Consider the following 43,064-nt stretch of genomic DNA (forward strand, 5'->3'; position numbering starts at 1 on the left):
CGGCCTCGTCGCGGCCGCCAGCGCGCTCGACGCCGGCGGGCGCGCGCTCGACGCGGTCGTGCTCCCGGTCGCCATCGCGCTCGCGGCCGGCTACGTCCAGGTGTCGCGCGTCGAGGTGCCCGCGGTCCGCCACGTGACGCCCGCCGACGGGTTCGCCGGAGAGACGCGAGAGGTCCGCTTGGCGTTCGGACCCGAGGCGGCGCGGGGCGACGAGGCCGCCTCGCAGTCGTTTCTCGCCGACGTGCGCGTCCGTGTCGACGAGGGGCTCGACGGCCCGGCGGCGCCGATCCGGGCGTCTGTGGGCACGGAGCCGGTCTCGTACCGCGTCACGTACCGCCAGCGCGGCGAGCGGACGCTCGGCCCGGTCGAGCTCACCGTCACCGACGTGTTCGGGCTCTTCGAGCGCGAGCTGGTCGTCGACGAGACCGCGGCGGTGACCGTGTACCCGCCCCGCGACCCGGTCCCGACGCGGTTCCGCCGCGAGCTGTACGCGGCCGACGCGGTCGACGTGAGCCGCCAACGCGAAGAGTTCGACCGCCTCCGCGAGTACACCCGCGGCGACGCGGTCCGCGACGTCCACTGGGCGACGACCGCCAAGCGCGACGAGATCGTCGTCAAGGAGTTCGCGGCCGAGACCGTCCGGAACCGGGTGACGATCGCGGGCGGAACGGAGGTTCGCGGCGGCGGGGACGGACCGGTCGGCGGTCGCGACGACGGGCGCGGAGCCGGCTCGCTCGGCGCCGTCGATCGCGGCGACGACTCGACCCCCGGACGCTCCGCGAACGCGGCCGCTGCCGACGAGCTCGCGCGGGCGACCGCGAGCCTCGCGCTGGCGCTGCTCGACGACGGCGTCCCCGTCGACGTGCGACTGCCCGGCGGTCGCGTCTCGGCGGCGCCGGGCGGACGCGGCCGGCGCGAGGTGCTCGAACTCGCGGCCCGGACCGGTCCGGGGGCGGTGACCGACGACGAGGCCGACGTGACGATCGTCGCCGCGGCGGACGGCGCCCGGTTCCGAACGGGGGACCGCTCGGTCTCGTTCGCGGACCTGCGCCGCGAGGCCGACGAGGAGCGCACCGCGACCGACGGCCCGCAGTCGAGCCGACCGGACGGATCGACCGACCGCCGGGAGGTGGCGTCGCCGTGAGTCGCGAGTCGGCCGTTCGGGGGCGCCTCTCCCGGAGCGAGTCGGCCGGGAGCGAATCGGCCGGGAGCGGGTCGGACCGAAGCGACGGGCGGACGGCCGACCCGGCGGTGATCGGCGTCGCGGTCGTGGCCGCGGCGTACCTCGCCGTGTTCTTTCAGGTGACGAACGTCGTCGGCGGGACGGGGCGGACCGCGGCCGTCGTCGCGGTCGCGGGACTCGGCGGGGTCGCGCTGGCGCGGGCCGTCGGCGAGCGGACCGCGCTGTGGCTGGCCGGACTGCTGTTCGCGGCGGGGCTCGCGGGGTACTTCCTCGCGATCCCCGAGAGCCAGCGAGCGCTGTTCACCCTCCGGAGCGTCACCTTGGACCTCCTCGCGCTGTCGACCGGACTGTCCGTGCTGCGGCTGGCGCTCGCGGACGTCTGGGTGCTCGCGGTGGCGCCGGTGCCGACGTTCCTCGTCGGCTATTTCGTCGGGCGCGGGCGCCACGTCGCGGCCGCGGCGGTCGCCGGCGGAACCCTCGGCTTCCTCGTGCTCACCGGCGACGCCGAGACCGGCGCCGCGGTCGCCGGGGTCGTCGGCATCGCGCTCGCGATCGGGCTCTCGACGCTGTCGACGCCGAGCCGACGCCGCGGCCACGCCGGGACGTTCGCGCTGGTGGTCGCGGCGATGGTCGTCGCGAGCGCGACCGTCACCGTGATCCCGGCGGGCGCCGCGGAGCCGCTGGGGCTCGACCGCGGGACGCCGACCCTGGAGTCGAGCCTGAGCGGCGACGACGAGCTGGCCGTCGTCGGGACGACGCGGCTCTCCCCGACGGTTCGGTACACGATCGAGAGCCCGGTCGAGCGGAACTGGCACACGGGGGCGTACGACACCTACACCGGCGACGGTTGGGTCAGGACCGGCGAGCGGTCCGCGGTGAACGGCACGCTGCCGGGCCCGCCGGGAGAGGCGGAGGCGGTCGACGTGACGATCACCGCGGAGACCGAGTCGACGGCGCTGCCGGCGCCCTGGAAGGCGGTCTCGGTCGACGGCGCGGGAGCGGTCGAGGTCGACGAGCGCGGCAGCCTCCGGCTCGCGGAGCCGCTCGAACCGGGCGAGAGCGTAACGGTGACGAGCCGCGTCCTCGACGCCGGTCCGGCGACGCTCCGGAACGCGAGCACCGACTACCCGGCGGCGATCGAGGAGCGGTACACCCAGCTGCCCGAGAGCACCCCCGATCGGGTCGGGGAGCGGACGGAGGAGATCGTCGCGGCGGCGAACGCCGACTCGCCGTACGAACAGGCGGCCGCGATCGAGTCGTACCTGCGATCGGAGTACGAGTACTCGCTGACCGTCGAGCGGCCCGAGGGTGACGTGGCCGACGCGTTCCTGTTCGAGATGGACGCCGGCTACTGCGTGTACTTCGCGACGACGATGGCGGCGATGCTCCGCTCGCAGGGGATCCCGACCCGGTTCGAGACGGGCTACACGTCCGGCGAGCAGGTTAGCGAGGACGAGTACGTCGTGCGCGGACAGAACGCCCACGCGTGGGTGTCGATCTACGTGCCGGACCACGGCTGGGTGGCGTTCGATCCGACCCCGTCGGGCCCCCGCGACGAGGTCCGAGAGACCCGGCTCGCGGAGGCGCGCGCCGAGGGCGCGGAGAACGTCGACACCGAGGCCTCCGCGCCCGACCGGACGCCGGAGCCCGCTCCGAACGAGCCCGAGGCCGACGCGGGTTCGGCCGACGGGGACACGGGGGCGAGCAACTCGACGGCGGGGAACGCGACCGGCACCGGCGCGGTCGGCCCCGTCGATATCGCTCGCTTCGGCGGCGAGCAGACGGGGACGGTGCCGCCGGCCGGCGCGAGCGCCACCGCGGGGTCGACCGCTGGCGGGAACGACGACGGTGCGCTCGGATCGATACCGGACCCGAAGACGGCCGTCTACTGGCTGCTCGTTGCCGCGCTCGGCGTCGCTGGCGCCCGCCGAACCGGACTCACGGGTCGAGCGAGTCGACGGGTCGGACCGCTGCTCCCGGGGCGGCGGCGCGGTCCGATCGCGGACGCCGAGCGGGCGTTCGCGGACCTCGAACGACTGCTCGCCGGGCGCTACCGCGAGCGGCGGCCGGGGGAGACGCCGCGGAACTACGTCGACGCGATCCGGACGCTCGGCGCGGACGAGCGCGTCGAGACCGTCGCGACGGCGTACGAGCACGCCGCGTACGCCGGGTCGGTGACCCGCGCCGAGGCCGACGCGGCGCGCAGAGCGGTGCGGCGGCTCGCGCTCGAACGCGTGCCGCTTATCGGGCGATTCGTCCGCTGATCGGGGGGTTACCCGACACTATTTAATACGGGCGTCTTGTAGATTCGGACTGTAATGTCGGAAGTCTGCTCGACGTGCGGACTGCCCCAGGAACTCTGCGTCTGCGAAGACGTCGCGAAGGAGTCCCAGCAGATCAGCATCCGCATCGACGAGCGCAGGTACGGTAAGGAGGTAACGGTCATCGAAGGATTCGATCCGAAAGACGTGGACATGAGTTCCCTCTCGTCGGATCTCAAGTCCAAGTTCGCCTGCGGGGGCACCGTCGAGGACGGCGCCATCGAGCTCCAGGGGAACCACTCGGGTCGCGTGGAGGATTTCCTCCGCGACAAGGGTTTCAACGTCGCGTGACCGTCACCTGACCGTCCGCCGTCGAGCATCGTTTCGCACCGCGACCGGTTTTCGTGTTGGTCTTCGTCCGCGAGCGGCCGCGCAGCTCGGCTCACACGACCACCGCGACGCGGCCGACGACGAACGCCGCCGCCGCGAGGAACGTGCCGTACTTGAAGCGGCGCTGTGCGGCGCCGGGGTCGGCGACGCTCTCGTAGGTCGCGTACAGCATCACCGCGTCGGCGACGACGACGACCGCGAGGTACGCCGCGCCGAGCGTTCCGGAGAAGTACGGCAGCGGGCTGACGGCCACGGCGACGACCAGCGCGGCCGCACCGATCCGCAGCGCGCGGCGTTCGCCGACCGCGATCGGGAGGGTCGCGAGGCCCTCCTCTCGGTCGCCGGCCACGTCCTCGACGTCTTTGATCACCTCGCGGGTGAACGTCGAGAGCCCGGCGAGCGCGGCGAGGACGAGGACGGCGCGGGGGTTTCCGACGGCGGCGCCGCCGAACAGGAACGTCGAGCCGACGAGGTAGGCGACCAGGGCGTTGCCGAGCCCGGGCGTCCCTTTGAAGAGGCTCGTGTAGGTGACGAGCGCGACGAGGTTCACCGCGGCGATGCCGATCGCTAACGGCGGGAGGCGGACCGCGACCGCGACCGCGACCGCGAACCAGACGGCGGCGGTCGCGAGCGCGCCCCGGGGCGACACCGCGCCGCGGGGGATGGGGCGGTCCGGGCGGTTGACCGCGTCGACTTGACGGTCGAAGTAGTCGTTGATCGCGTTGCCCGCGGCGACCGCGAAGACGGTCGTCGCGGCCGCGAGCGCGGTCGGGACGGCGGCGCCGCTCGCGCCCGCGACGAACGCGCCGGTCGCCGTGAGGGCCCCGGCGGCGACGCAGTTGCCGAGGCGAGCGAGGTCGACGATACCGCGGAGCGTGTCTCGCACGTCGTCCCCGTACTTCCGCCGCCGAGAAATAAACGGTGCGGGATCGGTCGGCCCGGGAGCGCCTCGCCGCGATCGCCGCGTCCCGAACACCTCCCCGGCCACGCAGGCGGCCGCGCCCGGCCTGCCACGAACGTTTATCACCTGCGAAATGAAACACTGGTTCATGGCTAAAGGCCTAGACGTCGGGACGATGAACATCCTCTCCGGGCGGCAGGAGGGCGCGGAGACGGTGTTCGTACAGCAGCGGAACTCGTTCGTCGAGATCGAGTACAGCGACATGGCCGAGCAGATGCTCTCGCGCAGCGAGGTCCTCCACATCCGAAAGGACGACAAGGTGTACGTCGTCGGCGACGACGCCCTGAACTTCGCGAACATCTTCAACAAGGAGACCCGCCGGCCGATGCAGCACGGCATCCTCTCCAGCGAGGAGGCGTCCGCGATTCCGATGATCAAGCTCATTACCGAGCAGGTGGTCGGCGAGCCCTCGAAGCCGAACGAGCGGCTGTTCTACTCCAGTCCCGCGGACCCGATCGACTCCGGGCTCACGACCCTGTACCACGAAAAGACGCTCGAATCGATGCTCGGGGACATGGGGTACGATCCCGAGCCGATCAACGAGGGGATGGCGGTCATCTACTCGGAGCTGGCCGACAACAACTTCACCGGCCTCGGGATCTCCTTCGGCGCGGGGATGACGAACGTCTGTCTCGCCTACTACGCGGTCCCCGTCATGAAGTTCTCCATCGCCCGCGGGGGCGACTGGATCGACGAGCAGACCTCGCAGGCGACCGGCACGCCCGTCGACAAGGTGACGAGCATCAAGGAGGACGACTTCGAACTCGACTTCCGCACCGACGTGGGCGGCGTCGAGGGCGCGCTCGCCATCTACTACGAGAACCTGCTCGACTACGTCATCGAGAACATCACCCGCGAGGTGGACGAGGAGGACGTCGAGGAGGGGCTCGACGTGCCCGTCGTCGTCACCGGCGGCACCTCCAGCCCGAACGGCTTCGAGGACCTGTTCGCCGACCACCTCGCGGACGCGAACATTCCGTTCTCGATCAGCGGCGTGCGCTCGGCCGACGAGCCGATGTACAGCGTCGCCAGCGGCGCCCTCGTCGCCGCACGCTCCGAGGAGGGCGAGGAGGCCGAGTCGGGCGGTACAGCCGACGAGCCCGCGGCCGAGGAGGCCGCCCCCGAGTCCGAGGACTAATCCGACGACGCGGTCGCGTTCTCTCACTCACTTTTTCGAAACCGACCCGGACCGCCGCGCCGGATCGCGGGAATCCGCCGAAAAGTAAAACCGACGCCGTCCGTAGCGACTGACATGTCCGACGCCGCCGGCGCCGAGGTGGACCGTCGCCTGCGGGTCGACCTCGACGTCGATCCGACCGGCGACCGCGGCTGTCCGATCGTCTCCGAGGCCGACGAGGCCACCGAGGTCGCGGTCAACGCGGTCGGCGACGAGTGCGTCGTCGACGTGACGACGCCGGACGGCGACGTGCGCCGCGGAACCGGCGAGGTCGACGCCGACTGCCTCTGTCACGCGTTCGGGGGCCTCGGCTGCGTCCCGCACTTCCGGCGCGTCGAGGACGGGACGATCCTCGTCACCGCGTACGTCGACGACCGGGGCGCGGTCCGCCGGCTCGTCGAAGAGCTTCGCGGGGTCGTCGACCGGGTTCGCCTCGTCCGACTCGCGGTCGTCGAGGGGCCGGACGCGACCGAGCAGGTCACCTTCGACCTCTCCGCGCTGACGCCGAAGCAGCGCCGCGGGCTCGAGCTCGCGGTCGTCCGCGGCTACTTCGACGACGACCGCGACGTGCGCCTGAGCGAGCTCGCCGACGAGCTCGGTATCAGCAAGTCCGCGCTCTCACAGCGGCTCCGCACCGCGCAGGCGAAGCTGGTGACGGACGTCTTTGACGGCGCCGAGCGGTGAGAGCCTTTGAAGCGGTGGACCGGTAAAGCGGGACGCCGAGGGGGCGCGACCTCCTCCGTCCGGTCATGAGCGACGACGACCCGCCGGCCGTCGAGCCGGTGCGAGACGACGCCACCGTCGAGCTCGTGCGCGACGCGATCGGCGTCGCCCGCGGGGAGGTGCCCGCGGAGCGCTTCTCCGCGAAGTACGGGACGGGAGGTGGACCGGACACCGACGGAAACGGGGAATAAGGACCGGGCCCGAAAGCGATTCAGTCGTCGGCGGGCGCGGACCGGTCCCCCGCGTCGATCCGCGAAAGCGCCTCCTCGCCGGCGCGCTCCGCCGCCGTGAGGTAGCACTTCGGGTCGGGCGCGAACGGGTCGCCGTGCGCCGAGAGCGCGCGGAGCCGCGAGCCGCCCCGGCAGATCGATTGATACGCGCAGTCGGCGCAGCGGCCGGAGAGGCGCTCCTCCCGCTCGCGGAGCCCGGCGAGGAGCGGGTTCGACTCGTCGGTCCAGATCGCGCCGAACGAGCGGTCGCGGACGTTGCCGGGCGAGTACCCCTGCCAGAACTGCGTGAGGTGGACGTTGCCGACGGGGTCGACGTCGGCGACGCGCTCGCCGGTGGGGTCGCCGCCGTTGCGTTCGAGGTACCGGTAGATGAGCCGGGCGCGGTCGGTCCCCATCTCGCGGTCCGCGTACTCGACGAGGTGACCGGCGTCGGCGTAGTTGCCGACGAGCAGCGTCTCTATCTCCTCGCCCCGCTCGTGGTACTCGCGGGTGAGGTCACAGAGGTCGGCCACCGCTTGCCGGGTCGCCTCGGGCGAGAGGTCGACGTTCGAGATGTCGGCGCCGCGGCCGCCGTAGTCGAGGTGGTAAAAGCAGAAGCGGTCGACGCCGACGTCGACGAGCAGGTCGACGACGCCCGCGAGGTCGTCGACGTTGTGCTCGGTAATCGTGTACCGGAGCCCCGTCTTGAGCCCGACGTCGAGGCAGGCCTCGATCCCCCGGACCGCGGCGTCGAACGCGCCCTCCTCGCCGCGGATGCGGTCGTTGCGCTCGGGGAGGCCGTCGACGGAGACGCCGGCGTACTTGAGCCCCGCCTGCTTCAGCTCTCGGGCCCGGTCGCGGGTGAGGAGCGTCCCGTTCGTCGAGAGCACCGGGCGGATCCCGCTCTCGTCGGCGTACGCGATCAGCTCCGCGAGGTCCTCGCGGACGAGGGGCTCGCCGCCGGAGAACAACAGGACCGGGACGCCGAACTCGGCGAGGTCGTCGACGAGCGCCTTCCCCTCCGCCGTCGAGAGCTCGTTCGGGGCGCCGTCAGCGTCGGCGCCGGCGTAGCAGTGCTCGCAGTAGAGGTTACACCGCTTCGTGGCGTTCCAGACGACGACCGGCCGCCGCTGTTTCTCCTCGGTGATCTGCGGCTCCTTCGAGCCGTCGGCCGCGTCGTAGCGGAGTCCGTCGCTCTCGGCGTCGAGCCCGCACAGCAGCTTGCTGACGGAGATCATCGCGATCCCTCCGCGGGCGGCTCCCCGGCACCCTCTCCGTCGTCGTCGACTGGCCTCCCGCCGCAGGAGACCGTCGGCGTCCCCTCGGTCTCCTCGTAGACGCGCGGCTCGTCGGCGTCCTCGGCGTCCGCGTCCGCCCCGTCCTCCTGGTCAGCGAGCGACGCCGCGGAGTATCGGGACACCTCGGCGGCCGGGCACACCCACACGTCGCGGGCGTACCACGCGAAGAGCTTGCTCGCCTCTTCGTGGGCGACGTCCGGCGTCGGCGCGGCGACCGTGCCGACGTGGCGGAGCGGGTCCGACTCCGCCTCGCGGACGAACACCTCGAACCGGCGACCGTCGGCCGACCGCGGCCCGTTCGCGTCCTCGCTTCGACTCGTCTTCTCGACCATACCCCCCGTACGGACGGTCCCCCGAACGGGGTTTCGCGCGTTCTCACGGCCGCGAAATTCGCCCGAACGAGTTCGGGAAGTGAGCGACGCGGCCGTCGCCGAGAGAGCGACGAGGGCGGAGAACGCCGGGACTAATCCGGAACGAAAACGAGAGAATGCGGGGACGCGGCGACTGCGGTCCCGGGTGAGAGCGGTCGTTAACCGCGGTGAGAGAGTGCCGTTCAGATGACGCGGTTCTCTTTACTGTTGCCTCAACTACCGTGGTTTGAACTACGATAGTTTAGACTACGCTATCTGTACGTTTTATGTGCTGGTGAGTCGAAGGTGGAGGTATGCCCGCGTTCGTCAACCGAGAACAGGAACTCGACAGACTCCACGAGTTATACGAGAGTGGGTCCGCGGAGTTGAGCGTCGTCTACGGACGTCGGCGGATGGGGAAGACGGCGCTCGTCGTCAAATCCATCGAAGACCGTGAAGACGCGGTGTACCATCAGGCTGCACACGGGACGACGGAGCAACAACTTGACTCCTTCATCGCTGATGCCACAACGGTGTTCCCGGGAGTGAGTCGGATTCGGAAGGACTGGGAGAACGTTCTTACGTACCTCGCTGAGCAGGACACGGTCGTCATCCTCGACGAGTTCCCGTACCTCGTTGACGAAAACGAAGCGCTCCCCTCCCTCATCCAGCGAATCTGGGACCACGAAGTCGCTGATACAGCTGCGACCTTCGTGTTGACTGGCTCGGCGATCGGGATGATACACAAGATCGCACTCGACGGGAGTTCACCGCTGTACGGGCGGATATCGAAACGGCCGAACGGGAAACTCGAAATCGGTCCGCTCCCGTTCGCGGCCGCGATGGAGTTCTTCCCGAACTACGCGCCAGCCGAACAGGTGATCGCATACGGTGTGTTCGGGGGGACACCGGAGTACCTCCGAGCAGTGGACGATACGCAGTCACTCCAAGAGAACATCACGGAGACCTTGCTGCTCCGGGATGGCGGCCTCCACGAGGAGCCCGAGGACGTCCTGTATCGGGAACTGGACGAGGTTGACCGGTATTTCGCCGTCCTGAAAGCGATGGCGGAGGGGAACCACAAGCGAAACGGGATTATCCAGGCGGCGGGCATCAACGCCAACAGCGCGAGTTACTACCTCTCCCGGCTGCGGGAACTCCAGATAATCGAGCAGGAGTACCCAGTAACCGTTGACCCGTCCCGGAGTCGGAACAGCCGGTATCGAATCAGGGACCAACTGTTCGCGTTCTGGTTCCGCTTCGTACACGGCCGTTCGTCTCGGTACGAAGTGTTCGGAGCGGACGCGTACGACGAACTGGTCGAACCGCATCTTCCGGACTTCGTCAGTTCGTCGTTCGAACGACTCTGCCAGCGGGCAGTTCTCTACGAGTACGGGGACGCGTACACGTTCACGGAATCCCCAGGTCGGTGGTGGGACACCGACGGCCGTGAAATCGATATCGTGGCCCCGACGAACGGCGACACGCTACTGGTCGGGGAAGCGAAGTTCCAGCAACAACCGACGGGGTACGACGTTCTCGCCCAGCTCGAACGGGAGGCACCCGAAATCGAGTGGTCGCCGGCTGACAGCGACGTGAACTACGAGTACGTACTGTTTAGCCGAAGCGGGTTCGCATCCTCAGTGGAGGAAGCGGCCGAGGATCGGGACGATCTCGGTCTGTTCACAGTTGACGATGTCGTTGAGACCCTGTCCGAATAGCTGTTCCCGAGAATCGCTTCCGTTCGTGTACAGCAGTGATCGAAGGTGAAGGGCAAGCGAGAACACGAACGCTGCGTTGTCGGTGGAGTGTGGCTGAGCAGAAACATCGGTACGAGTGCGAGAGAAAGGGTGGGAGCCCCACACCTACTGACAGTACGACCCGCGTGCTATCAGTACGACTATTTTGTACTCACATTGTCATAACGAAAGTGGAAAACGCGGGTCTGTTCTGAACACAGTTCGTGCTACAAGAGAAAACGGCCAGTAGAGATCGATTTCAGGCCGGAAACGGCTGGTCTAAACTATCGCTACCCCTGGAAGGGGCCGCGTCTGTTTAACGAGCGTTATACGCCGTTGTTTAGATGACGCGGTTCTGCAGGTAGTCGAGGTGTTTCGCGTTGTAGACGATCTTGACCTCGTCGGTGGCCGGGCTACCGATACAGGTAAGGCGGACGTTCTTCTCCTCGACCTCCTCGTCGGAGAGGATCTGCTGCATGTCCATGTCGATGTCGCCCTTCTTGACGATGGACGCGCAGTTCGCACACGCACCGGCGCGACACGAGAAGGGCCAGTCGTAGCCCTGCGCCTCGGCGGACTCGAGGATGTATTCGCCCTGATTGACTTCCAGGGTTCCGTAATCCTCGTCGTCGAGGCCGGCGTCGGCGGCCTGTTCGAAGAGGTCGTCGTCGTCCATCGACCAGCCGTGGTCGTCGAGCACTTCGTAGTTGAGGTATTCTACTGTGGGCATCACCAGTCAGTTTGATGCCCACCTCATTAGGCTTTGCTGTTCCTTATCCCCCGCCCCCGAGAGACGCACCGGAGAGCCGAACACGTTCGATTCGTCTCGGCGTTTTCGACGGATTGCGGAGACGTCTCGAACGGGCGGAGTTGCCGTTTCTCTCCGCCGGGAACCGCACTAGTGACAGTTCGTTATCACGACTGATACGAGGTGAGTAACAATAAATAGCGTACGGCGCACAGGAACTATCGATGGGAGAGTCCGTCGTCGCCGACTTCGTGGGCCGCGTCCACGCGACGAGTCAGGAGACCGACGAGCCGGTGACGGGCCGCGTCCTGTTGAGCCAGCGACGGCTGGTCCTCGCGACGGACGACGGGAAGGAGACGATCCCGCTCTCGCGGGTGTTCGACGTGGTCGTCGGAAGCGTCCCCGGCGACCTGCGCTCGTTTTTCAACGAGAGCGTCACGATCGCCTACGAGAGCGACGGCTCGCGGCGCTCGGCGCTCGTGGAGGGCGAGTCGGAGGACATGGACCGGTTCGTCAGGCTGCTGTTCAAAACGCTGTTGCGGAACGTGACCGTCACGGTCCGACACCCGGCGAAGGTCGGCGGCCGCGTCACGGACGCCACCGACCACCGCGCCTCGGTGTCGGTGTCGCCGGGAGAGATACGGTTCGGGGACTGCCCCGAGCCGTTCGCGGTCGACCTCTCGGCCGTGATCGACTACGAGCGCACCGACCGCACGCTGGGCGGGAAGAAACGGCCGGCGCTCGTCTTCCGACACGTCGCCGACGGGCAGACGGTGACGTCGATCACGACGGTCCCGAACGAGCGGGCGCTCAACATTCTCGGTCGGTACATCAAGATCGAGTACGACGAGGCGATGGAGGATCTGGAGTCGTTCGACCCGACCGAAGAGCAGTTGGAGATCCTCGTCTCCATCTACTCCGCCGGCGGCGAGGCGACCATCGCCGACGTGGTCACCGGCGACGTCACCCAGACGTCGATGGTCCTCGACTCGCTGCGCGAGGCGGGCCTCGTCGCCGACGGGGAGGCCGGGACGACGCTGACTCGGAAGGGCCAGATGATCGTGAGCTCGCACCTCGAATCGGTCAACGCGTAGCGGCCGGCGCTCCCTCGCCGCCGCGGGCCGCACTGCGCGTTCCGAGGCCCGCCGCGGGCCGCACCGCGCGGGGGAAACTTCATGCTCCTGTAACCGTAGGTGTGTCTCATGGCAGACCGTGACCACCGCGGCGGCGAGACGCCGCTCGACGCCGTGGTCCGCGACCGGGGAATCGACGCGCCCGATCCGTCGGACGAGACGGGGTCGCCCGGAGGCGGGACGACCGCAAGCGACACCTCCGGGCCGAGACCGCGGGTCGCTCGCGTGCCGGAGGACCACGACCACGACACGTTCTCCGTCGAGGAGATCGACACCGACCGCCGCGAGGGACTGTTGGAGGCGGTCCTGCGCGACGTCGACGGCGTCAGCGCCGCCTCGGCGACGCGGCGCAACGGAACGGTCGGCGTCCACCACGACGCGTCGCTGTCGCGCGAGGCGCTCCGGGAGGTGCTCGCGGAGTGCGGGCTGGTCGTCGCGCCCGGCGACGAGGCGTTCGAGGCGCGCCGCGCCTCGCAGTTCGCGTCGGCCCGCGTCGCGGTCGCGGTCCTCTTCGGCCTGATGGTCGCGACGCCGTACGTCGCGGTGCTGTACCCGACGCGCGTCGAGTGGCTGTTCTACGACCCCGTGACGGTCCAGTACCTCCAGTCGATCCTCGACTCACAGATGACGACGCACTTCTTCATAAACCTCGGCGCGCTCTCCGGGGTCGCGTTCCTCGTCGCCTGCGGTCCCGCGATCCGCCGCGCGACCGCCGCCGTGCGCGCCGGGCGGTTCACCGGCGAGACCGCGTTCGTCGGGAGCGTCGTCGCCCTCTACGGGTACAGCACGCTGACCGCGTTCACCGGTCTGGAGGGCGCGGTCCACTACGACCTCGTCGCGTACGCGGTCGTCGTCGCCACCCTCTGGACGCAGTTCGGGGTCACGGACACCGCCGTCGACCCCGCGACGGGCGGCGAGTCCGCGGCGGACGCGGCCGACACCGACGCGGACGAACCGGTCGCGATGACCGACGGCGGCCGCTGACGCGGCTCCGCGTGGTCCCCTTCCCGCCGATTGCTTCGACGGCGTCGGTCGATCACTCAGCCGCGGACTCGGCGTCCGCGACGGGCGTTCCGCTCTCGTCGACGGCGACGACGCCCTCGACGGCGACCTCGTCGCCCACGGCGAGCGTGTCGCCCCACGACGCCTCCTCGACGACGGTGTTGACCATCAGCCGGAAGTCGTGGTCGAAGCGGTCGCTCTCGGTCCACTCCGGCAGCGTCTCGCGGCGCTTCCGGACGAATCTCTCGCGGAACCCCGCTGTTTCGGCGCCCGTGTCCGGGTCCCGAGAAGGGACGACGCAGCGCTGACAGGGGTTGACGCCGATCAGTTCCGTCCCGCCGACCGCGACGCGGACGCCCTCCCCGTAGTCCGCGAACAGTCGGTCCTCGAAGAAGGCGGGACAGCCGTCTACCACGACGTTCGGACGCAACCGGCGACGCATCTCCGTCGCGTCCGCGATCTCGTCGAACCACGACGCGACGGTCTCCAGCGTCGCCTGCGAGACGACCGTGGGGCCGTGGGCGGCGCGGTCGTCGTGGAAGCCGCCCGCCGGGTCGCGAACGAGGTCGACCGCGTAGCCGAGGTACTCGCCGACCCAGTCGGCCAAGTCGTCGCCCTCGTCCGGCAGTGCGAAGGTGCGCTCGGCCGCCGGCGCGCGCTCGGTCTCCGGTCGCGAGAGCGCCACGGCCGTCGGGGTGGCGTCCGTCGGACCCGCGAGGTCGTACTCGGCGCGGAGCCCGTGGATCGCCGGCTCGCTTTTTCCGTTGACGTAGCCGCCGCCACCGCCGACGGAGGCTTCCCCCGGATCGACGCCGGCCTCGACGAGCGCGTACGAGCGGTCGCCCCGGAGCGCGCCCTCCGGGCCGATCGCGGCGCGGTCGACGGCGACGCCGTCACAGGACTTCAGCGGGTAGGCGACGAGTTCGCAGACGCGTGTCATGGCCGGTGTTCGACGGGGCGGACCAAAAGCGATCGGCCGACCGAGACGGGTTCCGTCGCACGGCTGCCGGGGACCGCGGACGGCGGGGGGCTCAGAACAGCCCGAAGATGAATCCGACGCCCATGACGACGAGGACCGCCGCGGAGAACGCCGGCAGGTACGGGGCGTACTGTTCGACGCGCTCCTGCGAGCGGTGGTATCCCGCGATCAGGAGCAACGTCAGTCCGACGATACCCGCGATGACGGTGAGCGCGTAGGCGCTCATCAGTTCGAGACAGTAGTTCGACCCGGCACAGAGCGCGATGATCTCGAACTCCTCCTCGTGGGCGAACCCGAGGACGAACGCGAACCACGCGATGCCGAGGAGCCCCCGGTCGGTCCCCTCCTCGAGACCGCCGTGCGAGTGGGAGTGACCGCCGGCGAACGGCACAAACCCCTTCAGGCGGGCGTAGAGCCCGCCGCTTTCGTCGCCGTGGTCGTGCGAGTGATCGTGACCCCGGTCGTGAGGCCCGGCAGGATCATGGCTGTGGTCGTGATGGTCGCTCGGGCCGTGATCGTGGTGGTCGTGACGGTCGCTCGGGTCATGATCGTGATGGTCGGTCGAATCACGGCTATGCTCGTGATCGTGCCCCTCGTCGTCGGTCCCGTGAGAGTGGCCGTGGAGGTACTCGCGGACCCCGAGAGCGATCAGCAGCACGCCGGCCACGAGGCTGACCGGACCACCGATCTGGACGGCGCCGAACACCGCGATCGGCTCGTTGACCTGCGTGAGATCGAAGTAGTTCTTCGCGTAGAAGAAGACCGCAACCATCGCGATGCTGCTGACGAGGTGGCCGAATCCGATGAGGAAACTCGCCGCGAACCCGTACACCCACTTGTTGGTTTGATCGAGCGCGTACGAGGCGGCGACCGGCCAGCCGTGGCCCGGTTCGATCCCGTGGACCGCGCCGAGGAGGACCGCACCCGCGAGCGGGCCGAGCAGTTCGCTTGGGAGCATCGTTCGCGTGACACTCGAAAACGACCGCGTTTAGCAGTTGTTACTACCGGACCGGGGGTATCGTCATAACGAGGTTCTTGTGCCCGCGGCGTTCACCACGAGACCGTGAGAACGAGTTTCAACATCCCCGACGAGGTGGTGGCGGAGTTCGATCGGGTATGGCGAGACGAGGGCATAGAGAATCGGTCGCGGGCGGTGCGAGAGGCGATGTTAGAGTTCGTCGAGTCGCACTCCCGGCTCGAGGAGACGGCCGGCGAGGTGGTCGCGCTCGTCGGCTTCGACTACCGCCATCACGACGTGATCCGGGAGCTCCACGGCGTCCAACACGAGTATCAGGACGTGATCCTCAACACGAGCCACACCCATCAGGGCGAGTGGTGTCTCGAATCGCTGTTCTGTCGCGGCGACGCCGCGCGGGTCCGCGAACTGACGTACCGGCTCCGCGACTTCGACGCCGTCCGCCGCGTGAAAGTGATGCTGATCCGGGACGGCGATTGACCTCGGATTTCCCGGACCCTCTGACGCGGAATCGGCCGAACCGAGGGATTGATACCTGTCGGTTCGTCAACTAGACACGATGATCGAACTCGTCGCGTTCGCCGTCGCGGCGGGCTGTCTCCTCGGGCTCTCGGCGGTGATGGTCGTCTCCCTGCTCGCGCCCGAGCGTCGGCTCTGGCCCGCGGGCGACGACTGACCTCGGGAGCGGTACGACGCGGCGACGACGCGCTTACCGACTCTCCCGCTGTTCGACCTTGTTCAGGTAGCTGAAATCCAGTATATCGCACCCTGACCGAAAGTTGCGCATGTCGCCCGTGGTCCCTTCCCTCTCAGCTCTTCTCCGAACGAAAAGAATTTAGATATGAATAGGATATGAATGCTCATGAGCAAGAGCGAGGAACGTAAGGTCGGTGAACGAGGGCAAGTCACCCTCCCGAAAGAACTGAGAGAGAAACTGGGTATCCGCGGCGGGGACGAGGTACTGGTTCACGAAGAGGACGGGAAAATCACCATCGAAAAACCGCTGTCTCGTGAGGAGCTCGCTGAGGGGTACCGACGACGCGCAGCAGAATCCGAAGCCCTCGCGGAGGAGATGGACGGTGTGTCTCGCGAGGCCGACGAGTACCTCGGTGATGTTCCCGAGTGGTAATCGATGGACGTTCGCCGCGGAGACATCGTCATCGTCGAGCTTGACCCGACAGAGGGGTCCGAGCAACGAGGAACACGACCGTGTCTAGTCGTGCAAAACAACGTTGGGAACGAGAACGCGCCGACGACCATCGTCGTCCCGTTTACGACCTCGCGAGGAGACGAACTGTACCCGTTCGAGGTACTCGTCTCGGCTGCCGAGTCTCCGCTCCGAGAGGACTCGGTTGCTCTCTGTAGTCAGATTCGCACGGTGTCCATCGAGCATCGTATTAATACCAGCCTCGGCTCAGTGCCGGCGTCCCGTATGGAGGAAGTCGACGAGGCACTCGAATACAGCCTCGGTCTGAGGGAACTCTAGCGACTCTCCCGCTGTTCGACCTTGTTCAGTTCGATCAGCAGCCGGAAGATGGCCTTCACGAGGTTGGCGTCCACGTCGAAGCGCTCGGCGTTCTCGCCGGCGCGCTCCATCACGCGCTCCTCTTGGCCCTCGTCGGTCGTCGGGAGGTCGCGCTCCTCTTTCACCGCCGCCACGGTGTCAGCGACGTAGGTTCGGCGGGCGATCAGTTCGACGATCTCGCGGTCGATGTCCTCGATCTCGCGTCGCAGTTCGTCGAGGCTTCGGTCCTCGGTGTTGGGTGTGTCACTCATTGGTAGGTAGTGGGTCAGTGGGTGGTGGTCACGGGGGCTCACTCGACGGCCGCGCCGTCGTTTCTGGTCGTCGTTCGTCGCAGCGTTCCGGGACGATCGCCCCAGGCGTCGGCGACCGCGCCGAGGTCGGTCTCGGGGTCGGCGGAGTCCGCGACGGCGACGACGCTCGGGCCGGTGCCGGAGAGCGACACCGCGGTCGCGTGCGGCATCGCCTCGACGGCGGGGTCGGCGTCGAACCCGAGCGCGGCCGAGAACGCCAGCCCGTTCACGGTCATCGCCTCGCCGTACCGGCCGTCGAGCGCGAGGTCGGCGACGAGATCGGCCATCGGCGCCACGGCCTCGCAGCGCGCCACGTCGGCGTCGGCGCTGTACGCCCGCTCTGGCGGAGTCCAGACGAGGACGTCCCAGTCGACGGCCTCTCGCGTCCGGAGTTCGTCGGCGTCGTTGTCGGTGACGGTGACGCCGCCGAGCATCGAGGCGGTCGCGTCGTCGAACGCGCCCGTGACGGTGACGCCGGCCTCGCGGGCGGCTCGGACGCCGAGCCGGCAGGCCGCCAGGCGGGTGACGTCGACGGCGGGGTCCTCCGGGTCGTCCCCGATCGCGAGCCCGAGCGCGTTACAGGTCGCGAGGACGGTCGCGTTGGCGGCCGCGCTGGAGCTTTTCAGCCCCGCGGCCAGGGGCACGTCGCTGTCGGTCCGGACGCGGCCCCCCTCGCCGTCGCCCCATCGCTCGGTCGCGAGCGCGACGCAGCGCTCGATCAGGTCGGTGTCGGCGCCGGCGTCCTCGGCTATCTCCCCGTCGACGCCGTCGGCCGCGGGGTCGAGCTCGACCGTCGCGCGCGTCTCGACGTCGATGCCGAACGCCGCGCCCGTGCCGGTCGCGAGCGCGTTCAACACGGTTCCGGCGCCGAGCGCCGCCGCCCGTCCCTCCATGGGTTCACGGCTCGCGAGCGCGGACAAAGAGGTAGCGATAACGGCGAGTCTCTCTGCCGGGACCCCACCCCGATTGCTACCCTCGCGCCGCCTCAGATCGGCTCCGCGCGCCTGACCGCCGCGTCGACCGCGTACCAGTCCGGGTCGGGCCGCACGCTGGTCCGATCGTCGGAGAACACGATCTCGACCGTGAACTGCCGCGGGCGCGAGCCGTCGAACCGGTTCTCGCCGGTGAACCGCTCGGTGTCGTACTCGAACCCGACCGGCTCGCGCTCGTCGGTCCCGGCCGGCGTCGCGTACGCGTCGACCCGGAACTCGACGACGCCGTACTCGAACCGTCCGGCGTTCTCGACGGTGAGGCGAGCGCGAACCGTCGTCTGTCCCCCGCCTTCGCTCACGTCCAAGACCGTCGCGTCGGTGACGACCAGTCCCGATCCGTCCGGCGCGACAGTCTCCGGCGTCGATTCGTCGCCGCTACCGCCGGAATCCCCGTCGCTCCCGGCGCCGCCGTCGCCGCCCGCGTCGCCCCCGGCGCCGCTTCCGTCGTCGTCGCCGGATCCCTGACCGCCACCGTCGGACCCGTCGCTCCCGGTATCGGAGCCGTTGCCGTCCGTCTGCCGGGGACCCGGCCCGCCCTCCGACTCCGAGGTCACGAGGCAGCCGGCCAGCAGCCCGGCGGCGCCGACTGCGAGGACGCCGCGCCGCGACGCGCGTCGGGTCCGTCTGCCGGGTCGCTCGCCGTCGCCGGAGTCCCGCTCGTCTCGGTCGGCGGTCATCGCATCACCGCCCCGAGGACACCGGTCGAGGCGCCGACGGCCCCGGAGACGAACGCCGTGGCGAGCGTCGGCAGGAACGCGTCGGCGAGGCCGTGCGCCTGCGCGGCGGCGTCGCCCTGCGTGACGACGATCACCGTGACCGCGATCAGCCCGTACGTCAGCGCGCCGAGGCCGGTCCCCAGTCCGCAGGTCGCCGCCGCGGCGACGACGCCGCGGGCCCGCGACCCGACGAGGACGCCGAGGACGCCGGCCAGCGGGACCGCGGCGACGAGGACGGTCGCGGTCACGGCGAGGTACGACTGGGCGACGAACACCGGGCCGAACCGGGCGGTCTCGCCGGTCGCCGCGGTCGCCAACGCCGCCTCCGCCCAGCCCGTCGCGGCCGCGCCGACGATGCCGACGCCGGCGCCGACGAGCGCGAACGCGGCCGCCACGAGCCCGATCTCGTTCGCGTTCATGCGCCGGTCACCCATCCGTACCGCAGTCTGCCGTGCCAGCCGGTCCGCTCCTCCCACGCGTCGCCGGAGAAGCCGGCCGCGAGCAGGAACTCGCCCGCCCGGACGACGTAGCCGTACTGGACGCCGGCGTGCTCGTCGAAGCCGTACCGCTCGCCCTCCGCCTCGCGGTGGTAGAAGCGGTGCCAGGCGGTCGGGCCGTCGTCGGTATCGGCGTTCGCGTCGGAGGCGTTCCCGCCGTCCGAGGCGTTCCCGCCGAAGTCCGAACCGGCGAGGGTCGCCTCGGGGTCGATCGGCGCCCGTCCCTCCGTCGAACCGGCCTCGAGGGCCGTCGAGAGCCGCGCCTCGGCGGTCTCCGGGTCCGGATACCGCTGGACGTGGACCGGGACGCCGTCGAGTTCGCGGGCCCAGCCCTCGAACGCGTCCCGACGGCGGTTCCCCAGCGGCGGGCGCCTCGCGAACGCGACGAACAGCTCTTCGATCCGGTCCGCGGGCTGCGGGATCGGGCCGAGCCGTGCGCGCAGTTCGCGCCGACGATCGGGGGCAAACGCCTCGCCGTAGATCTGCGGGATCCGGTCGCGGTCGACCTCGTCGCGGTCGTACGGCCGGTGTGCGAACGTCGAGAAGTTCCGGCTCGCGACGGCGAGCTCGACGAGCGTGCCGGTCGTGACGCGCCCACGTTCGGGGTCGTCCGGCGGCAGCGGCGCCAGCAGGCGGCGGAACAGCCGGTTGTGGATCGGGTTCCGAGAGAACTCCTCGTCGACGTAGGTGGCGGTGCCGACGCTCGCGAGGTCGGTCCGCATGCGGTCGAGTTCCTCGAGCGCGCGGTCGACGTCGTTTCGCGGCGCGAAGACCCGCAGAACGTCGACGTGGTACTCCGTCTGAGCGCGGATCCGCGGGCCGGGCGAGAAGTGCGGTTCGAGGGCGTCGGCCGCGCGGGCGGCGGCGGTTTCGGCGGCTTCCGCGACCGTATCGACCTGTTCGGCCGTGATCGTCGCCTCCTCGTCGACGGTCGCGCGGACCGACCGGACCGTCGAGACCGCGTCGGTTATCGCGTCGCGGTAGGTCGCGACCGCGTCGGGGTACTCGGTCGCGAACCACACCGCGTCGTCGACCACCGCGCGGGTCGCGTCCGCCAGCTCGGGATTCGTCGGCGGCGGGTCGCCGTCCGCGTCCGCCGAGTCGTCGGGAGGGGCGTCGTCCCCGGACGAGCCGTCACCGGGGGCGGCGCCGTCTCCCGGCGACCCGGCCTCCTCGGGGGCGGCGGGGTACTCGACGCCCTCGACGCCGAGACACCCGGCGGTCCCGACGAGGGCGGCGCCGACGCCCAGAAGCGTCCGTCGCGTCCGTTGCATGACACGCACTCCCCGCGGCAGGAACTTAAATGTGGCACGCCGATTCTCGCGGCTGAAGGCGCCCCGCCGCGCGGCGTCGGGGTCGGGTGGCCGTCCGGTGCGCGTCGGCGCGAGGGCCGAGCGCGTCCCTTTTGAGGCCGGCACTCCGAGCGTCGCGTATGTCCGCGCCATCGCGCAGCGACGTGCCGCCGACGTCGATCGGCGTCGACCTCCGCGAGGAGGGCGTCGTCGTCGAGTACCTCGACGGGCGGACGACCCTCTACCGGGGCGTCCCAGAGTCCGCCGAGGGGTCGGTGACCGCCGGTCCCGGCAAGGAGACCCACGTGCTCGTCACCGACCCCACGGAAACTGAGGGCGTGATGACGTACGTGAACGACTACAAGACCGACGACGAGATCCTAGCGGAGTCCGGCGTCGGCCGCGTCATCGTCGAGGACGGCGAGCGCGACGAGGTGTTCCCCGGCGTGATCGTCGGCCGCGAGGGGCAGCGCAACGAGGTCGTGGCCGACCCCGAGATCGCCGGCGGCCGGGTGTTCGTCTTCGTCGAGGACGGCTGGACCGAGGGGAGCTACGAGATCGTCGAGGGCCCCGAGGACGGGCTGGACGCCCACCGGTGACGCCGACGAGCGCGCGGCCGGGCGGGGAGTCGACGCGATGAGCCTCGCGAAGCCGTGGCGCGACCTCGACCGTTCGACCGTCGGGAGCGCCCCCGACCGCTACGCGCTGTACGAACTCGGCGACGCAGACGGCGACACGGTCGGGTTCGGCACGGGCGTCCTCCGCGACGAACTGAAGGAGGCGCTCGCGTACGGCGACGCCGCGAAGGTGCGCTGGGAGCCGGCCGATTCCCCCGACCACGCGGAGCGACTGCTCGCGGAGCACATCGAGGAGTGACCGACTCGTCCGGCCCGGTCGATCGTCCCGAGCGAGCGGGAACGACCGACAGACGAAAGTCCCGCGGCCGCCGAGGGGGCGTCATGAGCGACGAGGCCGAAACGGACGGCGGCGACGAGGTGCTCCGCGCCAGCGACATCGGGGGCGAGGGGCCGCCGGTCGAGGAGAAGCCGTACAAGATCGTCTTCGAGGCGAACAAGTGCTTCGGGGCGGGGAAGTGCGCTGAGGTCGCGGACAACTGGGTGATGGACGTCGTGAGCGGGATGGCGAAGCCGGAAGCGTACTACATCGGCGAGGAGGACCTCGAAGAGAACGTCGCCGCGGCCGAGGCGTGTCCGGCCAAGAAGGACGCGGGCGTGATCCACGTCGTCGACCGCCGGACGGACGAGGAGATCGCGCCGGACCCGCACGGCGACGGGACGCTCTCGGTCGACTGGTAGCGTCCGGCCCCCAGTTCCGAAAGGGGTTTCACCGCGCCGCCGGTAGCCGAATCCGCGCGGGGGTGGCTGAGCCTGGCCAAAAGCGGCGGACTTAAGATCCGCTCCTGTAGAGGTTCGAGGGTTCGAATCCCTTCCCCCGCATGCTGTCGCGAACAATACGTGAGCGACAGCACTAGGAGCAGAAGGGATTCGAACCAGGGAGCGGAAGGTGAGCGAGCGGAGCGAGCGAACGGGAGCGACTGGGGTTCGAATCCCTTCCCCCGCATGCTGTCGCGAACAGTACGTGAGCGACAGCACTGGGCACAGAAGGGATTCGAACCAGGGAACGGAGCGAGCGAAGCGAGCGGAGTGAGTGAGGTTCGAATCCCTTCCCCCGCATTGCTGTCGCGAGCAACTCGCGAGCAGCAGCAATCGGACAATAGGGATTCGAATCAAAGAGGTCGCGCGCAGCGAAGCGAGCACGTCCGACTGTGGTTCGAATCCCTTCCCCCGCACTCCTGCGGCAAGCAACTCGCGAGCGACAGTCGTGGCCACTGATAAACCCGGTGCGGTGGCGCGTGCCTGCGAGCGGCCGCCATCGGCGGCCGCGAGACAGCACGCGCGAGGGAGTCGCGGCCGTTTTTAAGCGGCCGCGACGAGGCTGGGGAGGCGTGAGGTGCGGTTGCTGTGCGGGGCGGGGTGGGACGCAAAGGGGCAGTCGGGAGGCGGACGCAGGCGACGTAAGTAGCGTGGCGCTACGCGCCACGGAAAGCCGGCGGCGGAGCCGCCGGCGACACCGCAGCGAGGGAGCGATAGCGACCGAGTGAGGCGCGCAGTTCGAAACGGCAGCGCCGTTTCGTCATCACGAGACGCCGAAGGCGTCTCGAACGACAGCGAGCGTGCGCCCGCCTCGCGACTGGGGCCTCCGGCGGTGTTCTCCGCGATCCGTTAGCGACGACGTAGTGCCGAGCGATTGGAGCGTTGGAGGGATTCGCTGCCGATCCGTGGTCAATTATAAACGAGCGCCGGGGGATCTGAGAATATCACCGCGACCTCGGTGACATCGATCCGTCCCGGTTAACAGCAGAACATGAAGGGGTAGACGAGGGCGACGCGGTCGCCCTCCTCCAGTTCCGTGTCGAAGCCGTTCTCGTTCTCGTTGAAGTGGCCGTTCACGAGGATCCGAGCGTAGGCGATGGTCTGCTCGCCGACCGGGTTCTTCGACCACGTTCCGGGCAGTTCCTCCGGCGTCGGCGCCCAGCCGCTGTGGGTCGCGTCGGACTCCGACTCCGCGATCAGCATGTCCTGGAGCTGCGGGTAGTCCTCGAACAGCTCGTCGAGGAACGCCCGGAGCGTGTCGCCCTCGAAGGTGTACTCGAACTCGTACACGCCGAGCTCCGTGCGCACGTGACCGGTACACCGCACGGTGACGGTCGTCTCCGCCTCGGTCGCGGTCGCTTCCGCCCCGTCCGCTCGGCTCGCGTCCGCGTCGGTCGGGGGCGACTCCGCCATCTCGGTGGTCTGAGCCATACGCGTACGTACGCTGCCGCTCCGGGTAAGCCGGGTCACGAACATGTTCACGGGAGGACGGACCGAGACCGAGCGGGGTCGACCGGTCGCGGTCATCAACCGGTCGCGGTCGCTCCCGCGCGGCGCGCGTCGGGGCGCCCGCCACAGGAGCAGTGAGATCGCTCGAAACGGCCCGGCGACGACGGTTTCGGACGCCGGGAATCCGACCGAACATGTTGCCACCAAACTCATAGGCCGTGTCGGTGGTACGCCCGCCCATGCGACTCACGCGCAAGACGATAGCGAAGGTCATCGTCGCGGCGTTCCTGTTGAACCTGGCCGTGATGGGCGCCGGGGCGTGGTTGGCGTACCAAGAGGCGCCGCCGATACCGGACGAGGTCGTCGGTCCCGACGGCGAGACAATCGTCACGGGGGCCGAGGTCCAAGACGGGAAGGAGGCGTTCCAGCAGTACGGGCTGATGAACCACGGGTCGATCCTCGGGAACGGCGCGTACTACGGCGAGGACTACACCGCCGACGCGCTCGAACTGAAGGTCGAACACATGCGCGAGTACTACGCCGACGCCGAGTACGGCGCGGCGTACGACGACCTCGCTTCCGGGGAGCAGTCGCGCGTCGACGCGCTCGTCCGCGACGAACTCGACGCGGCGCACGACGGGGGCGACGTCGTGGAGTACTCCGCCGCGGAGGTGTACGCCCACCGGCAGGTGCGCGAGACGTACGTCGAACGGTACCACGAGGGCGACCACGACCGCGGCGTCCCCGCGGGGATGATCGGCTCGGCGGAGGAGGCCCGGAACTTCGCGGACTTCGCGCTGTGGACCGCGTGGTTCTCGCACACCGACCGCCCGAACGCCGACCACTCGTACACCAACGAGTGGCCGTACGCGCCCGGCGCCGGTAACGACGCCACCGGCTCGGCGATGACGTGGAGCGTGATCGCCATGGTGCTGCTCGTCGGCGCCGCGGGCGCGGCGATCCTCCTCTACAAGTCGGTGAAGCTCCCCGAGCCGTCCTCGGAGGGCATCTCGGTTCCGAAGCCGGGCGACGTGAGCGTCTTCCCGAGCCAGCGCGCCGCGCTCCGCTTCATCCCCATCGCGGCGGGGCTGTTCCTGGCGCAGGTGCTCTTGGGCGGGCTGCTCGCCCACTTCTACATCGAGCGGGCCGGGTTCTTCGGGATCGAGCGGGTGTTCGGGATACACGTCCTCCAACTGCTCCCCTTCGCCATCGCGAAGACGTGGCACATCGACCTCGGAATCTTATGGATCGCGTCGACGTGGCTCGGCGCCGGCCTGTTCCTCCCGCCGCTGCTCACCGGCCACGAGCCGAAGCGACAGGGGACGTACGTGAGCGTCCTGCTCGGCGCGCTCGTCGTCGTCGTGGTCGGCGGGATGAGCGGCATCTGGCTCGGTGCGAACGGCTACCTCCCCGGCGAGCTCTGGTGGCTGCTCGGCAACGAGGGGCTCGAATACCTCGAGGTCGGGAAGGTGTGGCAGGCCGGCCTGCTCGGCGGGTTCATCCTCTGGGCGGTCCTCGCGATCCGCGGGCTCAAGCCCCTGCTCGACCGCGAGCCGGTGTACGGGCTCGCGCACATGATCCTCTACGCCGGCGGCTCGATCACCCTGCTGTTCGTCGCCGGCTTCATGTTCACGCCGTCGACGAACATCGCCGTCACGGAGTTCTGGCGCTGGTGGGTCGTCCACATGTGGGTCGAGGGCGCCTTCGAGTTCTTCATCGTCGCCATCATCGGGCTCACCCTGGTGTCGATGAACCTGCTCTCGCGGCGCAGCGCCGAGAAGGCGGTGATGCTCCAGGCGCTGCTCGTGATGGGAACCGGCGTCGTCGGCGTCTCGCACCACTACTGGTGGATCGGAATGCCGGACTACTGGGTGCCGATCGGCAGCGTCTTCTCGACGCTGGAGCTGCTCCCGCTGATCTTCATCCTCTACGAGGCCATCGGCCAGTACCGCGCGATGGCCGAGACCGGATTCCCATACAAGCTTCCGTTCATGTTCATCGTCGCCAGCGGCGTGTGGAACTTCGTCGGTGCCGGCGTCCTCGGCTTCTTCATCAATCTCCCGCTGATCAACTACTACGAGCACGGCACGTACCTCACCGTCGGCCACGCGCACGCGGCGATGTTCGGCGCGTTCGGCTTCCTCGCGCTCGGCATGGTGACGTACATGCTCCAGCTGTCGATCGACCCCGAGCGCTGGGACGGCTCGTGGCTCCGCGCGTCGTTCTGGTGTTGGAACGTCGGACTGGCGCTGATGGTGTTCGTCTCCGTCCTCCCGGTCGGCTTCCTCCAGCTCGATGTCGCGTTCACCGAGAGCTACGCCGCGGCCCGCAGCCTCGCGTTCTACGAGCGGGACATCGTCCAGACGCTGTTCTGGGCGCGGCTCCCCGGCGACACGCTGATCATCGCCGGGACCGCGATCTACGTCGCGGACCTGATCCGCAAGCGGTTCGTCCTCCGCGCGTCGGAGGACGACCCCACCGTCGACGACATGGCGGTCGCCGAGGGGATCGTCGGGGACGACGACTGACGGTCGTTCCCGGCCGCTCGCTGACCGGGGAGATCAGTAGTGCCAGGGGTACTCGCGGAACTGCGGCTCCCGGCCCTCCAGGAACGCGTCGCGGCCCTCCTGGGCCTCCTCGGTCATGTACGCGAGCCGCGTCGCCTCGCCCGCGAACACCTGCTGGCCGACCATCCCGTCGTCGGCCATGTTGAACGCGTACTTCAGCATGCGCATCGCGGTCGGCGACTTCCGGGTCATCTCGTCGGCCCACTCCAGCGCCACGTCCTCCAGCTCCTCGTGCGGGACGACCTCGTTGACCATCCCCATGTCCGCGGCCTCCTCGGCGGAGTAGGTCTTCCCGCGGAAGAACACCTCGCGGGCCTTCTTCTGGCCGATCTGTTTCGCGAGATACGCGGAGCCGAACCCGCCGTCGAACGAGCCCACGTCGGGGTCGGTCTGGAGGAACTTCCCGTGTTCCTCGCTGGCGAGCGTCATGTCGCAGACGACGTGCAGCGAGTGGCCGCCGCCGACCGCCCAGCCGGGGACGACCGCGACGACGGGCTTCGGCATGAACCGGATCAGCCGCTGGACTTCGAGGATGTGGAGCCGGCCCGCCCGCGCCGAGCGGACCAGGTCGTCGTCGTCGTCGCCCGCCTCGTCGTCGTCGCGGTACTCGTAGCCGGAGCCGCCGCGGACCGACTGGTCGCCGCCGGAACAGAACGCCCAGCCGCCGTCCTTCTCGGAGGGGCCGTTGCCGGTGAGGAGGACGCAGCCGACGTCGGCCTGCTTGCGCGCGTGGTCGAGCGCGGCGTACAGTTCGTCGACCGTGCCGGGCCGGAAGGCGTTGCGGACCGCGGGGCGGTCGAAGGCGATCCGGACCGCGGGGACGTCGACGGCGCGGTGGTAGGTGATGTCGTCGAACTCGTCGGTGACGCGATCCCACGCGTCGGGATCGAAGATGTCCGAGACCATGCGGGACCGTAGGCCCGGGGCGCGTATAAACGACGCCGGATCGAGCGACCGGGAGGACCCCGGCTCACGAGGAGCGGTCCTCGCCGCGCTGCGCGACGAGGACGGGGATCCGGGCCCAGCGCCGGGGACGGACGCCGGAGCGACGATTCGTCCGTCGGGGCCCGTCAGTCGTTCTGCGCGTGCGCACCCTTGGGGTGCCCCTTGTGCTGGAGGTTGCGGTTGTCACGTTTCCGCGTCGCGGTCGCGGGGATGACCTCGCGGGCGGGCCCGATCTCCGACCGCGGCATCCCGGTGTAGCCGTGGTCCGGATGCTCGGAGCAGTGCGCCATCGCGTCGTGCGAGCCCTCCCAGGGACCTTCGTCACAGCCGTCCGCCGTACAGACGAACACTATCTCCTCTGACATGCTAACCGGGGGTTTCCGGCCGGTGTATAAAAATCTCGCACCGAAATTATCAGAACTGATTCGATACGGGTAACCGTCGAGATCGACGGACTGCGCGGCCGGATCGTCAGTCGCTGACGGCGGGCGCGCCGAACAGCTCGACGCTCGTCCCGTCGTGGCGGCAGTCTTCGAGGGCGTGTTTGGCCGCGAAGCCGGCCTCGTGGGCGGAGGCACCGCGACCGACGCCGACCTGGAGTTCGATGTCGACGTCGTCCTCGACGTGCGCGACCGCCGACGAGAACGCCGTCTCGGGGAGGTCGGGACAGACCGCCACGATGTTGTCGCCGCCGACGAAAAAGGAGAGGGCGCCGTGCGCCTCGCGGAGGTGGCGCATCAGCGAGCCGTACGCCCGCTCGATGTTGATGAACGTGTCGAACTCGTTGAGTCGGTCGGTGTACTTGCCGGTCGCGTTGACCACGTCGAAGTGCGCGACCTGGAGGTCCGACCGGTCCGTCTCCGAGAGGTACTCGCCGGCGAGCACCTCGGTCCGGCTCTCGTCCTGCGCGCTACCCGCGGTCTGGAGCCGTCTGTTCGCCGCCTCGAGCGCGTCGACGGGGCGTTCGGCGACCGCGGTGCCGAGGCTCACGCTGACGGGGTAGCGGTTGCCGATCGACTCCTGAAGGGTCGCGTGGGCCGCGCCGTCGACGCCGTTCGTCACCGCAATCATGTTGTCGAACCTGGTGAAGAAGACGTAGGCGTCGCGGTGGCCCAGGAACTGGGCGACGTCGGCGAAGAGCCGCGACTGGAGCGTCTGGAGGTCCATCTCGCGGCGCGGCTCCGGCGTCGTCGTCCACGGCCCATAGTTGTCGATCTGGACGAGGGTCACCTGAGTCGTCGTCACAGTGAACATCGATACGGAACGCTGCCGCTTTACCCTTCCGTTATCCCGAAGGTGGAACCGGTACCGAGTTCGTGATCCGAGGCGGTCCGTCGGCGTCGGCGGTCAGTTACCGTCCCCCTCCCGGGCGCAACCCCTACGGCCGTGGCGTCCCCACTCCGGGCATGGAGTTCAGCGGCGCCGTCCTCGACGTCGACGGCACGGTCGTGCGCGGCGACGATCCGATCCCGGGCGCCCCGGCGGGGTACCGCCGGCTCCGCGAGGCCGGGATCGAGACCCTGTTCGTCTCGAACAATCCGACGAAGGCGCCGCCGGCGTACGTCGACCGCCTCGGCGCGGCGGGGTACGACGTCGACGCCGAGAGGGTGTTCACCGCGGGCAGCGTGACGACGCGGTACCTCCGGGAACACCACGCGGACGACGACCTGCTCTGTATCGCCGACCCCGGACTGCGCGACCAGTTCGCGGCGGCCGGCCTCTCGACGACCGACGACGTCGACGCCGCCGACGCCCTGGTCGCCTCCATCGACCGCGAGTTCGACTACGACGACCTCTGTACCGCGCTGTGGGCCCTCGAACGCGATATCCCCTTCATCGGCACCGACCCCGACGTGGTGATCCCGGCCCCCGAGCGCGACGTCCCCGGATCGGGCGCCGTGATCAACGCGATAGCGGGCGTCGCCGAGCGCGACCCCGACGCCGTCCTCGGCAAGCCCTCGGACACCGCGATCGAGATGGTCCGCGAGCGACTCTCCGCCCCCGCCGAGGAGTGTCTCGTCGTCGGCGACCGCCTCGACACGGACATCGCGCTCGGCGAGCGCGCCGGAATGACGACCGTCCTCGTCCGCTCGGGCGTCACCGACGACGACACCCTCGCGGCGTCGGAAACTGTCCCCGATCACGTGATCGATCACCTCGGCGAGATCGACCGCGTCATCGGCTGACGATCGGCTCTCCGCGAACTGTCACCGCCGCCACGTGGAGAACAGTTATATGGGCGGACGTGTACGGCTCTCTCATGGGAGTGGTTGACTCGCACGAGGATCGGATCGGTGACGACGAGGAGGACCCGGAAGAGTCCGTCCGCGTGCTGGAGGGACACGCGGTCCAGTTCAACGAGTACCGATACTGACATCGGCGTCGCGGTGACGGCGGTCAGCGGTCGACCGCCCGACGGCTGTCGGGACCGTTAAGTGGTCGTCGCGGGTAGCCGAGGACGTGCTACGGAGGGTCCGACGCGCGAGTGTGTTCGCCGCGGTGGCCGCCCTCGCGGTCCTCGCGCCGGCGCTCGACACCGCCGCCGCCGTCCCCTTCTTCGCCGTCGCCGGGGGCGCCTTCTTCGGCGTCCGCGACGGCGAGTGGTTCGAGACGCTCGCGTTACCCGGCGACCGGGAGGCCGAGCGCCTTTACGGACTCGTCTCCTTCGCGCTCGCCGGCGCCGGCCTCGCGCTGTTCGCGTCGCTGCCGCGCGCCCCGCTACCGTACGAGGCGTTCGCGGCGGCGACGCTCGCGGTCGGGGCCGGCCGCCTCGGTCGGACGCTCGTCTCCCGCCGGACGACCGACGAGTTCCCGCTGGTCGCCGGCTACGTCGTCGTCGGGACGGCCGCGGCCCTCGTCGGACAGATCGCGGTGCGACTCCAGACCGGCGCGCGCGTCGACGCCGAGACGGTCCCCCTGCTCGTCTTCCTCGCCGCGGCGGCCGCGCTGACGGCCGCGCTGATCCGCTCGCTCGTGTTCTCGCGGGACGCGCACATCACGACGGCCCTCGTCGCGTTCGTGACGTGGGGGTTCATCGCGCTGGAGCCGACCGTGGAGGCCCCCCTGATCGCCGCCGGCCTCGCGGTGACCGGCGCGCTCGGCTACGTCTCCTTCGCCATCGGCACCGCCTCGGTGGCGGGGATGCTCACCGGCGTCGTCTCGGCGCTGCTCGCGGTCGTGCTCGGCGGCGTCGGTTGGTTCCTCACGCTGATGTCCTTCTACGCGGTCGGCGGCCTCGCCTCGAAGTACCGGTTCGACGAGAAGGCGGACAGGGGAGTGGCCCAGGAGAACGAGGGCGCCCGCGGCACCGGCAACGTGTTAGCGAACTCCGCGATCGCGCTCGCCGCGGTGGTCGGCTACGCGGCCGCGCCGCATCTCGCCGTCCCGGCGGCGCCGTTCGGGTTCGTCTTCGCGGGCGCGACGGCGACCGCGATGGCAGACACGCTCTCCTCGGAGATCGGCGGCCTCTACGACGGCCCGCGGCTGGTGACGACGCTCCGACGCGTCGACCCCGGGACCGACGGCGCGGTCACCTGGCAGGGCGAACTCGCGGGCTTCTCCGGCGCGGTGCTCGTCGGCGCGCTCGCCGCCGGCGGGAGCCCGATCCTCGATCCGGTCGTCCCCGGCGGCGTCGCCGCGGGCGGAGCCGTCGCCGCCGCCGGCGTCGCCGGGATGACCGTCGACAGCCTCCTCGGCGCCCTGATCGAGGGCGACCGGGTCGGCAACCAGACCGTGAACTTCCTCGCGACGCTCGGCGGCGCGGTCGCCGCCGTCGCGCTCTGGACGGCGGTGTGAGATGGCTGACGAGGACCGAAACCCCCGCGTTCGCCCCGGACGACCCGCCGACGCCGCCCGGATCCGGGAACTCCAGTCGCACCTCCGACAGCCGAGCCCGGACCTGTTGGAGTACGGGCTCGCGGTGGGCGCCGCCCGCGTGAGCGTCGCCGACGGTCGGGTCGTCGGCTACCTGCTCCCGGTGGACGCGCCGAACCGCTCGGGCGTCCACGTCGCGGAGCTCGTCGTCGCGCCCGCGTTCCGGCGCGAGGGGCGCGCCCGAGCGCTGCTCGCCGCGACCATCGCCGACGCCGACGGACCGGTGACGCTTCAGGCCCACCCCGATAACGACGCCGCGCTCGCGCTGTACGAGTCGCTCGGCTTCGAGGTCGTCGAGCGGCGGCCGGGCGCGTACGCCGACGGCGACGCGCTCGCCCTGCGGCTCGCTCCGGACGGGTAGCGGGTCGGCCGTCTGGGAGCCGCCGTCTCCCGGCGTACCGGGGCTTCCGAGCGCCGCAGACACAAGGACTATTCGGGCGCCACGTCTCCGGACAGCCATGAGTGACGCCGACGCGGAGACCGGGGCGATCGACGTCGACTTCGGCGATGACGGGCTGGTGCCGGCGGTCGCCCAGGACGCCGACTCCGGCGAGGTGTTGATGCTCGCGTACGTCTCGCCCGAGGCGCTGGCGCGCACCCGCGAGACCGGCGAGGCCCACTACTACTCCCGGTCCCGCGAGGAGATCTGGCACAAGGGCGCCACCTCCGGCCATACCCAGTCGGTCCGGGAGGTCCGGGTCGACTGCGACGCCGACACCCTGCTGTACCTCGTCGACCAGGCGGGCGGGGCCTGCCACACCGGCCACCGGTCGTGTTTCCACCGGACGATAGACGGCGAACACGTCGGGGAGCGCGTCTTCGACCCCGACGAGGTGTACTGACCGATGGCCGAGGGTGCCGGCGGGACGGCGCGGCGAGGCGACGAGGAGGGCGGAGCGGGCGACGACGACCCCGTCTCCGAGGCGGGGGAAGCGGCCGCCCGGCTCCGTGAGCGCTACGACGAGCTCCGGCGTATCGAGGAGCGGATCGACGGCTACGGGCGCGACCGCGTCGAGGCGGCCGCGGACGCCTACCGCCGCGCCCACCGGATCCTCGACCGGTACGAGGAGGACGCGGTCGGCTCCGGCGACTTCGAGTCGTACGTCCGGTTCCGCGGGGAGTTCGACGACGCGACCGACGTCGACGACGACCTCCCGGCCGCCGACGCCTTCGAGGCGGCCGACGAGGCGGTCGACAAGCGCCGGCTCTCGGAGTCGGACTTCGCGGCCGCCCGCGAGGCGCTGGAGCCGGCCGGGGAGTTCGTCGACCTCCTGGAGGCGTACGACGACGCGGTCGACGACTACCGGGGAGCCAGGAAGGCGGCCCGCGAGGCCCGCAAGCGTCTCGACGCGCGACTCGACGAGCTCCGCGAGGTCGCCGCCATGGCCGACGCCGACCTCGACGCCGACCTCGACCGCCTCCGCGACCCGATCGAGGCGTACGACGAGGGGATTCGGGCGGCGTTCCGGGAGTTCTTCGAGTCGGCGTCCGCCCGCGAGGTGTTCGACTTCCTCGACCGCGCGGACGCGACCCCGTTCGTCGACGTCGACGTGCCCCCGACGGACCTGGCGGAGTACGTCGAGACGCACGCGGCCGGCGAGGAGCCGCCCGCGACGCTGCTGGAGTACGCCGACTACACGAACTCCAAGCTGGAGCACTACGTCGACGACCCGGGGGCGCTGCGCACCGCGGTCGCGGTCCACCGGACGTACCTCGAACGCCTCGACGGCGAGCCGCTGACGGTGGACTGGCCGCCGAAGCCGGGCGACGAACTCGCCTACGAGATCGACGAGCTGGTGCCGCTGGTCGGCCGGATCGCGGACGACGAGGTCGTCGCGACGCTGCGCTCGGTCCGCGAACTCGCGCGGAGCGACGAGTACGAGCGACTCCGCCGCGCGGCCGAGGTAAGGCACGAACTCGACGACGACGCCCTGGCCCTGATCGACCGGGGGGAGGCGGACGAGCGCGTCGCCGAGGCGGAGCGGACCCTCTCGCTCGTCGACGACGTGCTGGCGGAGACGGAGCGGGAGTGAGGGGGGCGGGGGCCGAGAGGTCGGTCCGGGAGAGACCGGACGCCCGGCCGCCGCGGAGTGCGGATTTTAAGCCCCGTCGCGGCCGAGCGACCGTATGACCAGATTCGACGCCGCGACGGAGGACGAGCGGCTGAAGCTGTTCGCCGACGCCGCGGCCGCGCACCGCGCGCGCTCCGGTGACGTGATGACCGTCGACGTCGACCCCGACAGCGACGACACCGACGGCGGCGAGATCCCCCCGTGGATCCAGCTCGCGGGCACCGAGCTGATCATGGACTGCACCGACGACGAGCTGGACCGCCTGAAGGAACTGCTCTCCGAGTTCCCCGAGTTCCGGATCGACGAGCTCGTCAGCCCGGAGGAGGCGGAGGGGACGAACGCCGTCGTTACCGCCCGCTCGGACGCGAACCGAGTGGCGGGCTTCGTCGAGCGCGCCTTCCGCGAGGTGTACGAGCTCGACGAGGAGTACCGGGCGTGGGTGACGGCGATCTGACGCCGACCGCTCCGGTTCCCCCTCGCCGCTCGGCCGTCACTTCGCGAAGTAGCTCGTGAAGAAGCCCGAGAGGAAGGAGCTGATCGCGACCGCGACGAGGAGGTCCGCCGTGCTGTGGTCGCCGTCGGAGGCCGTGAGCCAGGTGACTGCGACGCCGATGCCGAGCGATATCAGGCCGTTCGCGGTGTCCGCTTTGAGTCCCATACGCGTCGTTGGCGGGGGAGAGACAAAACCGATGCGCCGGATGTCTCCGCGGCCCGACCGCGGCGCTCCGGGGGAGTCGCGGCGGGCGTCAGTGGAAGCCGCGGCGGGCGTCAGTGGAAGTCGCGGCGGGCGTCAGTGGAAGTCGCGGCGGGCGTCAGTGGAAGCCGCGGTCGACGTCGTCGTCCTCGATCAGGTCGTCGAGCTCGCTTGTGAGCAGCTCCTCGGCCGCCTCGAAGGTGTCGGAGAGCTCGTCGAGCTCGTCCGGGCGCCCGTCGAACTCGTACTCCATCGGGCCGAACGCGGGCGACTCGACCGCCTCCATCACGTCCTCGAAGAGGTGGTCGGGCTCGGTCGGCGCCTCGGCGTGGACCCGCAGCGCCTCCGTGAGCCGCGTCGCCATCTCCTCGGCGTGCTCCTCGTCTTTGGGCGCCGACTGCACCGCGAACCGGCCGTCGCTGTCGGCGTCCGGGAGGAGCGGATCGAGCTCGTCGTCGACGCTGCGGGCGACTCGGGTCCCGACCCCGCGGAGGTCTCGGGGGTTCTTCGCGTACGTCTTCAGGTGGTAGAGCCCGACGCTCGGGTGACCGAAGTAGAGGTCCTCGCCGAGGCCGCCCTCGCGGGAGCCGGCGACCGCCCGCCAGCCCTCGGGGTCGGTCGAGTCGCTCGCGACGTCCGCGAGGATGTCGTCCCAGTCTCGTACGCGCATGTCGGTCGAGAGTTCGGGACGGCGAGCGCAAGAGCGTGTCGGTGCCGGCGGAGCGGTCGGGCGCGATCGATCCGACGGTCACGGCGACCGCCGACCGCGACCACCGACAGCGTTTTTCGGTGCCGCCGCCGAGCGGGGACGTGAACGTTCGCGGGCCGATCGTCTCCGTCGGAGAGGCGCGGACGGTGTCGACGTCGTACGGCGAGCGCGACCTCCGGGAGGTGCGGATCCGGCCCGACCGCGGCGCGGGCGACCCGGTCGACGTGACGCTGTGGGGGAAGTGGACGGAGACCGCCGAACACGCGGAGCCGGGGATGGAGCTGCTCGTCACCGACCCCGAGGAAGACGAGTATCGCGGCGAGACGGGGTACGCGACGACCGACGAGTCGTGGGTCGTCCTCGAACCCGACTTCCTCGTCGACGTGACGGGGATCCGGTCGTGGGTCCAGTGCCCGCGGATGTACTACCTGAACAAGCTCTCCGGGATCCCGCTCAACTACCCCGTGGTCAAGGGGACCATCGTCCACGAGGTGTTCGGCGACCTGCTGCGCGGGATGGAGCTGGAGGCGTCGGTCGAGGACCGCGTCGCGGAGGCCGGCCTCGAGCTCGGACTCCTCGGCTACGAGACCGCGGAGGTCGAAGACGAGGTGCGCCGCAACGCCGCCGCCGTCGAGGGGTGGCTGGCGCAGGGGACCCTGAGCGACGAGGACACGTGGCGCTCGGAGTTTACCCTCATCTCGCCCACGTTCGGGCTGAAGGGACGGGCCGACGCGCTCCGGCGCGGCACCCCGGTCGAGCTGAAGACCGGGAAGAACACGAAGCGCGAACCGCGGTTCCACGACAAGGTCCAGGCCGCCTGCTACGCGCTGATGCTCGACGAGCGCGGCGTCGACCCCGACATCGGGACGCTGCTGTACACCAAGAACACCGCCCTCGACCGCAACGAGGAGTCGGGCGACCTCGCGCCCGCCAAGGAGTTCACCGTCGGGCGGGGCTTCCTGGAGTTCGTCGTGCGCGAGCGCAACGCCCTCGCGGCGATGGAGTGGCGCGCGCTCAACGACCGCGGCGAGCGCCCCACCGTCCCGACGGGGCACGAGGCGGACGCGACCTGTAGCTACTGCTTCGAGCAGGACGCCTGTATGGTCGTCTCCGGCCGTCTCGACCAGGAGTCGAAGGCGGGCCAGATCGGCGAACCGATTCCGGACGAGGAGCGCGACTACTTCGACCGCTTCTACGTCGCCTTAGAGGAGGAGCGCCGCGAGACCCACGCCGAGTACCGGAAGCTGTGGGAGCAGACGCCGGCGGAGCGCGCCGCGGACGACCGCGCGCTGATCGGCCTCGAACCGACCGGCCGGACCGAGATCGACGACGCCCGGTGGGAGCTCCGCGCCCGGAAGCCCGGCGACGCCGTCTCGAAGCTCCGCGAGGGCGACGTGGCGCTCGCGAGCGACGGCGACCCCGTTTCCGGGCACGCGGAGCTCGGGCGCATCACCCGCCTCGGGAAAGACGAGGTCGTCGTCGAGGCGGACGAGCCGGTCGAGCTGCGCCGGCTCGACGTCTACCCCTCCGAGATCTCCGTCGACCGCTCGCTGACCGCGCTCCACGACGCGGTGCTGAAGGGCGACACGGACCGCAAGGACGTGCTGTTCGGTCGCCGGGAGCCGGAGTTCCGGGACGTAGCTGACCGCCCCGCAGAGACCCCCGACGCCTACATCGACAACAACGACGCGCAGAACGAGGCGGTCGAGCTCGCGGTGGACGCCGAGGACCTGGCGCTGATCCACGGCCCCCCGGGCACCGGGAAGACGTACACCATCGCCCGGGCGATCCGCGCGCTGGTCGAGGAGGGCAATCGCGTGCTGCTGTCGGCGTTCACCAACCGCGCGGTCGACAACGCGCTCGAGGCGCTTCGGGATCAGGGGTTCGACGACGTGTTGCGCGTCGGGACGGAAACGGGCGTCCGCGACGACATGCGGGACGTGCGGCTCGTCCAGCGCGGCGAGCCGAACGCGAAGGCGGCGGAGCTGCGGGACGCGCCGGTCGTCGCCGCCACCACCGCGGCCTGCGGCTCCCGCGTCATGCGCGAGTGCGAGTTCGACGTGGCCCTCGTCGACGAGGCCTCCCAGCTCACGGAGCCGGGGACCCACGCCGCGATCAACCTCGCGGACCGGTTCGTCCTCGTCGGCGACCACGAGCAGCTCCCCCCGGTCGTGCGCGCGGAGAACGACCTCCGGACCTCCCTCTTCGAGCGACTCATCGAGGCGTATCCGGACGCGAGCGTCATGCTCGACCGCCAGTACCGGATGAGCCAGCGGATCCAGGCGTTCGCCTCCGCGGAGTTCTACGACGGCGCGCTCCGCCCCGCGACTCCCGAGGTGGCCGGGCAGACGCTCGCGGACCTCGGCGTCGACGCCGGCGCGCTCGCGCCCGAACTGACCGGCGGCGTGGGGTTCGTCGACCCCGACGGCGAGCGCGACGGAAACCGGAACGTCCGCGAGGCCGAGCGCGTCGCCGGGGTCGTCGACGCCTACGTCGCGGCCGGCGTCGACCCGGGCGACATCGGCGTGATCGCCCCGTTCCGCGCGCAGGTCGCGGAGATCGGCCGCCGGACCGACGTGACCGTCGACACCGTCGACCGCTTTCAGGGCTCCTCGAAGGAGGTCGTCCTCGTCTCGTTCGTCGCGACCGGCGACCTCGACGGCCCCATCTTCGAGGACCACCGCCGCGTGAACGTCGCGCTCACCCGGACGAAAAAGCAGCTGACGATCGTGGGCGACGCCGAGGCGCTCGGCTCCGACCCGTTCTACGCGCGGATGCTCGACTGGGCGCGTCGGTGAGGGGTGACGCCTCCCGCTACTCGTCGTCAGCGTCGGTGACGATCCCCGGCTCGCTGCTCGCGATCACGACGATCCGGTCGGTGAGGTCCTCGATCGTGTTGGCGAGCTCGTCCAGCAGGATCGCGAGTTCGCGGTAGACGAGCGGCTGATCGATCGCGCCGTCGCCGAAGGCGGTCTCGACGGCGTCGTTGCGGAGCTCGTCGCACTCGCTTTCGAGGGCGCGGATCGATTCGATCCCGCCGGCGAGCGTCTCCGTGGCGTCGGCGCGGGCGAGCCCCCTGACGAACCCCTCGACGACGTCGCCGAGGACCGCGACCATCTCGGCGATCCGCTCGGCCATCTCGCGCATGTCACCGAACGGTTCGGCGCCCGCGTCGGGACGCATCATCGCCACCTCCTGGACTATCCGCTCGGTGTGGTTCGCGACCACGTCGAGCTCGTTGTAGAAGTCGAGCAGCGCGGACTCGTTGAAGTTGATCCGCGTGTTCAGCAGTCCGATGTCGTCCGGACCGGCGTCGGTGATGAGCGCCGTGAGCCCGCGGACGAGGTCGTCGCATTCGCTTTCGATGGCGACTATCTCGTCGACCGTCTCGCCGTACGCGCCGTCAGCCGCGTACTCGTCGAGCGCTCGCGGGAGCAGCGCGGCGCAGTCGTCGATCCGGTCGAGATACGCGACGGTCCGAGTCTCGAGCCGTTCCCCGAAGTCGGCGTCGGTTGGCATGCGCCGATCCACGCGCGTCGGCGGTAAAGAGGTTCCCTCGCGTTTCGTCGATCGTGAGGGTTTGACGCTCGCTCCAGCGGATTCTCAACCGCGCCTCACGGCGCGTCGACCGCGTCGAGCGCGGACTCGATCCCCGGAACGTCGAACCACTCGCGGTCGGTGTACGCGTTCGTCCCGGCCGCGTACAGCTCCGAGACCGCGTCGACGACCGCCGGCGGGAGGGGGTCCGGATCGGGCTCGCAGAGCTCGCGCCAGTCGTCCGTCTCGCGGCCCGCGACCGACTCCTTCGCCGCCTTCACGGCCGCGACCCAGTCGGGGTCGTTCGCCTTGTACCACTGCCGGACGACCTCCTTCGAGATCCCGCGTCCGTCGTAGGAGAACCGGTTCTCGTCGAAGGTGCCGACCACGTCCGCGACGCGGAGCTCGCCGTCGACGTAGAGGCACTCTATCTTCCCGTCCTCGTGGACGAACCCGGCCGCCTCGGCGCGCTCGGTGACGACGCGGTTCACCTCGCGTGCGAGGGATTCGAGGGCGTCGATATCGGCGGCGCCCGCGACCGCGTCGGCCTCGGCCCGAGCCAGGTAGCGGTCCTGCTGTTCGTACTTCGTGGAGAACTCCACGACGGGCTCGGAGAGGTCGACCGGCTCGTCCGGCCACTCGCCGTCAGCGAGGTCGTCGAGGCCGAAGTCTGCGGGCTCGGCCCGCCTTCGCAGACTCGACCCGACTGGAACCCGGTTGCGGAAGACCACTTCGAGCGGGACGAGGTAGTTCTCCCCGCCCGCCGCGTGGAAGGCGTCGTAGTCGTAGCCGGCGTGGGGCCCCTGGTACGGGAGGTCCGGTACCTGGGTCAGGTCGATCGCCATCTCGGTCGGCGGCGCGCTCGCCTCGTCGAGCGGGACGATCTCGTTCGAGTCCGCGACGCCCCGGTAGTGGGTCGGGACGCCCGCCGCCTCCAGCAGTTCGAAGTTGAACGCGCCCATCGTACAGAGGCTCGCGCCCTTCTTCGGGATCGCGTCGGGCATCCGCCCCCAGTCGAACACCGAGTAGGCGTCCGTGAAGACGAACCGCCCCCGCCCGAGTCCGTCGGCGGTCGCCGGCTCGTCGACGCGGAACTCCTTGACGCTCGTCATGGCACACACCGCGACCGCCTCCCACATGAAACTTTCAGTTACGTGGTCACCTCGAAGATTTTTGCCCTAATTCGATCCACGAGTGCGGATCGAATCGGGGAGGACGGGGCTCCTCGTCCGCGCGCTCGCATCGAAAGCGACACCCGGATCGGTCGCCCAGTCCGTGGCATGAACGATGCGCGCGAGGTCGTCGTGCTCCGGTACGGTCACCGGCCGGGGCGCGACGACCGCATGACGACGCACGTCGGGCTCACGGCCCGGGCGCTCGGTGCCGACCGGGTGATCTTCCCCGACAACGCCGGACAGTCGGCGGAGACGGTCCGCGGAGTCACCGACCGGTTCGGCGGCCCGTTCGCGGTCGAACTCCGCGACGACCAGAAGGCGATCGTCCGGAACTTCGAGGGGATCGTCGTCCACCTCACGATGTACGGTGAGCGCGTTCAGGAGGTGGAGGAAGCGGTTCGCGAGGCGGTCGGCCTCGCAACCGACGGCGAGGCGGGGGGCGCGACCGGGGCGGCCTCGACGCCCCGCGACCTCCTCGTCGTCGTCGGCGGCGAGAAGGTGCCGTGGGCGCTCTACGAGCGCGCCGACTTCAACGTGGGCGTGACGAACCAGCCGCACTCCGAGGTCGCGGGGCTCGCGGTGTTCCTCGACCGCCTGTTCGAGGGCGCGGAGCTGGACCGCGAGTGGGCCGACGCCGACCGCCGGGTGGTGCCCGAGGCGACCGGGAAGACGGTCGTCGACGCCGACGGAGACCCGAGGGAGAAGGGCGGCGACGGCGGCGACGGGAGCGAGGACGGGACCGCCGCGGGCGACGAGCCCGACGACCGCGACTGAGTCGCCTCCCTCGCTACTCGTCGCAGTCGCCGCGCGCGCCTCTCGGCCTCTCGTCGACGACCTCCGGCGTGCCGCTCAGGATGCCGCGGAGCCCGGACATCGGCTCGCCGACGGTGATCCCGTGTTCGGTGATCCGGAACTCGCGGATCGTCCGCTCGAAGTCGCTCGTCCGCTTCTTCAGGACGCCGATCGCCTTGCGGAGCTCGCCCCCGACCTCCAGGTGCCGGAGGAAGAGGATGTTGTCCGCGAGGTAGCTGACGTTCTCCATCGTCGCGCGGAACTCCCCCGTGACGTTCCGCGTCTCGTCGACGAAGATGCCGGTCACGCCCGCGTTCTTGAGGTACCGGCCGAGCGCGTGCATCTGCTGGAGCATCGTCTCGTCCTCGCCGCGCAGCGTCAGCCGGTACCCGGAGATACCGTCGACCATGACGATGTCGGCGCCCTCGCCCTCGACCTCGTCGCGGACCATCCGCGCGAACTCCTGTGGCGACCGCTCTAACGCCTCCACCTCGGTCACCTGGAGCGTCCCCTTCTCGATCATCTCGTCGACCGGGATGTTGACCGCCCGCGACCGCGCGAGGAAGGTCCGTCGGTTCTCCTCGAACAGGTAGATGACCGAGCGCTCCCCCCGCCCCGCGGCCTCCTTCATGAACTGCGTGCTGAGGGTGGTCTTGCCCACGCCGGTCGGCCCGCCCACGATGGTGACGGTGCCCCGCTCGATCCCGCCGTGGAGCAGCTCGTCGACCTCCGGGATCCCGGAGGATATCTGCTCGAACGCGACGTCGTCGCCGCGGCGAGCGCCGGGCTGGAGCGCCGGGTACACCTCGATCCCCGAGTCGGTGACCCGGTAGGCGTGGTCCCCGCCCTGCGTCGACGAACCGCGGAACTTCGGCACCCGGACCGTCTTGCCGTACGAGGCCGCGTCCAGCCGGACCGTCCCGTCAGTGATGAACTCCAGGTCGTCCGTCGGCAGCGACTCGGTGTTCTGAACGGTGAACAGCACCGTCGCCCCCCGCTCTTTTAAGAATCGCATGAACCCGACGACCTGCTTCCGGAACTGGTAGTCGTCGGACAGCAGGAACCGGAGCTGCGTCAGCGGGTCGACGACGACGCGGTCCGGGTCGACCGCGGTGACGCCCTCGACGATCCGCTCGGTGAGGGGCTCTCGCTCGACCTCGGAGGGCGCGAACACCTCGTACGACTCGTCGCCGACGAACGCCTCCGCGCTCGGGCTCAGGTCGAGGAACTCGATGGCGTCGGTGTCGAAGCCGAGCGCGGCCGCGTTCGCCTTCAGGTCGCGGAGGTCCTCTTCGAGGTTGACGAAGAGCGCCGTCTCGCCCTCGTCGACCCCCTGCTGGAGGAAGTGGAAGCTCAGGATCGTCTTGCCGCTCCCGGCCTGCCCGCGGACCATGTAGCTTCGCGTGGGGATGAGCCCGCCGGACAGCACTTCGTCGAGCCCGGCGATGCCGGTCGACGCTCGCTCGGATAAGGGTGATACCATGTCTCGCCTCTCGCCCGCGAGCGTGATATAAATGGGGTAGTTCTTAGTGGCGGCCGCACCTCGTTCGAAGAGACATGGGCTCGGAGTCGGACCGGACACGCCATGCCGCCGGCGGCGACGAGTCCGCGGAAGGCGAGGCGTCGCGCGGCGCTTCGAAGGGCGACGACGGCGGGGCTCCGGAGGGCGACGACGGCGGGGCTCCGGAGGGCGACGACGGGGACGCGTTCGACGACGGAGACGGCGTCCCGACCGTCGACCCCGCCCGAGACGACGCCTCGCTTGCGGGCGACGAGGCGACGGTCCTCCTCCTGATGGACGACGGCCGCGACCGCGCCCTGCTCGCCGAGGCGCTCGGCGAGCGGTACCGGATCCGCACCGCCGACGCTCCGTCCGCGCTCGACGGCGCGTTCGACTGCTGCGTCCTCGACGCGAACGCCTTCCGCGCCGCCGGCGACGCGATCGACGCCCGGCGTGACCGCGCCGACCCAGCCTTCCTCCCGTTCGTGCTGCTGGTGAGCGAAGGGCCGCGGGGGCAGCCGGCCGACAGCGTGTGGGAACGCGTCGACGACGTCGTCGAACTGCCGGTCGGTCGGCGGGCGCTGCTCGCCCGGGTCTCGAACCTGATCGAGCGGCGGACGACCTCGCTCCGGCTCAGGCGGACCGTCGGGGAGCTGCGGCTCAAAGAGCAGGCGATGGACGAGGCGCCCGTCGGGATCACCCTCGCGCGGGCTGCGGACGGCGACGACGACCCGCTCGTGTACCTCAACCGGGAGTTCGAGGCGCTGACCGGCTACGGCGAGGAGATGCTGGGGGAGGACTGCCGCTTCCTTCAGGGACCGGACACGGCCGAGGAGACCACGGCGGAGATCCGGGCGGCGATCGAGGAGGAGCGGTCGGTGGACGTGGACGTCCTCAACTACCGGACGAACGGGCAGAAGTTCTGGAACCGGCTCCAGGTCGAACCGCTACGGGACGAGGACGGAGCGGTCACGCATTTCGTCGGGTTCCAGACCGACATCACCGAGCGCAAGATCCGCGAGCGGCGGCTGGAGGTGATGGCTCGGGTGCTCAACCACAACCTCCGGAACAAGATGAACCTCATCGAGGGGTACGCCGACCTCCTCCGAGACGACCCCGACGAGGCGTCGCGACAGCGGTCGCTCGACGTGATCACCGAGACGGCCGCGGACCTCACCGGGATCGCGACCGCCGTTCAGACCGTCGACGAGACGGTCTCCGCGTCCGCGCTAGACGCCTCTATCGACTTCCGGAAGGAGCTAATCGAGCTCCGCAACCGGATCCGGAGTCGCTACCCCGACGCGGAGGTGACGCTGTCGCTGCCCGGCGACGACCCGATCGAGGTGGCCGTGGTCGGGCTGACCGTCGCCGTCGCGGAGGCGGTCGAGAACGCCGTGAAGCACAACGACGCGGGGACGCCCTCGGTCGAGGTGCGCGTCGAACGCCGTCCGCGGGAGTGGATCGCGGTCGAGATCGAAGACGACGGTCCCGGGATCCCGGACCACGAGACGCAGGTGTTGGAGGCGGGCGAGACGTCGCTGACCCACGCCGACCGCCTCGGCATCTGGCTCATGTACTGGGTCGTGGCCAAGGCCGGCGGAGACTTCGACATCGACACCGGCGAGGACGGGACGACGATCCGGCTGGAGGTCCCGAGGCATCCCTGAGCATCCCTGTCCGGTGGCGGCCGCCCGGGCGACGCCCGTCCCGCCTACAACGCCCGTTTCGATCGGAGCCGCGCGAGCCGCGTCCGGGCCTCCTGTCGGCTCGTCCCGCGCACGCGACCCGTCTCGGCGTCGGCCATGGAGACCAACGAGAGGCGGTCGAGGAGGGGCGGCCAGTCGCCGGCGCCCGCGGCGTCGCTGGCGAACGCGACCGCGTTGCCGAGCCCCTCGCGCTCCGCGGTCCCGGCCCG

General features: G+C 70.1%; 45 protein-coding genes, 1 tRNA gene and 1 pseudogene. 26 read left to right on the top strand and 21 right to left on the bottom strand.

Annotated elements, in window-relative coordinates; genetic code table 11:
• From EXE45_RS11885 to yciH, 3 genes are all read left to right on the top strand, one after another.
• Nucleotides 1-1,144, top strand: a 1,144-nt coding sequence (locus EXE45_RS11885) for a DUF58 domain-containing protein (RefSeq protein ID WP_137694466.1), incomplete at its 5' end; no start/stop codon positions are given.
• A 107-nt stretch (nucleotides 1,145-1,251) separates the two neighbouring features.
• Nucleotides 1,252-3,447, top strand: a complete 2,196-nt coding sequence (locus EXE45_RS11890; RefSeq protein WP_321167816.1) for a transglutaminase domain-containing protein — start codon at nucleotides 1,252-1,254, stop codon at nucleotides 3,445-3,447.
• Nucleotides 3,448-3,501: 54 nt separating this feature from the next.
• Nucleotides 3,502-3,795, top strand: a complete 294-nt coding sequence (gene yciH / locus EXE45_RS11895) for a stress response translation initiation inhibitor YciH (protein ID WP_004046732.1) — start codon at nucleotides 3,502-3,504, stop codon at nucleotides 3,793-3,795.
• 91 nt (nucleotides 3,796-3,886) lie between these two features.
• Here yciH and EXE45_RS11900 read toward each other — a convergent pair whose 3' ends face one another.
• A complete protein-coding gene (locus tag EXE45_RS11900; RefSeq protein ID WP_137694468.1) occupies nucleotides 3,887-4,720 on the bottom strand; it encodes a geranylgeranylglycerol-phosphate geranylgeranyltransferase in 834 nt (277 codons plus the stop codon).
• A gap of 163 nt (nucleotides 4,721-4,883) precedes the next feature.
• On the opposite strand from EXE45_RS11900, the gene EXE45_RS11905 reads away from it, so the two are divergent.
• The 3 genes from EXE45_RS11905 to EXE45_RS19640 all read left to right on the top strand — a co-directional run bounded on the left by EXE45_RS11905 (nucleotide 4,884) and on the right by EXE45_RS19640 (nucleotide 6,886).
• Nucleotides 4,884-5,933 (top strand): cell division FtsA domain-containing protein, encoded by a 1,050-nt coding sequence (locus tag EXE45_RS11905; RefSeq protein WP_174548986.1) that lies wholly within the window; start codon nucleotides 4,884-4,886, stop codon nucleotides 5,931-5,933.
• A 114-nt stretch (nucleotides 5,934-6,047) separates the two neighbouring features.
• Complete coding sequence (locus tag EXE45_RS11910) at nucleotides 6,048-6,656, top strand: helix-turn-helix domain-containing protein (RefSeq protein ID WP_137694469.1); 609 nt, start codon at nucleotides 6,048-6,050, stop codon at nucleotides 6,654-6,656.
• A gap of 65 nt (nucleotides 6,657-6,721) precedes the next feature.
• A complete protein-coding gene (locus tag EXE45_RS19640; RefSeq protein WP_158293709.1) occupies nucleotides 6,722-6,886 on the top strand; it encodes a hypothetical protein in 165 nt (54 codons plus the stop codon).
• A 20-nt stretch (nucleotides 6,887-6,906) separates the two neighbouring features.
• Here the strand turns inward: EXE45_RS19640 and EXE45_RS11915 are convergent, their stop codons facing one another.
• Both EXE45_RS11915 and EXE45_RS11920 read right to left on the bottom strand, forming a co-directional pair.
• Entirely contained in the window at nucleotides 6,907-8,142 is a 1,236-nt protein-coding gene (locus tag EXE45_RS11915; protein WP_092920269.1) for a TIGR04347 family pseudo-SAM/SPASM protein, read from the bottom strand.
• The gene (locus EXE45_RS11920; RefSeq protein ID WP_092920268.1) at nucleotides 8,139-8,534 is read right to left on the bottom strand and encodes an Htur_1727 family rSAM-partnered candidate RiPP; all 396 of its coding nucleotides are present in this window, start codon (nucleotides 8,532-8,534) and stop codon (nucleotides 8,139-8,141) included. Before EXE45_RS11920 ends, EXE45_RS11915 begins: the two co-directional genes overlap by 4 nt.
• 332 nt (nucleotides 8,535-8,866) lie before the next feature.
• Here EXE45_RS11920 and EXE45_RS11925 point away from each other — a divergent pair, with 332 nt between their 5' ends.
• Entirely contained in the window at nucleotides 8,867-10,273 is a 1,407-nt protein-coding gene (locus EXE45_RS11925) for an ATP-binding protein (protein ID WP_092920267.1), read from the top strand.
• Between the two features lie 358 nt (nucleotides 10,274-10,631).
• Here the strand turns inward: EXE45_RS11925 and fer are convergent, their stop codons facing one another.
• Nucleotides 10,632-11,021, bottom strand: coding sequence for a ferredoxin Fer (gene fer / locus EXE45_RS11930; protein WP_092920266.1), 390 nt, complete (start codon nucleotides 11,019-11,021; stop codon nucleotides 10,632-10,634).
• A 242-nt stretch (nucleotides 11,022-11,263) separates the two neighbouring features.
• Between fer and EXE45_RS11935 the strand changes: the two genes are divergently transcribed.
• Both EXE45_RS11935 and EXE45_RS11940 read left to right on the top strand, forming a co-directional pair.
• Complete coding sequence (locus EXE45_RS11935) at nucleotides 11,264-12,133, top strand: CheF family chemotaxis protein (RefSeq protein WP_137694470.1); 870 nt, start codon at nucleotides 11,264-11,266, stop codon at nucleotides 12,131-12,133.
• A 108-nt stretch (nucleotides 12,134-12,241) separates the two neighbouring features.
• Complete coding sequence (locus EXE45_RS11940; RefSeq protein WP_137694471.1) at nucleotides 12,242-13,156, top strand: hypothetical protein; 915 nt, start codon at nucleotides 12,242-12,244, stop codon at nucleotides 13,154-13,156.
• Between the two features lie 52 nt (nucleotides 13,157-13,208).
• Here the strand turns inward: EXE45_RS11940 and EXE45_RS11945 are convergent, their stop codons facing one another.
• Together EXE45_RS11945 and EXE45_RS11950 are read right to left on the bottom strand one after the other, a co-directional pair.
• Nucleotides 13,209-14,114 (bottom strand): MOSC domain-containing protein, encoded by a 906-nt coding sequence (locus EXE45_RS11945; RefSeq protein WP_092920263.1) that lies wholly within the window; start codon nucleotides 14,112-14,114, stop codon nucleotides 13,209-13,211.
• Between the two features lie 91 nt (nucleotides 14,115-14,205).
• On the bottom strand, nucleotides 14,206-15,111 hold the full coding sequence (locus EXE45_RS11950; protein ID WP_137694472.1) for a hypothetical protein: 906 nt from the start codon (nucleotides 15,109-15,111) through the stop codon (nucleotides 14,206-14,208).
• Nucleotides 15,112-15,216: 105 nt separating this feature from the next.
• On the opposite strand from EXE45_RS11950, the gene EXE45_RS11955 reads away from it, so the two are divergent.
• The 3 genes from EXE45_RS11955 to EXE45_RS11965 all read left to right on the top strand — a co-directional run bounded on the left by EXE45_RS11955 (nucleotide 15,217) and on the right by EXE45_RS11965 (nucleotide 16,615).
• On the top strand, nucleotides 15,217-15,609 hold the full coding sequence (locus tag EXE45_RS11955; RefSeq protein WP_092920261.1) for a CopG family ribbon-helix-helix protein: 393 nt from the start codon (nucleotides 15,217-15,219) through the stop codon (nucleotides 15,607-15,609).
• Nucleotides 15,610-15,991: 382 nt separating this feature from the next.
• On the top strand, nucleotides 15,992-16,258 hold the full coding sequence (locus EXE45_RS11960) for an AbrB/MazE/SpoVT family DNA-binding domain-containing protein (RefSeq protein WP_092920494.1): 267 nt from the start codon (nucleotides 15,992-15,994) through the stop codon (nucleotides 16,256-16,258).
• Between the two features lie 3 nt (nucleotides 16,259-16,261).
• Nucleotides 16,262-16,615 carry a type II toxin-antitoxin system PemK/MazF family toxin gene (locus EXE45_RS11965; protein ID WP_049908936.1) on the top strand — a complete coding sequence of 118 codons (354 nt, stop codon included), beginning with the start codon at nucleotides 16,262-16,264 and terminating at the stop codon, nucleotides 16,613-16,615.
• Here EXE45_RS11965 and EXE45_RS11970 read toward each other — a convergent pair.
• From EXE45_RS11970 to EXE45_RS11990, 5 genes are all read right to left on the bottom strand, one after another.
• Nucleotides 16,612-16,905 (bottom strand): chorismate mutase, encoded by a 294-nt coding sequence (locus tag EXE45_RS11970; protein ID WP_092920260.1) that lies wholly within the window; start codon nucleotides 16,903-16,905, stop codon nucleotides 16,612-16,614. The two genes, EXE45_RS11965 and EXE45_RS11970, sit on opposite strands and share 4 nt — an antisense overlap.
• A gap of 38 nt (nucleotides 16,906-16,943) precedes the next feature.
• Complete coding sequence (locus tag EXE45_RS11975; protein ID WP_092920259.1) at nucleotides 16,944-17,837, bottom strand: shikimate kinase; 894 nt, start codon at nucleotides 17,835-17,837, stop codon at nucleotides 16,944-16,946.
• A gap of 92 nt (nucleotides 17,838-17,929) precedes the next feature.
• Complete coding sequence (locus EXE45_RS11980) at nucleotides 17,930-18,613, bottom strand: hypothetical protein (protein ID WP_092920258.1); 684 nt, start codon at nucleotides 18,611-18,613, stop codon at nucleotides 17,930-17,932.
• Nucleotides 18,610-19,071, bottom strand: coding sequence for a hypothetical protein (locus tag EXE45_RS11985; RefSeq protein ID WP_092920257.1), 462 nt, complete (start codon nucleotides 19,069-19,071; stop codon nucleotides 18,610-18,612). Before EXE45_RS11985 ends, EXE45_RS11980 begins: the two co-directional genes overlap by 4 nt.
• Nucleotides 19,068-20,423, bottom strand: a complete 1,356-nt coding sequence (locus EXE45_RS11990; RefSeq protein WP_092920256.1) for a hypothetical protein — start codon at nucleotides 20,421-20,423, stop codon at nucleotides 19,068-19,070. The genes EXE45_RS11985 and EXE45_RS11990 overlap by 4 nt, the downstream gene beginning before the upstream one ends.
• Nucleotides 20,424-20,581: 158 nt before the next feature.
• Between EXE45_RS11990 and EXE45_RS11995 the strand changes: the two genes are divergently transcribed.
• The 4 genes from EXE45_RS11995 (at nucleotide 20,582) to EXE45_RS12010 (ending at nucleotide 21,898) form a co-directional block, all read left to right on the top strand.
• Nucleotides 20,582-21,040 carry a DUF5796 family protein gene (locus EXE45_RS11995; protein ID WP_092920255.1) on the top strand — a complete coding sequence of 153 codons (459 nt, stop codon included), beginning with the start codon at nucleotides 20,582-20,584 and terminating at the stop codon, nucleotides 21,038-21,040.
• A 37-nt stretch (nucleotides 21,041-21,077) separates the two neighbouring features.
• On the top strand, nucleotides 21,078-21,317 hold the full coding sequence (locus EXE45_RS12000) for a hypothetical protein (RefSeq protein WP_092920254.1): 240 nt from the start codon (nucleotides 21,078-21,080) through the stop codon (nucleotides 21,315-21,317).
• A gap of 83 nt (nucleotides 21,318-21,400) precedes the next feature.
• The gene (locus tag EXE45_RS12005) at nucleotides 21,401-21,757 is read left to right on the top strand and encodes a ferredoxin (RefSeq protein WP_092920253.1); all 357 of its coding nucleotides are present in this window, start codon (nucleotides 21,401-21,403) and stop codon (nucleotides 21,755-21,757) included.
• Nucleotides 21,758-21,813: 56 nt separating this feature from the next.
• A tRNA-Leu gene (locus EXE45_RS12010) sits at nucleotides 21,814-21,898 on the top strand.
• 915 nt (nucleotides 21,899-22,813) lie between these two features.
• Here EXE45_RS12010 and EXE45_RS12015 read toward each other — a convergent pair.
• Complete coding sequence (locus EXE45_RS12015) at nucleotides 22,814-23,266, bottom strand: MoaD/ThiS family protein (protein WP_137694473.1); 453 nt, start codon at nucleotides 23,264-23,266, stop codon at nucleotides 22,814-22,816.
• A 257-nt stretch (nucleotides 23,267-23,523) separates the two neighbouring features.
• On the opposite strand from EXE45_RS12015, the gene EXE45_RS12020 reads away from it, so the two are divergent.
• Nucleotides 23,524-25,812: a nitric-oxide reductase large subunit gene (locus EXE45_RS12020; protein ID WP_092920251.1), complete on the top strand. Its 2,289-nt coding sequence runs from the start codon at nucleotides 23,524-23,526 to the stop codon at nucleotides 25,810-25,812.
• 33 nt (nucleotides 25,813-25,845) lie between these two features.
• Here the strand turns inward: EXE45_RS12020 and EXE45_RS12025 are convergent, their stop codons facing one another.
• The 3 genes from EXE45_RS12025 to EXE45_RS12035 all read right to left on the bottom strand — a co-directional run bounded on the left by EXE45_RS12025 (nucleotide 25,846) and on the right by EXE45_RS12035 (nucleotide 28,041).
• Nucleotides 25,846-26,757, bottom strand: a complete 912-nt coding sequence (locus tag EXE45_RS12025) for a 1,4-dihydroxy-2-naphthoyl-CoA synthase (RefSeq protein WP_137694474.1) — start codon at nucleotides 26,755-26,757, stop codon at nucleotides 25,846-25,848.
• A 164-nt stretch (nucleotides 26,758-26,921) separates the two neighbouring features.
• Nucleotides 26,922-27,161 (bottom strand): hypothetical protein, encoded by a 240-nt coding sequence (locus EXE45_RS12030; RefSeq protein ID WP_092920249.1) that lies wholly within the window; start codon nucleotides 27,159-27,161, stop codon nucleotides 26,922-26,924.
• A 106-nt stretch (nucleotides 27,162-27,267) separates the two neighbouring features.
• On the bottom strand, nucleotides 27,268-28,041 hold the full coding sequence (locus EXE45_RS12035; protein WP_092920493.1) for a GTP cyclohydrolase III: 774 nt from the start codon (nucleotides 28,039-28,041) through the stop codon (nucleotides 27,268-27,270).
• 161 nt (nucleotides 28,042-28,202) lie between these two features.
• Here EXE45_RS12035 and EXE45_RS12040 point away from each other — a divergent pair, with 161 nt between their 5' ends.
• From EXE45_RS12040 to EXE45_RS12065, 6 genes are all read left to right on the top strand, one after another.
• Nucleotides 28,203-28,982, top strand: coding sequence for an HAD-IIA family hydrolase (locus EXE45_RS12040; protein WP_137694475.1), 780 nt, complete (start codon nucleotides 28,203-28,205; stop codon nucleotides 28,980-28,982).
• A 274-nt stretch (nucleotides 28,983-29,256) separates the two neighbouring features.
• Nucleotides 29,257-30,591 carry a DUF92 domain-containing protein gene (locus EXE45_RS12045; RefSeq protein ID WP_137694476.1) on the top strand — a complete coding sequence of 445 codons (1,335 nt, stop codon included), beginning with the start codon at nucleotides 29,257-29,259 and terminating at the stop codon, nucleotides 30,589-30,591.
• Between the two features lies 1 nt (nucleotide 30,592).
• A complete protein-coding gene (locus tag EXE45_RS12050; protein WP_092920246.1) occupies nucleotides 30,593-31,030 on the top strand; it encodes a GNAT family N-acetyltransferase in 438 nt (145 codons plus the stop codon).
• A 97-nt stretch (nucleotides 31,031-31,127) separates the two neighbouring features.
• Complete coding sequence (hisI, locus tag EXE45_RS12055; protein ID WP_092920245.1) at nucleotides 31,128-31,511, top strand: phosphoribosyl-AMP cyclohydrolase; 384 nt, start codon at nucleotides 31,128-31,130, stop codon at nucleotides 31,509-31,511.
• 3 nt (nucleotides 31,512-31,514) lie between these two features.
• Nucleotides 31,515-32,702: a hypothetical protein gene (locus tag EXE45_RS12060; RefSeq protein WP_092920244.1), complete on the top strand. Its 1,188-nt coding sequence runs from the start codon at nucleotides 31,515-31,517 to the stop codon at nucleotides 32,700-32,702.
• A gap of 94 nt (nucleotides 32,703-32,796) precedes the next feature.
• Complete coding sequence (locus EXE45_RS12065; RefSeq protein ID WP_092920243.1) at nucleotides 32,797-33,195, top strand: hypothetical protein; 399 nt, start codon at nucleotides 32,797-32,799, stop codon at nucleotides 33,193-33,195.
• Nucleotides 33,196-33,231: 36 nt separating this feature from the next.
• Here EXE45_RS12065 and EXE45_RS20460 read toward each other — a convergent pair whose 3' ends face one another.
• On the bottom strand, nucleotides 33,232-33,399 hold the full coding sequence (locus EXE45_RS20460) for a hypothetical protein (RefSeq protein ID WP_167603303.1): 168 nt from the start codon (nucleotides 33,397-33,399) through the stop codon (nucleotides 33,232-33,234).
• Nucleotides 33,400-33,553: 154 nt separating this feature from the next.
• Complete coding sequence (locus tag EXE45_RS12070) at nucleotides 33,554-34,105, bottom strand: hypothetical protein (RefSeq protein ID WP_137694477.1); 552 nt, start codon at nucleotides 34,103-34,105, stop codon at nucleotides 33,554-33,556.
• Between the two features lie 140 nt (nucleotides 34,106-34,245).
• Between EXE45_RS12070 and EXE45_RS12075 the strand changes: the two genes are divergently transcribed.
• Complete coding sequence (locus tag EXE45_RS12075) at nucleotides 34,246-36,942, top strand: AAA domain-containing protein (RefSeq protein ID WP_137694479.1); 2,697 nt, start codon at nucleotides 34,246-34,248, stop codon at nucleotides 36,940-36,942.
• A 16-nt stretch (nucleotides 36,943-36,958) separates the two neighbouring features.
• On the opposite strand, the gene EXE45_RS12080 is transcribed toward EXE45_RS12075, so the two are convergent.
• Together EXE45_RS12080 and EXE45_RS12085 are read right to left on the bottom strand one after the other, a co-directional pair.
• Nucleotides 36,959-37,663 carry a DUF47 domain-containing protein gene (locus tag EXE45_RS12080; protein ID WP_092920241.1) on the bottom strand — a complete coding sequence of 235 codons (705 nt, stop codon included), beginning with the start codon at nucleotides 37,661-37,663 and terminating at the stop codon, nucleotides 36,959-36,961.
• A 95-nt stretch (nucleotides 37,664-37,758) separates the two neighbouring features.
• Nucleotides 37,759-38,793, bottom strand: coding sequence for a phosphoribosylaminoimidazolesuccinocarboxamide synthase (locus tag EXE45_RS12085; RefSeq protein WP_092920240.1), 1,035 nt, complete (start codon nucleotides 38,791-38,793; stop codon nucleotides 37,759-37,761).
• Between the two features lie 168 nt (nucleotides 38,794-38,961).
• Here EXE45_RS12085 and EXE45_RS12090 point away from each other — a divergent pair, with 168 nt between their 5' ends.
• On the top strand, nucleotides 38,962-39,630 hold the full coding sequence (locus EXE45_RS12090) for a tRNA (cytidine(56)-2'-O)-methyltransferase (protein ID WP_092920239.1): 669 nt from the start codon (nucleotides 38,962-38,964) through the stop codon (nucleotides 39,628-39,630).
• Between the two features lie 13 nt (nucleotides 39,631-39,643).
• Here EXE45_RS12090 and EXE45_RS12095 read toward each other — a convergent pair whose 3' ends face one another.
• The gene (locus EXE45_RS12095; RefSeq protein ID WP_137694478.1) at nucleotides 39,644-41,131 is read right to left on the bottom strand and encodes an ATPase domain-containing protein; all 1,488 of its coding nucleotides are present in this window, start codon (nucleotides 41,129-41,131) and stop codon (nucleotides 39,644-39,646) included.
• 74 nt (nucleotides 41,132-41,205) lie between these two features.
• Here EXE45_RS12095 and EXE45_RS12100 point away from each other — a divergent pair, with 74 nt between their 5' ends.
• Nucleotides 41,206-42,816, top strand: coding sequence for a PAS domain-containing protein (locus tag EXE45_RS12100; RefSeq protein WP_241989477.1), 1,611 nt, complete (start codon nucleotides 41,206-41,208; stop codon nucleotides 42,814-42,816).
• Nucleotides 42,817-42,860: 44 nt separating this feature from the next.
• Here the strand turns inward: EXE45_RS12100 and EXE45_RS12105 are convergent.
• A pseudogene (locus EXE45_RS12105) lies at nucleotides 42,861-43,064 on the bottom strand (hypothetical protein); the annotation flags it as partial.

The organism is Halorubrum sp. SP9, assembly GCF_005435015.1.
Classification (GTDB): Archaea; Halobacteriota; Halobacteria; order Halobacteriales; family Haloferacaceae; genus Halorubrum; species Halorubrum sodomense.

What these genes read in the sequence shown, in the direction of transcription:
- yciH (WP_004046732.1), top strand. Translation starts at nt 3,502, where the DNA reads ATGTCGGAAGTCTGCTCGACGTGCGGACTGCCCCAGGAACTCTGCGTC.
- EXE45_RS11905 (WP_174548986.1), top strand. Translation starts at nt 4,884, where the DNA reads ATGGCTAAAGGCCTAGACGTCGGGACGATGAACATCCTCTCCGGGCGG.
- EXE45_RS11910 (WP_137694469.1), top strand. Translation starts at nt 6,048, where the DNA reads ATGTCCGACGCCGCCGGCGCCGAGGTGGACCGTCGCCTGCGGGTCGAC.
- EXE45_RS19640 (WP_158293709.1), top strand. Translation starts at nt 6,722, where the DNA reads ATGAGCGACGACGACCCGCCGGCCGTCGAGCCGGTGCGAGACGACGCC.
- EXE45_RS11915 (WP_092920269.1), bottom strand. Translation starts at nt 8,142, where the DNA reads ATGATCTCCGTCAGCAAGCTGCTGTGCGGGCTCGACGCCGAGAGCGAC.
- EXE45_RS11920 (WP_092920268.1), bottom strand. Translation starts at nt 8,534, where the DNA reads ATGGTCGAGAAGACGAGTCGAAGCGAGGACGCGAACGGGCCGCGGTCG.
- EXE45_RS11925 (WP_092920267.1), top strand. Translation starts at nt 8,867, where the DNA reads ATGCCCGCGTTCGTCAACCGAGAACAGGAACTCGACAGACTCCACGAG.
- fer (WP_092920266.1), bottom strand. Translation starts at nt 11,021, where the DNA reads ATGCCCACAGTAGAATACCTCAACTACGAAGTGCTCGACGACCACGGC.
- EXE45_RS11935 (WP_137694470.1), top strand. Translation starts at nt 11,264, where the DNA reads ATGGGAGAGTCCGTCGTCGCCGACTTCGTGGGCCGCGTCCACGCGACG.
- EXE45_RS11940 (WP_137694471.1), top strand. Translation starts at nt 12,242, where the DNA reads ATGGCAGACCGTGACCACCGCGGCGGCGAGACGCCGCTCGACGCCGTG.
- EXE45_RS11945 (WP_092920263.1), bottom strand. Translation starts at nt 14,114, where the DNA reads ATGACACGCGTCTGCGAACTCGTCGCCTACCCGCTGAAGTCCTGTGAC.
- EXE45_RS11950 (WP_137694472.1), bottom strand. Translation starts at nt 15,111, where the DNA reads ATGCTCCCAAGCGAACTGCTCGGCCCGCTCGCGGGTGCGGTCCTCCTC.
- EXE45_RS11960 (WP_092920494.1), top strand. Translation starts at nt 15,992, where the DNA reads ATGAGCAAGAGCGAGGAACGTAAGGTCGGTGAACGAGGGCAAGTCACC.
- EXE45_RS11965 (WP_049908936.1), top strand. Translation starts at nt 16,262, where the DNA reads ATGGACGTTCGCCGCGGAGACATCGTCATCGTCGAGCTTGACCCGACA.
- EXE45_RS11970 (WP_092920260.1), bottom strand. Translation starts at nt 16,905, where the DNA reads ATGAGTGACACACCCAACACCGAGGACCGAAGCCTCGACGAACTGCGA.
- EXE45_RS11975 (WP_092920259.1), bottom strand. Translation starts at nt 17,837, where the DNA reads ATGGAGGGACGGGCGGCGGCGCTCGGCGCCGGAACCGTGTTGAACGCG.
- EXE45_RS11980 (WP_092920258.1), bottom strand. Translation starts at nt 18,613, where the DNA reads ATGACCGCCGACCGAGACGAGCGGGACTCCGGCGACGGCGAGCGACCC.
- EXE45_RS11985 (WP_092920257.1), bottom strand. Translation starts at nt 19,071, where the DNA reads ATGAACGCGAACGAGATCGGGCTCGTGGCGGCCGCGTTCGCGCTCGTC.
- EXE45_RS11990 (WP_092920256.1), bottom strand. Translation starts at nt 20,423, where the DNA reads ATGCAACGGACGCGACGGACGCTTCTGGGCGTCGGCGCCGCCCTCGTC.
- EXE45_RS11995 (WP_092920255.1), top strand. Translation starts at nt 20,582, where the DNA reads ATGTCCGCGCCATCGCGCAGCGACGTGCCGCCGACGTCGATCGGCGTC.
- EXE45_RS12000 (WP_092920254.1), top strand. Translation starts at nt 21,078, where the DNA reads ATGAGCCTCGCGAAGCCGTGGCGCGACCTCGACCGTTCGACCGTCGGG.
- EXE45_RS12005 (WP_092920253.1), top strand. Translation starts at nt 21,401, where the DNA reads ATGAGCGACGAGGCCGAAACGGACGGCGGCGACGAGGTGCTCCGCGCC.
- EXE45_RS12015 (WP_137694473.1), bottom strand. Translation starts at nt 23,266, where the DNA reads ATGGCTCAGACCACCGAGATGGCGGAGTCGCCCCCGACCGACGCGGAC.
- EXE45_RS12020 (WP_092920251.1), top strand. Translation starts at nt 23,524, where the DNA reads ATGCGACTCACGCGCAAGACGATAGCGAAGGTCATCGTCGCGGCGTTC.
- EXE45_RS12025 (WP_137694474.1), bottom strand. Translation starts at nt 26,757, where the DNA reads ATGGTCTCGGACATCTTCGATCCCGACGCGTGGGATCGCGTCACCGAC.
- EXE45_RS12030 (WP_092920249.1), bottom strand. Translation starts at nt 27,161, where the DNA reads ATGTCAGAGGAGATAGTGTTCGTCTGTACGGCGGACGGCTGTGACGAA.
- EXE45_RS12040 (WP_137694475.1), top strand. Translation starts at nt 28,203, where the DNA reads ATGGAGTTCAGCGGCGCCGTCCTCGACGTCGACGGCACGGTCGTGCGC.
- EXE45_RS12050 (WP_092920246.1), top strand. Translation starts at nt 30,593, where the DNA reads ATGGCTGACGAGGACCGAAACCCCCGCGTTCGCCCCGGACGACCCGCC.
- hisI (WP_092920245.1), top strand. Translation starts at nt 31,128, where the DNA reads ATGAGTGACGCCGACGCGGAGACCGGGGCGATCGACGTCGACTTCGGC.
- EXE45_RS12060 (WP_092920244.1), top strand. Translation starts at nt 31,515, where the DNA reads ATGGCCGAGGGTGCCGGCGGGACGGCGCGGCGAGGCGACGAGGAGGGC.
- EXE45_RS12065 (WP_092920243.1), top strand. Translation starts at nt 32,797, where the DNA reads ATGACCAGATTCGACGCCGCGACGGAGGACGAGCGGCTGAAGCTGTTC.
- EXE45_RS20460 (WP_167603303.1), bottom strand. Translation starts at nt 33,399, where the DNA reads ATGGGACTCAAAGCGGACACCGCGAACGGCCTGATATCGCTCGGCATC.
- EXE45_RS12070 (WP_137694477.1), bottom strand. Translation starts at nt 34,105, where the DNA reads ATGCGCGTACGAGACTGGGACGACATCCTCGCGGACGTCGCGAGCGAC.
- EXE45_RS12080 (WP_092920241.1), bottom strand. Translation starts at nt 37,663, where the DNA reads ATGCCAACCGACGCCGACTTCGGGGAACGGCTCGAGACTCGGACCGTC.
- EXE45_RS12085 (WP_092920240.1), bottom strand. Translation starts at nt 38,793, where the DNA reads ATGACGAGCGTCAAGGAGTTCCGCGTCGACGAGCCGGCGACCGCCGAC.
- EXE45_RS12090 (WP_092920239.1), top strand. Translation starts at nt 38,962, where the DNA reads ATGAACGATGCGCGCGAGGTCGTCGTGCTCCGGTACGGTCACCGGCCG.
- EXE45_RS12095 (WP_137694478.1), bottom strand. Translation starts at nt 41,131, where the DNA reads ATGGTATCACCCTTATCCGAGCGAGCGTCGACCGGCATCGCCGGGCTC.
- EXE45_RS12100 (WP_241989477.1), top strand. Translation starts at nt 41,206, where the DNA reads ATGGGCTCGGAGTCGGACCGGACACGCCATGCCGCCGGCGGCGACGAG.